The 57,298-nt window shown below is 63.9% G+C and carries 55 protein-coding genes and 1 pseudogene (1 of these 56 cut by a window edge); 25 read left to right on the top strand and 31 right to left on the bottom strand.

What is annotated here, in order from left to right:
* Positions 1-121, bottom strand: the 5' portion of a protein-coding gene (locus tag M2432_RS25445) for an ABC transporter ATP-binding protein (protein ID WP_280829618.1). Its footprint begins 632 nt before the window's first position; 121 of the gene's 753 nt are visible here — the first part of the coding sequence; it begins with the start codon at positions 119-121; its stop codon lies off the left edge, out of view.
* A 10-nt stretch (positions 122-131) separates the two neighbouring features.
* Complete coding sequence (locus tag M2432_RS25440; protein ID WP_280829617.1) at positions 132-968, bottom strand: ABC transporter permease; 837 nt, start codon at positions 966-968, stop codon at positions 132-134.
* A gap of 188 nt (positions 969-1,156) precedes the next feature.
* On the opposite strand from M2432_RS25440, the gene M2432_RS25435 reads away from it, so the two are divergent.
* Complete coding sequence (locus M2432_RS25435) at positions 1,157-2,707, top strand: CocE/NonD family hydrolase (RefSeq protein WP_280829616.1); 1,551 nt, start codon at positions 1,157-1,159, stop codon at positions 2,705-2,707.
* Between the two features lie 119 nt (positions 2,708-2,826).
* Here the strand turns inward: M2432_RS25435 and M2432_RS25430 are convergent, their stop codons facing one another.
* Positions 2,827-5,820, bottom strand: coding sequence for a TIR domain-containing protein (locus tag M2432_RS25430; RefSeq protein ID WP_280829615.1), 2,994 nt, complete (start codon positions 5,818-5,820; stop codon positions 2,827-2,829).
* Positions 5,821-5,879: 59 nt separating this feature from the next.
* On the opposite strand from M2432_RS25430, the gene M2432_RS25425 reads away from it, so the two are divergent.
* Positions 5,880-6,494 (top strand): hypothetical protein, encoded by a 615-nt coding sequence (locus M2432_RS25425; protein ID WP_280829614.1) that lies wholly within the window; start codon positions 5,880-5,882, stop codon positions 6,492-6,494.
* An 80-nt stretch (positions 6,495-6,574) separates the two neighbouring features.
* Here M2432_RS25425 and M2432_RS25420 read toward each other — a convergent pair whose 3' ends face one another.
* Both M2432_RS25420 and M2432_RS25415 read right to left on the bottom strand, forming a co-directional pair.
* Positions 6,575-7,189, bottom strand: a complete 615-nt coding sequence (locus tag M2432_RS25420; protein ID WP_280829613.1) for a hypothetical protein — start codon at positions 7,187-7,189, stop codon at positions 6,575-6,577.
* A gap of 130 nt (positions 7,190-7,319) precedes the next feature.
* A complete protein-coding gene (locus M2432_RS25415) occupies positions 7,320-9,455 on the bottom strand; it encodes an LpqN/LpqT family lipoprotein (protein ID WP_280829612.1) in 2,136 nt (711 codons plus the stop codon).
* A gap of 373 nt (positions 9,456-9,828) precedes the next feature.
* On the opposite strand from M2432_RS25415, the gene M2432_RS25410 reads away from it, so the two are divergent.
* Positions 9,829-10,443 (top strand): hypothetical protein, encoded by a 615-nt coding sequence (locus M2432_RS25410; RefSeq protein ID WP_280829611.1) that lies wholly within the window; start codon positions 9,829-9,831, stop codon positions 10,441-10,443.
* Here the strand turns inward: M2432_RS25410 and M2432_RS25405 are convergent.
* The 4 genes from M2432_RS25405 to M2432_RS25390 all read right to left on the bottom strand — a co-directional run bounded on the left by M2432_RS25405 (position 10,412) and on the right by M2432_RS25390 (position 15,123).
* Entirely contained in the window at positions 10,412-12,376 is a 1,965-nt protein-coding gene (locus tag M2432_RS25405) for a tetratricopeptide repeat-containing protein (protein ID WP_280829610.1), read from the bottom strand. The genes M2432_RS25410 and M2432_RS25405 overlap by 32 nt on opposite strands.
* Before the next feature lie 101 nt (positions 12,377-12,477).
* Positions 12,478-13,602, bottom strand: a complete 1,125-nt coding sequence (locus M2432_RS25400; RefSeq protein WP_280829609.1) for a patatin-like phospholipase family protein — start codon at positions 13,600-13,602, stop codon at positions 12,478-12,480.
* 147 nt (positions 13,603-13,749) lie between these two features.
* The gene (locus M2432_RS25395) at positions 13,750-14,493 is read right to left on the bottom strand and encodes a hypothetical protein (protein WP_280829608.1); all 744 of its coding nucleotides are present in this window, start codon (positions 14,491-14,493) and stop codon (positions 13,750-13,752) included.
* Between the two features lie 174 nt (positions 14,494-14,667).
* Positions 14,668-15,123, bottom strand: a complete 456-nt coding sequence (locus M2432_RS25390) for a hypothetical protein (RefSeq protein ID WP_280829607.1) — start codon at positions 15,121-15,123, stop codon at positions 14,668-14,670.
* A gap of 514 nt (positions 15,124-15,637) precedes the next feature.
* Between M2432_RS25390 and M2432_RS25385 the strand changes: the two genes are divergently transcribed.
* Positions 15,638-16,633, top strand: coding sequence for a glycoside hydrolase family 6 protein (locus M2432_RS25385; RefSeq protein ID WP_280829606.1), 996 nt, complete (start codon positions 15,638-15,640; stop codon positions 16,631-16,633).
* A gap of 295 nt (positions 16,634-16,928) precedes the next feature.
* A complete protein-coding gene (locus M2432_RS25380) occupies positions 16,929-17,408 on the top strand; it encodes a hypothetical protein (RefSeq protein ID WP_280829633.1) in 480 nt (159 codons plus the stop codon).
* 133 nt (positions 17,409-17,541) lie between these two features.
* Here M2432_RS25380 and M2432_RS25375 read toward each other — a convergent pair whose 3' ends face one another.
* The 8 genes from M2432_RS25375 to M2432_RS25340 all read right to left on the bottom strand — a co-directional run bounded on the left by M2432_RS25375 (position 17,542) and on the right by M2432_RS25340 (position 24,917).
* The gene (locus M2432_RS25375; protein WP_280829605.1) at positions 17,542-18,285 is read right to left on the bottom strand and encodes a L,D-transpeptidase; all 744 of its coding nucleotides are present in this window, start codon (positions 18,283-18,285) and stop codon (positions 17,542-17,544) included.
* Positions 18,286-18,552: 267 nt separating this feature from the next.
* On the bottom strand, positions 18,553-19,227 hold the full coding sequence (locus M2432_RS25370; RefSeq protein ID WP_280829604.1) for an SDR family oxidoreductase: 675 nt from the start codon (positions 19,225-19,227) through the stop codon (positions 18,553-18,555).
* A 145-nt stretch (positions 19,228-19,372) separates the two neighbouring features.
* Positions 19,373-19,624, bottom strand: a complete 252-nt coding sequence (locus M2432_RS25365) for an Ada metal-binding domain-containing protein (protein WP_280829603.1) — start codon at positions 19,622-19,624, stop codon at positions 19,373-19,375.
* Between the two features lie 8 nt (positions 19,625-19,632).
* A complete protein-coding gene (locus tag M2432_RS25360; RefSeq protein WP_280829602.1) occupies positions 19,633-20,352 on the bottom strand; it encodes a 2OG-Fe(II) oxygenase in 720 nt (239 codons plus the stop codon).
* On the bottom strand, positions 20,349-20,963 hold the full coding sequence (locus M2432_RS25355) for a methylated-DNA--[protein]-cysteine S-methyltransferase (protein ID WP_280829601.1): 615 nt from the start codon (positions 20,961-20,963) through the stop codon (positions 20,349-20,351). The genes M2432_RS25360 and M2432_RS25355 overlap by 4 nt, the downstream gene beginning before the upstream one ends.
* Complete coding sequence (locus M2432_RS25350; RefSeq protein WP_280829600.1) at positions 20,956-21,468, bottom strand: RNA polymerase sigma factor; 513 nt, start codon at positions 21,466-21,468, stop codon at positions 20,956-20,958. Before M2432_RS25350 ends, M2432_RS25355 begins: the two co-directional genes overlap by 8 nt.
* Positions 21,469-21,588: 120 nt before the next feature.
* Positions 21,589-24,477: an MMPL family transporter gene (locus M2432_RS25345; protein ID WP_280829599.1), complete on the bottom strand. Its 2,889-nt coding sequence runs from the start codon at positions 24,475-24,477 to the stop codon at positions 21,589-21,591.
* Entirely contained in the window at positions 24,474-24,917 is a 444-nt protein-coding gene (locus M2432_RS25340; RefSeq protein ID WP_280829632.1) for an MmpS family transport accessory protein, read from the bottom strand. Before M2432_RS25340 ends, M2432_RS25345 begins: the two co-directional genes overlap by 4 nt.
* Positions 24,918-25,083: 166 nt before the next feature.
* Between M2432_RS25340 and M2432_RS25335 the strand changes: the two genes are divergently transcribed.
* Together M2432_RS25335 and M2432_RS25330 are read left to right on the top strand one after the other, a co-directional pair.
* Complete coding sequence (locus tag M2432_RS25335; protein WP_280829598.1) at positions 25,084-25,689, top strand: TetR/AcrR family transcriptional regulator; 606 nt, start codon at positions 25,084-25,086, stop codon at positions 25,687-25,689.
* A 109-nt stretch (positions 25,690-25,798) separates the two neighbouring features.
* The gene (locus M2432_RS25330; protein WP_280829597.1) at positions 25,799-26,944 is read left to right on the top strand and encodes a 1,4-beta-xylanase; all 1,146 of its coding nucleotides are present in this window, start codon (positions 25,799-25,801) and stop codon (positions 26,942-26,944) included.
* On the opposite strand, the gene M2432_RS25325 is transcribed toward M2432_RS25330, so the two are convergent.
* The 3 genes from M2432_RS25325 to M2432_RS25315 form a co-directional block, all read right to left on the bottom strand.
* Positions 26,904-27,467 carry a dihydrofolate reductase family protein gene (locus M2432_RS25325; RefSeq protein ID WP_280829596.1) on the bottom strand — a complete coding sequence of 188 codons (564 nt, stop codon included), beginning with the start codon at positions 27,465-27,467 and terminating at the stop codon, positions 26,904-26,906. The genes M2432_RS25330 and M2432_RS25325 overlap by 41 nt on opposite strands.
* 154 nt (positions 27,468-27,621) lie before the next feature.
* A complete protein-coding gene (locus M2432_RS25320) occupies positions 27,622-27,957 on the bottom strand; it encodes a hypothetical protein (RefSeq protein ID WP_280829595.1) in 336 nt (111 codons plus the stop codon).
* A 242-nt stretch (positions 27,958-28,199) separates the two neighbouring features.
* The gene (locus tag M2432_RS25315) at positions 28,200-29,576 is read right to left on the bottom strand and encodes a PecA family PE domain-processing aspartic protease (RefSeq protein ID WP_280829594.1); all 1,377 of its coding nucleotides are present in this window, start codon (positions 29,574-29,576) and stop codon (positions 28,200-28,202) included.
* On the opposite strand from M2432_RS25315, the gene M2432_RS25310 reads away from it, so the two are divergent.
* The 3 genes from M2432_RS25310 to M2432_RS25300 are packed head-to-tail and all read left to right on the top strand — an operon-like array spanning position 29,554 to position 30,318.
* A complete protein-coding gene (locus M2432_RS25310) occupies positions 29,554-29,874 on the top strand; it encodes a hypothetical protein (RefSeq protein WP_280829593.1) in 321 nt (106 codons plus the stop codon). The two genes, M2432_RS25315 and M2432_RS25310, sit on opposite strands and share 23 nt — an antisense overlap.
* A 45-nt stretch (positions 29,875-29,919) precedes the next feature.
* Positions 29,920-30,054, top strand: coding sequence for a hypothetical protein (locus tag M2432_RS25305; RefSeq protein ID WP_280829592.1), 135 nt, complete (start codon positions 29,920-29,922; stop codon positions 30,052-30,054).
* Between the two features lie 30 nt (positions 30,055-30,084).
* Complete coding sequence (locus M2432_RS25300) at positions 30,085-30,318, top strand: hypothetical protein (protein ID WP_280829591.1); 234 nt, start codon at positions 30,085-30,087, stop codon at positions 30,316-30,318.
* A 237-nt stretch (positions 30,319-30,555) separates the two neighbouring features.
* Here M2432_RS25300 and M2432_RS25295 read toward each other — a convergent pair whose 3' ends face one another.
* From M2432_RS25295 to M2432_RS25270, 6 genes are all read right to left on the bottom strand, one after another.
* On the bottom strand, positions 30,556-31,026 hold the full coding sequence (locus tag M2432_RS25295) for a hypothetical protein (RefSeq protein WP_280829590.1): 471 nt from the start codon (positions 31,024-31,026) through the stop codon (positions 30,556-30,558).
* Between the two features lie 88 nt (positions 31,027-31,114).
* Entirely contained in the window at positions 31,115-31,453 is a 339-nt protein-coding gene (locus M2432_RS25290) for a YbaB/EbfC family nucleoid-associated protein (protein WP_280829589.1), read from the bottom strand.
* Positions 31,450-32,979 (bottom strand): hypothetical protein, encoded by a 1,530-nt coding sequence (locus M2432_RS25285; protein WP_280829588.1) that lies wholly within the window; start codon positions 32,977-32,979, stop codon positions 31,450-31,452. The genes M2432_RS25290 and M2432_RS25285 overlap by 4 nt, the downstream gene beginning before the upstream one ends.
* An 11-nt stretch (positions 32,980-32,990) precedes the next feature.
* Positions 32,991-34,388, bottom strand: a complete 1,398-nt coding sequence (gene eccE / locus M2432_RS25280) for a type VII secretion protein EccE (protein WP_280829587.1) — start codon at positions 34,386-34,388, stop codon at positions 32,991-32,993.
* Positions 34,385-35,731 carry a type VII secretion-associated serine protease mycosin gene (gene mycP, locus M2432_RS25275; RefSeq protein WP_280829586.1) on the bottom strand — a complete coding sequence of 449 codons (1,347 nt, stop codon included), beginning with the start codon at positions 35,729-35,731 and terminating at the stop codon, positions 34,385-34,387. Before mycP ends, eccE begins: the two co-directional genes overlap by 4 nt.
* Before the next feature lie 208 nt (positions 35,732-35,939).
* The gene (locus tag M2432_RS25270) at positions 35,940-38,099 is read right to left on the bottom strand and encodes an FUSC family protein (protein WP_280829631.1); all 2,160 of its coding nucleotides are present in this window, start codon (positions 38,097-38,099) and stop codon (positions 35,940-35,942) included.
* Positions 38,100-38,441: 342 nt separating this feature from the next.
* Between M2432_RS25270 and M2432_RS25265 the strand changes: the two genes are divergently transcribed.
* The 6 genes from M2432_RS25265 (at position 38,442) to M2432_RS25240 (ending at position 43,983) form a co-directional block, all read left to right on the top strand.
* Entirely contained in the window at positions 38,442-39,077 is a 636-nt protein-coding gene (locus tag M2432_RS25265; RefSeq protein WP_280829585.1) for a TetR/AcrR family transcriptional regulator, read from the top strand.
* Between the two features lie 17 nt (positions 39,078-39,094).
* Positions 39,095-40,027: a class I SAM-dependent methyltransferase gene (locus tag M2432_RS25260; protein WP_280829584.1), complete on the top strand. Its 933-nt coding sequence runs from the start codon at positions 39,095-39,097 to the stop codon at positions 40,025-40,027.
* A gap of 79 nt (positions 40,028-40,106) precedes the next feature.
* The gene (locus tag M2432_RS25255; RefSeq protein ID WP_280829583.1) at positions 40,107-41,507 is read left to right on the top strand and encodes an aldehyde dehydrogenase family protein; all 1,401 of its coding nucleotides are present in this window, start codon (positions 40,107-40,109) and stop codon (positions 41,505-41,507) included.
* 132 nt (positions 41,508-41,639) lie between these two features.
* The gene (locus M2432_RS25250; RefSeq protein WP_280829582.1) at positions 41,640-42,503 is read left to right on the top strand and encodes an SDR family oxidoreductase; all 864 of its coding nucleotides are present in this window, start codon (positions 41,640-41,642) and stop codon (positions 42,501-42,503) included.
* A 3-nt stretch (positions 42,504-42,506) separates the two neighbouring features.
* The gene (locus M2432_RS25245; RefSeq protein ID WP_280829581.1) at positions 42,507-43,472 is read left to right on the top strand and encodes an NADPH:quinone oxidoreductase family protein; all 966 of its coding nucleotides are present in this window, start codon (positions 42,507-42,509) and stop codon (positions 43,470-43,472) included.
* A 28-nt stretch (positions 43,473-43,500) separates the two neighbouring features.
* A complete protein-coding gene (locus M2432_RS25240) occupies positions 43,501-43,983 on the top strand; it encodes a DUF456 domain-containing protein (RefSeq protein ID WP_280829580.1) in 483 nt (160 codons plus the stop codon).
* 69 nt (positions 43,984-44,052) lie between these two features.
* On the opposite strand, the gene M2432_RS25235 is transcribed toward M2432_RS25240, so the two are convergent.
* Entirely contained in the window at positions 44,053-45,282 is a 1,230-nt protein-coding gene (locus M2432_RS25235; RefSeq protein ID WP_280829579.1) for a PGRS repeat-containing protein, read from the bottom strand.
* Between M2432_RS25235 and M2432_RS25230 the strand changes: the two genes are divergently transcribed.
* Complete coding sequence (locus M2432_RS25230) at positions 45,254-45,892, top strand: hypothetical protein (protein WP_280829578.1); 639 nt, start codon at positions 45,254-45,256, stop codon at positions 45,890-45,892. The two genes, M2432_RS25235 and M2432_RS25230, sit on opposite strands and share 29 nt — an antisense overlap.
* 374 nt (positions 45,893-46,266) lie before the next feature.
* Here the strand turns inward: M2432_RS25230 and M2432_RS25225 are convergent, their stop codons facing one another.
* Together M2432_RS25225 and M2432_RS25220 are read right to left on the bottom strand one after the other, a co-directional pair.
* On the bottom strand, positions 46,267-47,079 hold the full coding sequence (locus M2432_RS25225) for a tyrosine-protein phosphatase (protein WP_280829577.1): 813 nt from the start codon (positions 47,077-47,079) through the stop codon (positions 46,267-46,269).
* Entirely contained in the window at positions 47,079-48,302 is a 1,224-nt protein-coding gene (locus M2432_RS25220) for an acyl-CoA dehydrogenase family protein (RefSeq protein WP_280829630.1), read from the bottom strand. Before M2432_RS25220 ends, M2432_RS25225 begins: the two co-directional genes overlap by 1 nt.
* 399 nt (positions 48,303-48,701) lie before the next feature.
* Here M2432_RS25220 and M2432_RS25215 point away from each other — a divergent pair, with 399 nt between their 5' ends.
* From M2432_RS25215 to M2432_RS25205, 3 genes and pseudogenes are all read left to right on the top strand, one after another.
* Complete coding sequence (locus tag M2432_RS25215) at positions 48,702-49,166, top strand: hypothetical protein (protein ID WP_280829576.1); 465 nt, start codon at positions 48,702-48,704, stop codon at positions 49,164-49,166.
* Between the two features lie 37 nt (positions 49,167-49,203).
* Positions 49,204-49,455: pseudogene (locus M2432_RS25210) on the top strand (alcohol dehydrogenase catalytic domain-containing protein); the annotation flags it as partial.
* Positions 49,456-49,539: 84 nt separating this feature from the next.
* A complete protein-coding gene (locus M2432_RS25205) occupies positions 49,540-50,214 on the top strand; it encodes a zinc-dependent alcohol dehydrogenase family protein (protein WP_280829629.1) in 675 nt (224 codons plus the stop codon).
* A gap of 83 nt (positions 50,215-50,297) precedes the next feature.
* Here M2432_RS25205 and M2432_RS25200 read toward each other — a convergent pair whose 3' ends face one another.
* Positions 50,298-50,534, bottom strand: a complete 237-nt coding sequence (locus tag M2432_RS25200) for a hypothetical protein (protein ID WP_280829575.1) — start codon at positions 50,532-50,534, stop codon at positions 50,298-50,300.
* Between the two features lie 218 nt (positions 50,535-50,752).
* On the opposite strand from M2432_RS25200, the gene M2432_RS25195 reads away from it, so the two are divergent.
* Together M2432_RS25195 and M2432_RS25190 are read left to right on the top strand one after the other, a co-directional pair.
* Positions 50,753-51,394 (top strand): response regulator transcription factor, encoded by a 642-nt coding sequence (locus tag M2432_RS25195; protein WP_280829574.1) that lies wholly within the window; start codon positions 50,753-50,755, stop codon positions 51,392-51,394.
* Positions 51,395-51,405: 11 nt separating this feature from the next.
* Positions 51,406-52,584, top strand: a complete 1,179-nt coding sequence (locus tag M2432_RS25190; protein WP_280829628.1) for a sensor histidine kinase — start codon at positions 51,406-51,408, stop codon at positions 52,582-52,584.
* A gap of 10 nt (positions 52,585-52,594) precedes the next feature.
* On the opposite strand, the gene M2432_RS25185 is transcribed toward M2432_RS25190, so the two are convergent.
* Positions 52,595-53,956 (bottom strand): NAD(P)/FAD-dependent oxidoreductase, encoded by a 1,362-nt coding sequence (locus M2432_RS25185; RefSeq protein ID WP_280829573.1) that lies wholly within the window; start codon positions 53,954-53,956, stop codon positions 52,595-52,597.
* 462 nt (positions 53,957-54,418) lie between these two features.
* Here M2432_RS25185 and M2432_RS25180 point away from each other — a divergent pair, with 462 nt between their 5' ends.
* From M2432_RS25180 to M2432_RS25170, 3 genes are all read left to right on the top strand, one after another.
* The gene (locus tag M2432_RS25180; RefSeq protein WP_280829572.1) at positions 54,419-54,946 is read left to right on the top strand and encodes a hypothetical protein; all 528 of its coding nucleotides are present in this window, start codon (positions 54,419-54,421) and stop codon (positions 54,944-54,946) included.
* Between the two features lie 136 nt (positions 54,947-55,082).
* Complete coding sequence (locus tag M2432_RS25175) at positions 55,083-56,450, top strand: toll/interleukin-1 receptor domain-containing protein (RefSeq protein ID WP_280829571.1); 1,368 nt, start codon at positions 55,083-55,085, stop codon at positions 56,448-56,450.
* 17 nt (positions 56,451-56,467) lie between these two features.
* Positions 56,468-57,226: a hypothetical protein gene (locus tag M2432_RS25170; RefSeq protein ID WP_280829570.1), complete on the top strand. Its 759-nt coding sequence runs from the start codon at positions 56,468-56,470 to the stop codon at positions 57,224-57,226.
* The last annotated feature ends 72 nt before the right edge of the window (positions 57,227-57,298 follow it).

Here is a 57,298-nt window from a genome sequence, read left to right as displayed (position 1 = left end):
GAAGGCTCACGTCATGAAGCACCCGCGTGGCTCCGTACCACTTGGATACCGACCGCAACTCCGCCGCAAGCGTGTCAGGCGCTACCGCGGTATCGGCGGCGGGGTCGTAAATCACTGTCATCGTTAGCCTTTCAGACTCGATACCGCAGAGCGCGACGCTCCAGAACCCGGACCAGCGCGTCGGTGACGATGCCCAGCAGTGCGTACACCGTGAGCCCGAAGATGATCACGTCGATCCGCAGGAAGTCGCGCGCATTGTTGATCAGATACCCGACCCCGGAGTCCGCATTGATCTGCTCGGCGACGATCAGGGTCAGCCACGAAATGGCCAGGGATTGACGCAGCCCAACCAGGACCTGGGGAGCGGCGCTGGGAATGATGATGGTCCGTAACCGCTGCCAGAAGGAAAAACCAAGTACCTCGGCGGTTTCGAAGAATTTTGAATCGACCTGACGGATGGCCGACGAGGTATTGAGGTACAGCGGAAACGCCGCACCAAGTGCCACCATGAGCACCTTGGGCAGTTCACCGATCCCGAACCACAGGATGAAGAGCGGAATCAAGCCGAGGTGAGGCAGTGCGCGGATCATCTGCATCGTCGGGTCGACGGTGGCGTCGACCCACCGGGACAGCCCCACCAGCGTGCCCAGCGCGATGCCGATGCCGCCGCCCAGCACCAGGCCTTCCGCAGCACGGATACCCGAAACCCGCAGTGCCGCAGCGAGTTGGCCATTGCCGATCAGTTCTATGCCGGCTTCGGCGATCTTCTGCGGGGCCGGAAGAGTATCGGGATCGATTATGCCCCAGGCACTTCCAGCCTGCCAGATGATCAGCACCGCCAACGGCGACAGCCATCGGATGATCTCCCAGCGCCGTACTCGGACCCGCTCGTGCCACGACAGCGTGGGCGCGGTAGCCGCGCCGGCTGCCAGGGGCGTGGTGGCGGCCAGGGGACTGCGGGTGGTCATCACACTCCCCACGGTTGACGGCGTTCGGCGTGCGGGCGCACATCGCTACGCCGAACCTAGGAGGCCGTCGCGGCGCAGTGAAGATTTACAGTCGCGGTGATTCCACAGGATTCAGTCGGTGTTTCCGGCTCGCGGGGTGTGTCAGAGCGGGCAATCGATCTACAGTTTTAGTGCAGGGGAGGAGCGCCATGATCGTCGAGAAAAATGTGCCGGTCACCATGTCCGACGGCGTTGTTCTGCGGGTCAACGTCTACCGGCCACGGCAACCGGCTCCGGTGGTCATGTCGATGACTCCATACGGCAAGGATCGCACCCCGGATCGGTTCGGGATGGCAGCCATGCGGCTGTCGGGAGTGCGGTTCGGCCATTTGAACTGTTCGCGGCTGACCGGATTCGAGTCACCAGACCCTCAGTTCTGGGTCGAACACGGCTACACCGTCGTCCAGGGCGACACCCGGGGAATGCATGCCTCCGACGGTTTCGGCGGGTTTCTGACGGACCGCGATGCCCAGGACTATGCCGAGGCAATCGCGTGGGCTGCGGACCAGCCCTGGTCCACCGGCGCAGTCGGACTCAACGGGGTGTCCTATCTGTGCATGTCCCAGTGGCGGGTCGCCGCGCTACGGCCGCGCGGCCTGCGAGCGATCGTGGCATGGGAAGGCGCATCCGATCTACTGCGCGAGTTCGCCTACCACGGTGGCATTCCCGAGACGGGATTCGTCCCCATCTGGTGGAAGATGCGAATGCGCCGGGGCAGCAACAGAAATGGGATGGGTGAAGATTTTCTCGCCGACAGCCGCGCCCACCCGTTTGACGACGCCTACTGGGCCGCCAAACGACCCGATCTGTCCCGCATCGAGGTGCCCGCCCTGGTGTGCGCAAGTTGGTCGGACCATGGCCTGCATACCCGCGGCACGCTGCTGGCCTACGAACAGATCAGCGGACCGAAATGGCTGTACGCCCACGGTCGGCGCAAGTGGGAGAGCTACTACCGACCGGAATCGCTTGACCTGCAACGTTGTTTTCTCGATCACTTTCTCAAGGATGCTCCAGGAGACTGGGCTGACCAACCCGCCGTCCGCTACGAGGTTCGCCGCACCCGCGAGCAGTACACCGTGCGCACGTCGACGACCTGGCCGCTTCCGGATGCCCGGCTTCAGGACTTCTATCTTGATGCCGAGTCGATGACGCTGGGTACCAAACAACCCGATGCCGAGTCGACTGTCAGCTATGACCCACATGCCGACCGGGCACGGTTCAGCTGCCGATTCACCGAAGACACCGAGATCACCGGCAGCATGGCCCTCACCTTGTGGGCGAGCATCAGTGATGGCACCGACATGGACCTGTTCGTCGTCGTGCGAAAGCGTGACAGCACAGGGGCTGTGGTGCCGTTCATCGGCTACAACGCATACCCACGTGACGGCGCGGCGAAGGGTTGGCTGCGAGCATCGCATCGCGAGATCGACCCGACTCGCAGCCGGCCGGAGCGGCCATTTCACACCCATCGCGCCGCAGAACCGTTCACGCCGCACCAGCCAACGGAGTTGGTCATCGAAATCTGGCCCAGCAGTACTTTTTTCGAAGCTGGATCGGAGTTGGTCCTCGAGATCGGCGGGCGCGACGCCGACCGATACCCGGCGCTTCGGCACAAGGACACGGTCAACGATGGTCCCCATACCATTCACACCGGTGCCGTGACGCCCTCGAAACTGACCGTGCCCGTCGTGACGCAATAGCAGCAGTCAGAATCAGTCGGTTTGGGCCGAGACTGACATGGGATGCAGAAGGCGATCGGGATGGAGTGGCAGAAATGCACCAGGTAAACAATGATTTTAAGTGCGGGGGCGCTCGGTAGTCAGCCGCCGCTGTCAAGTCTCGGCAGCCCTTCGCAGAGCTCCCGGGATTTGATATCGGGTGATACCCACCGATCCCATTGATCGTCACTCATGTTGTAGCTCAACTTCTTACAGAGATCGTCATGCCAGGCAGCTGGCGCCGGCCAGATCCATGCCGAGACGGTCTGGTCCGCTGAGAGGTTGATATCCATCGAAAGTATGCGCCGGTCAGATCTTACTGTGAGGGTCGCAATGCTTTGAGAGTCTGCGGTGAGCGGATCTCCCACAGGAGAACCAGATTTGGAATCCCAGAATCGCAGTGTCGAGTCCATGCTTCCGGAAATGATGAACTTACCGTCGCTGGTGACTGCGAGGTCTCCGACGCCACCCTGGTGCCCGGGCATCGGGTCACCGATTGGCTCACCGGTATTCATGTTCCAGCGCTGGATGCTGCCCAAACCACCCGTGACAAAGAAGTCTCCGGTCGGGCTCACTGCCAGGCTTGCGAAGATGTTGGTGTTGCGTTGCGGCTTGCCCACCAATTGCCAACTAGTGGTGTCCCACAGCCGGAGAGAGTCCGGGCTTATGGACACCATTCGGTGTCCATCGGGGCTGAATGCCACCCTGCTGATGGTGTCGGCATGACCGGTCAGCGGCTGACGTGCCGGCTCTCCGGTGTTGGCATTCCACACTCTAATTGAGTGGTCCTTTGCACCACCTGCGATGAGGCGCCCGTCGGGGCTGAAGGCGATGTTGCCGAAGTATTGCTCGGCCCCGTCCAACGGGGCACCGACGAAGGACTGGGACTTGATGTCCCACAGCTGCGTTGTGTCCTCACTCGTCGACAAGAGGTGACTGCCATCGGGACTGAAGATGAGTTGCACGATGGTATCGGTGTGCGCTGGGCGTGACTCGGCGATGCGCTGTCCGCTGCCGGCGTCCCACACCCGGACTTTTCGGTCCATGGCGGCGGATGCGATGTAATGGCCATCCGGGCCGAATTGCGAGGTCTCCACTGTTCCGCCGTCGCTTTGCATCGGCGGGATGGCCTGTCGGCCCGTGTCAGTGTCGAAAATCCAGAGACTTCCGTCTTGGTAACCGGCAGCTAGGTGCCGACTGTCAGGGCTCATTGAAACACTGCGGGCAAAAGGTGCTGTGCCATCAGGTGAGCCGGGACCGAAAATCTGGTAACCGCCGGAGCGGTGCTTTCCAACATTCCAGATCCGTACTGTGCCGTCGTGGCTGCTGGACGCGACCCGTCGGCCGTCGCGGCTGAACGCCAGAGAGGTGATCCATCCGGTGTGGCCATGGGCTTCGCCCAAGTGTGTACGGTCCTCGACGCCCCACACATGAATGACTCCATCCATCCCGCCCGCGATGAGCCGCAGGCCATCTGGGCTGAATGCCATCGCGAACAAGGAGTTCTTGCCCGATGCCCAGTTCTGGCTTGGTGTCGGCAGCCGATCTCCTGCGTTGTCTGCCGATGGGTCGAAAAGGTGGACACCACCTTTGGCGTCGGCGGTGGCGACCCGCCGGTTATCCGAACTGACGGCGAGGGAGGTTACCTCTGAGCCAACGTCGACAGCATGTCCGATTGGTTTCTGCGCCAACGTATCCCAGGTTCGGACGGTGTGGTCAAGGCCACCGGAGAAGATACGGCCACCATCAGCGCTGAACGCCACTGCCCGTACCGCACCGGCATGTCCCGACATCGGTTGTCCGACAGGTAATCCGTTGTCTGCATTCCATATTCGTAAGGTGCCGTCTTCACTCCCCGAGACAATTCGATGTCCGTCCGGGCTGAACGACACGCTGTTGACCCTGCCTTCGTGGCCTTCGAGTGGCGGTGTCACAGGCTTGCCAGCGTCGTCCCACAGGCGCAACTCCAGCCCGCCCGTCACGATGCGATGCCCGTCGGGGCTGACCGCGACGCTCTGCACCGGGAGCAACGAGTCAAACTGTGTCTCACGCTGACCGGTATCGGTGTTCCACAGCCGAATCTGGGCGCCGGCAGTGATAATTCGGCTGCCTTCGGGGTTGAACGCCACTCCGTACACGATTCCGAGGGCTCGGGGATCGAGGGTTCCCGATGCCAAGTCCAGGCCCGACGTGAATGGTTTTCCGGTTTTGATGACCTTGTTGATGTCAGATGTGGTGAGCAGGGTCTGGAGCAACAAAGATGGATTCGGCGAGAGCTTGTCTGACACAAGGGCTTCCTGGATGGCGCGAACGTCGTCAAGGTGTTGCGGATCGGAAAGCAGAGAACGTGAGTCCACCGCCAGCCGGGACGCTGTGGCCTGCTGGAAGTTCCGGTTGGCACGGTCTCGCTGCATCACTGTTGTCGTTGCGAATACCAGTGCGGCCACCAAAAGTACTGCGAGGACACCGGCGGCCCCTACTGCCCAGCGCATCGTGCGACGGTGTTCTTTCAAGGCAGCTGAAGCCAATTGGTCCTTGGGAACACCCCGGATCACAGATGCGACATCGAGGACCACCCGCTCGACATCCGGGATGTGCTTGCCTCCTTCGTCTGTCCACGTCACCGATACCCACACCGGCTCCTCGGCGAATCTCCCACGCAGACAAGGAGGTAGTGCCGTTGACGCGGGGTCGAAGTCGTTTGTTGTCTCGTCCCAGGACAATGTCCCTTCGGTGAGTACCAGGAGCATGTTGTCTACGCTGCGGTGCTCTGACCACCATCGAATCTCGCGATCCACCCATTCCGACGCGGCGGCCTCGGGCGAGGCCATCACAATCAGCCATTCCGACCGTGACAACCCGTATTCGATCTTCGACCAGAGCTTGGGCCCGGCCGAAATGCTGGTCTTGTCCAGGAAAACGCGCATTGCCGGCGGTCGATACCAGCGGGTGGCGAGCTTCTCCACGCCATGCTGAATCTGCGGGATCAGATCCCGGTCCCGGCCACCGCTGTAAGAGATGAACGCGCCATACCCGAAATCGCTCGGCAGGCGGCGTGAAGTCAGATGGCGGAGACGGTCCGTGAACGCGGTCATTCAAGCCCCCTAGTACACAGCGGGCGGTATTCGCCGTATCTGCGTGGAATTCCGCGAATGTGACCGTAAAACTGTTGAAAGCAGGTATCTTTGGGGTATCCGAGGCCATTTTGAGAGGACCTCATATGGGTACTTTTTCCGCTTTCTATGCTCCAGTCGCTGCTGCGGTATTGGTCGTCGCTGGCTGCGGCGGTGGACACGACAATGGCGGTGGGAAGACTGTCGACGAGTACGTCAAACAAGAGTGTGCGTTCATGGCGGACTTCGCCGGGAAGTTTCAGAAGCTGTTGCACGAGTACACCGTTAACGCGGTCAACGCGACCAAGTCCGCGGCGAATCAAACTGCGTTGGCGGACACGGTCGATGCGATTGGCAACCTGTACGACGACTTCCGAGTCAAGAGTAAAGAGCTCGGTGACTCGCCTACTGGAGAGGACCGCGGTGACGACGCCGAAGCGGTGGTGAAAACCGCTATTGCGCAGTTCCACAATATTGCTTCCTCTATTCGTGTCGCGACTACCGCCAGCGATTTGGAGGCCGCGGCCGCCAAGATTCCCCAGTTGGCCGAACGGATGGTCAAGCAGGGTGCGGAAATGAAAGCGAAGAATCCGACTCCAAAGCTCGATGAGGCGCGCAAGGCGGTGCCTGGCTGCAGTGAATTGTTCGGAGGATAGGACGAACCCCTCAACAGCTTTCAATCGGATAGCGTTGCCCGCCTTGGTCGTTCGGCGTCGTGCAAGAGTAGTCACATCGTTCAGTACACCGTGTCTGTACCGGTGGACAGGCCGTTGTCGCAGTTCACGGTGAAATGGAAGGTTGAGCCCGTCGCCGGTCCGAGGCTGCTGCCGGCGGGGATCCTCGCCTCTTGCCCGCCGGCTACGGTGAAATTGTTATCGGGCACGAAGTAGTTGACAGCGGCGGCGAGGCCCGCAACAGGCACTACCTTCATCACGCAACCCACTGACGCGTTTCCATTATTGGTGATCGACACGAAGGCTGCTGTCAGGGGATCGTTGAGCCGTAATACCAACTGCGGAGGTGGCGGAGGCGGCGGCGGTGCCACCACGGGTGGCTCCGACACCGGGGCTTCCACCGTGTGGGGTGCCTCCGTGTGGGGTGCCACCGCCTCGGGTGCCACCGTGTGGGGTGCCACCGCCTCGGGTGCCGCTGCTGGCGGCGGTGGTGGTGGCGGCGGGGGTTCAAACCAGGTCGCGACGAGCGAGAAGCTCGCCGCGGCGTGGGCAGTCGTAGCGGTTGTGTCGGCGGGCGCCGAGCCCGGCCCAGGCGGCTCTGACACGGTGAGTCCGACGGCAGCGGTGAGCGCAGAGAGCGCAACCGTGCTGAGAATGCCGGCGAATACCTTCGTCATACGGAAAGTTTGTCCACCAGACACCACCCGGTCGCGAGTAATGCACTACTCGAAAATTCCCAGCAAGCACCCAGGGATAGCGGTCGTGCGGAAGACATACGCACCGATGGGTGGGGAGATCGTCCGAGTATCAGGGCTTGATGGTGATCTTCTGGTCGACCAGGTCGGTCGCCGCCGCCAACACACCGGCGTCGGCTTGCGGAGCCTCGGCCTTTAGCTGCAGCAGGTAGACGTCATCCGCGCCCTGGATCACCACCGTTTTCTGGGCGACGTAGCGGGTGTCGCCGGCCGCGGTGATCGGGCCGCCCACTTGGTACGCGGGATAGCCGCCTTCTGTGCTCGTTTGACCGTCGCCACCGGCATAACCTGGCAAGTTCTTCAATGCGCCGGGTGTGACAGCCAGCAGCTTGTCTGCATCGACTTTGCCCGTCAGCTTCTGTACGGAGGCCATGATCTTGGGTGGGTCGTTGGGATTGCTCGGCGTGTTGAAGACGATCCCGCCGTAGGAGGCGTCGGGGCCATCTGGAATCGCTTTCCAGCCGTCCGGAACCGGGAGGTTGATTGCAGGGGCGCCGGGTGCGCCACGAGTCACCGTCGTCGCCTGGATGCTGTTTTCCTGAAGGTAGTCAAAGATTGACTCGTTGGGACCCGACGCCCGAACAGGTGTCGGTGGAACTGAAGTCGTCGTGGACGTTGACGTCGAGGTCGACATGTTCGATGACGTCGAGCTTTGACTTACAGCCAAGACGATGAGCCCGACCAGGAGGACCACGACGGCTCCCACAATGACGGCAAGCCGGCGCTTGAACCGCGGACGTTCTTGGACGGTCGGCGGGCTTGGACGCGTGGTGGTTGGCGCTGACACCAGGGAGGTGGGTTCCTGGAGCGATGGGGTTGTGCGATGCGGGACTGTTGTGGTGTCGAGAAGTCTCTGATGGGTGGTCGTGAGTAGTGCAGCGGCGTCGCGGTAGCCCGGTTGTTCCTGGTCGATAGTGGTGAGTAGGTCGGCGGCCTGTTGCCAATGTTCTTGGTCCAGGTGGTTGAGTGCCTGCGCGTACCGGTCGGAGAGTTCGGCTCCGCGGAGCTGGGCTCGCGCATCGCAGACGATCCCGCCAGGATCGGCGTTGTCGGGGTCGATTTGAGCAAGTTCCCGCGCGGCGGCCGTGACGGCATCCCATCGGCCAGCCTGGTGCAGGGCCTTCATCTCATCGACAACGGCTTTGCGCCGCTGAGCGAGGCGCGCCCGTTCAAGCCGAGCCCCGATCTCGGGGTGAGTCGGGTCGATGGCGGCTAGATTCTCCAACGCGGTCACAACGTTGTCCCAGTCACCCGCAGCGGCGGCCGCCTCTGCCTTTTCCGACCAGATATCGATATCGCGTTGTCGGCAGGCCTCTTTCAGCCGTGTTTCGATCCGCGGCTCAGCCGGGTAAGAAGCCTGCAACGCTTCGAACCTGTCTACGGCCTCGGCCCACCGGTTGGCGAAGAAGGCGCTCAGAGCGTCAGCCCACTGAGGGTCGGCCAGCGGGTTCCCGCGCCGCTCGGCAGGACCCTGCGGTGACGCCGAAGATTGCTCCTTCGGAATGTCGGCAACGACCAGTGAACTGCCCGATTCTGGGTCGTGGTCGGCAAGGTCAATCTGGGACAGGGTCCGATCGACGTCGGCGTACAGGTCGCCGCGTCTGCGGAACATCTCCAGTACGTAGCGTCCGCCTCGACGCTCCTCGGTGTCCACCGAGCGCAGTGCCGGCTCTAACTGGATCAGGATCTGGTGTTGCTGCTGTTGCGTCAGCGCCTCAGACTGCCCCACCTGCTCCACCAGATCGGACAGGTAGGACAGTGGGGCGGCTGGAGGTTCGGGCAATTGCTCCGGTGGGGGTGGTGCCGGTGGAAGGGTTCCCAATGCACCGGCCAGGGCGAAGGCTGCCTCTCTGCCCGACTGCGAGTAATCGACGATTTGCCGCATCGAGAGGTTGCGGGGAAGCGCGTCGGGCAGCCGCTCTACGGCAATGGGCAGCACTGGCTTATTCACCGCGAGCGCCCATTCCAGCTCTCGTTTGCACGCCACCGACCGCAATGTGTGGCCGGAGACAATTGCCACGAATACATCTGAATCGGCGATACGGCGCAAAATCTCCTGCCACCACGATTGGCCGCCCCGCAGCGACGAATCGAGCCAGGTCTGGTAACCGAGGGCATCCAGATCCCGGACCAACGCCTCGACGTCGGGCTTGTTCTCCCGGGCGTAGGAAATGAACAGCTGTCGCATGTCACCTCCCGAAAATCTGGATACAGATGAATCGTGCGCGCTGCACCAGCCCGGTGGGATGAGTAATTGGCTACTCAATTACGGCTGGTTGATGTCCACGATGCAATTACGTATCGAGCGCACGGACATCGGTGCATCCTTATATCGGTAGGCACCATCTCCACGCGCTTGGACATCAGCCGTGGGTGGACTCGGACCTCTGGGGCGGCCAGACGTGGTGAGACGAAATCCTGCACCGCCGCCGCCCAACCCGCTACCTGACCCCCCACCAGCTCCGTTGTCGTATCTGTCGGATCTTGTAGACCAGGTCGCTCAGCCCGGGCCGTTGACTCATGAGCAACAGCGCCAGGTCCTCACCCAGTTGGAGCCTGCATTGCGTTCAGCTGATGCCGAGGAGCTACGGGGTGGCCGCTATGTGCTCGAGATGTTCGGCAAGCGTGCCGATCTGTACGCCGACGTGGACCGCAGCCTGGCGCAGCTCGGGATCACTGGTTCGCAACCTGATGGTGGCGCGTCGGCTGAGACGCCCCGCATCGACGATGCACGACGGCCCGCTGAGAAAGACGCGCTCTCCGGCAGTTCTCCTCCTACCGCCAAGAATCCCGCGCGGATAGCCCTTCTGATCGGTGTTGCCGCCGTAGTCGTTGCCACTCTTGTGTTGGTCGGTTACCGATTGATCGATCGACCCCGTCCGCCGGCACCGACGTCACCCCAGGCGGCCGCGCAGGGAACGATTGCCGACACTTGTGATGAAGGTGGTTCGTGCGGTGTCAAGCAACGCACCGCTCCGTATACCGACGCACTGCGGCTCTACCCGGGCAGCCTCAAGGACGGAACAACGGTGCCCCTAGTGTGCCAAACCAACGGCGACGTCGTGACAAACGCGCGCCATGGCACGAGCAAGGACTGGTACCGGCTCTCAAACGGTGCCTACATCAATTCGATGTACGTGAACGTCAAGGCGTCGGGAATGATCCCGGCGTGTTAACGGTCCCAGTCGATCGCAACGCCGCAACCATCCGGTCGATCACGTCGTCGGGATCCCCACAGGCGCGCAGGAATTCGAGCTGAAACACCGCGCTGTCCAGTTGATCGGGGCTACCGGTCTGGGCCGCGCGGGTGTATTGCTGTGCGGCGGCATCGACCGACGTGGTGCCAGACTCCAATGCCTCATGCAACGTCAATTCCGCCAAAGTCGCTGCCGCCCAGAAGTTCTGCGAATCTTCCTTGAAGGCCAACCGGGCGAGGAATTCGCTGACGGTCAGTGCCTCATTGAAGTCTCGGCGGAACGTGTCGTCTCTCGGTCTGCCGCTCCAGCGCAGCGCCATCACGAGATTCACCCCGGTATAGAACTCGGGGTCGAGCTCGAAACCCAATCGGTACTTCTGCTCCATCTCGGTGAAAAGGGCTTGTGCCTCAGCCTTATTCAGCTCGGCTCGTTGCTCCTGGATCTGCCTCTTGAGCAGGCCGCCCCAGATGCCGTAGGTCTCCGAATCGCGGTAGCCGGCTTTCTCGGCCTCGGTGAGATACTGCTTGGCCAACTCCCTCAGCCGGTTTGTCTCGGCGGCGTTGGCCGAGCTTTCCGCGACCCTGCGGTAAGCCAACACGGTCTTGTGCAGCCACGTCCGATGGAGGGGGTCCCCGGGTTCGGGCTTGGCCTCTTCCAGTAACTCCTTGGCGTCGGCGTAGGCACCGTCGGCCAGTAGGCCCGTGGCCAGCTCGATCCGGCAGGCCCGGCGGGCGGAGTCGGTGATTTCATGGTTCTTGTCGAGGTTGACGGCCTCTTCGCGCATCTTGGCCGGGTCGGCAGAGCGGGTCGCTGTGGCAACCCGTTCACGGACGGTCCTGCCGGCCCGGATTTTCGGCGGCACCCCTGAGCGCGGCTGGAACGGGCGCTTGATGTGGTCGAGGTTGAACCACTCATGGCACGGACTGTCATTGCCGGCGTCGGTGAGCGCAGTCTCCAGCACCGGTCGCAATGCGCAGATCGCGGCCTGCGCCTGCACGTCGCTGATGGCGTCGGCGCCGCGATCGAACGAGTGGATACGGCTCATGATCACATCGAACGGTTTGGGCGCGGGTTTGAAGGTCGTCACAGTTGGGTTGATGAGAACCGTTGAGTGCGATGCGAATACATGCCGAACGCCGAGCTCATACGCGACGTTGAAGTTGAGGGCCGACAGATCCACCACCACCAGATCCGAGTTGGCCAGGTCCGAGAGCATGGCGACGTGGATGATGCCGCTGTCGCTTTGTAGGTCGGCCCTGACCCAATCGAGGTCGAATTCCTCCAGCAGCGGGCGGTACACGCGGTGGAACGCGACGTCGCAGTCGAGGAAGCGGTTTGCCCGCAAATCCTTCTTCCTCCCGTAGGGCATCACGATGAACGCACGTGGAGTCGACGCGGGCAGCGGGTCGAGGTCGATGGCGAGCATCTGACGCAACTCGGCGCGCTCGACAAGGTCATCAATTGCACTGGGTGACAATGGGTTTGGCTTAGGACGCACCGCAAGTGTCCACACCTTCTCATCACTGGGGCCGGCGAGGGCCACTGCCTTGTCGAGCAGAGCGCCGTTGTGCTTGCCGTAGGACTGAGGATCGGCCGGGTCGAGTCCCAGATAGGAGATGTTGACGGCCATGTCTTCGACGATGCGGTCGTAGTCGCCGATCCACGGCTCGCCGGCAGGCTCCACACAGGTCGCGCGGAATGTCGCCATATCGCATGGAAGCAGCACCTCCAGTTCGATACCTTCAGCGAGGGCGGCTTTGGCGAAGAGGATGTCCGCTCCGGATGCGAGGGAGCCGATCAGGGTCTTCGGCCTTAACGACTGGAGCAACCCGCGCAGCCGGTTACTGAGATCGTCTGAGGTACTCCAGAGCTGTGGCTGGTCGGCTCGACAGCCTCCGTAGACGATGATCACGGCCGCACTCCTTTCGTCAGTGCCGGGTGCTACCACTGATCTTGCTGCCGTGGAGGATCCGTGGCTTGAGTGGTGCACTACTCGATTCGACGGTTGGACGCTTACAGGAAGCCCGCGAAGTCGGCGGCTTTGACGTCACGCTTGGCGACGCGCTGCCCAATCTCCTGCAGCTCTTTGATGTGATCCACCGAGTCCAGCTTCTGAACGTCCTCGGGACGGACTTTGGGTAAGCCGATTTCCATCAGACCGGCCTTGCTGAGGTCGGCGTTGTACCGCATGTAGGTGAACATGCGCTCGCCGGGCAGCCCGGCCGGATCGGTGTCTTTTCCGTCGATGAGGTAGCCCAGTTCCCGGTCGATCTGCTCACCGTGCCGGCACCGTCCGAACACCCTGCACAGCAGGTCCTGTTCGTTCAGCGCCGCCGACATCAACGCCGCTGGAATCGATTTAGCGTTGTACAGCAGGTTCATCTGTCCTGGCCGGAGGGTGTCGTCGGACTTCGCTGCAGTGCCTGTGCCCACTGAGACCAGCAACATCTTGTCTTCCCCCGTGGGCCAACCCAAGCGGTATGCGCCCAGTGTCGCCATCAAGAACAGTTGGAAGGCGGGGTTGTTGTACATGGTCACCCCACCATCGACGTAGACGAACTGATGCCCGCCGACGTCGATCAACTCAGGCGGGAAATATGTGGGTGCCGCCGTACTGGCCCGCACCAGTTGCCACAGCGGGAATTTGAGATTGCAGTCGGGTCGCGCGGGTTCGTTGTACTTGGCATTGGGGTTGTTGCTCAGCGGCCAGGGCGAGTCGGTGGTCGCATTACGCAGCACCACCATCAGGAGCGTCTTGAGCGCGTCGTCGCCGAAAGTCGTGTGCTCGCCGAATGTCTGTTGCATCAGCCGCTGTAGCCGCTCGCTGTCGAACTTGTAGCGATAGCGATCCAAGATGAATGCCTTGTCGAACATCTCCTTGCCGTGCTTCTCGTATATGTCACGGAGCTCCGATACCGGCATGCCCAGTGCAAGCCCGGCGGCGATGATGGCGCCGGTACTGGTTCCCCCGATGTAGTCGAAGTAGTCGGCGAGAACCACGTTTTCGTCATGACGCTCGGTACGGACAGCGCTTTCGATGGCGGCGAGTATCTCAAGAGTCAGCGCACCGCGGATGCCACCGCCGTCGAGCGCCAGGAGTTTTCGCGGGCCGGCACCGCTCATTCGATCAGCCTTCATCGGATCCCCCTTTATTGACGACTGATGTTGATTGACGACTGATGCGACGGATCGTAGCCGCGGTCAGTGGCCGAGAGCGGTGTCTTTCTTGAATCCTCAAAGTCGCTCGAACCCGTTTGCGCGTGCTTGCGCTCAGTACCGAGCGCGTCAAGTGGTGGGCTGGCCGCTCAGGACCGTCGCGAGCATTTCGGCAAGTACTTCAGGCTGATCTACCGGTACGGAACTTATTAGGCCTGAGGCAATCAGCTCCCGTGTGCGTGCATCGCAGGGCGCGCCGTTCACAGCGGCTGCGAGTGCATCGGCAGTTCGTCCGGAGCCTGCTATGGCAACGACTCGTCGGCCTGTTTGCACGCTGTGCTCGACATCCAGGTACGAAATCTGGCCGCCGTTGACCAGCACCGTGATCGACGGTGCTGTGCCCGAGAGCGCGGAAGCGGTTTGGGCGATCCACGGCGCCTCGGCGCCCCACGTGTCGCCCGGCACGATCACGAAATGTGAGTGGTGCGGTTCGAGCGCAGCGCTCTCCGGTGGAACAGGCCTGCCCGGCAGGGCCACGGTGCCCGCGGCCACTACGCCGACGAGGGGGAATGAAGCAGACAGCGCCGCGCGGGTCTCGCCGAACAACTTCATGACTCCCGCGAGGGTCCCGCCGTCGACTGCCGCCGCTCGAAAGCGCTCGAGTTCGGGCACAATGCCGGCTGCGAATACGGGGCGGAGTTCGTCGATGGTGGTCTCGTCCAGCCCGCTCGCGCCACCCACCAAGACCATCGTCGGCCGCGGCGGCTGCAGACCCATAAGACTCACGGCCTGGGGCAGATCCCCGATTCGGGCGATCTCGATCCCGATGGCCGCGGTCCCGTCAGGAAAATCAATCTGTGTCGGTCCGCTCAACGGTCATTCCCGAAGCATTGGAATGCGTGGTGGTCCAAGGAATCCCACGGTAAGAAGATGTAGACGCCGGGTTGTCGATACGCGATCTGTCGAACTGCAGCCCGATGGCCCGTAACGCGCTGACCGACCATTGGCATGGGCTCATTATCGCCGCGCAAGAGATCGAACAGATCGTTACCGGGTATGAATCGACTCTGCCAGGCTGATCAGATTCTGCGGCTGGACGTGGATGATGCCGTGGCGGGGAGTGTCGATGTCCGCGATGAGCATGAAGGCGAACGCGGAGATGAGCGGCAGGATCACGAGTAGTCGGTCCGCACCCCTGCCGTTGTGAAAGCCCCACCCGACCATCACGTTGCAGCAGATCGCGATGGCAGCCAGCAAAAGCCAGGCTCCCGTCGGGATGCGATTGCGGTAGGCGCCCTGCGTGTACCCCTGCGAGTTCAAGACATCGTTCATGCCCGAAACGGCCAGCGCGATGACAGGCGTCGGATTGGCGGTTGCGGGAGCGCGGACGGCTGACCACAGGTCGGTCTGTAAATGTGCCGTTCGCGCATTGATCTCCTGCAATTTTGATTCGTTATTGGTTGTGTACGACAAGATTCGCTGATCGAGGTAATTCGCGAGCAAGGTCCGGACTCTATTTGCATCGGAAGCCGGCAGAAGGTCTGCCCGGACGTAGGCCGTACCTATCGCGTTCGCCTCGGCCTCTTCGTAGTCCTTGCGCTGGTCGTATCAAGTGACGGCCATCGAGAAGCTGAATCCGATCACGAGCCCGAAAAGGGTCAAGGTGGCCGTCAGAATAATGGAGAAGTGCGGACGCACATCCTCCTCGAGCCCGCGCCGCCGACCCAGCAGCGTTTTCCGGCCCATGCGGCAGCGCCCAAAATGATCGCGGACAACGCGAAGAGCAGCACCGGGTAATGGGTGATGTTCATTCGGTCGTGCCCCCTTCAAAACCGTACGAATGCCACTTCGCGTCCATGCGAAAATATTCGCGCAATTGCGCTGCACGGAGCCTTCGACCCGCCGGGGTTGCAGTGCCCGTCACGACGGGACGCCGGCCGGCGCTGGCTAACCCAGGCACTGACGGGCATTTTCGGCGACTGGCGCTGAGTGCGCGATATCACTACGTTGCCATATCGTGATCGTCTCCGCTGGTAGCGCCGTCGCCCGTTGGCTTGCTCCTGTTCTGACCGTCTCGGCCATCGCGGCCGTTATGGCCACCACCTCGGCACCAGGTCCCGCCATCCGACTGGCTGATGACAGCAATCCGCTGGCCGGACAGCCCTTCTATGCAGACCCGGCATCAGCGGCCATGCGTGCCGCGAACAGCACCAACAGCCCCGAGCTGGCCACCATCGCCAGCACCCCGCAGGCGTACTGGCTGGATCAGGCGTTCCCGGCCGGTTCTGTCGGCGGCACGGTCTCGCGGTATGTGGGTGCGGCCCAGGCCGCTGGTGCCATGCCGATCCTGGCGCTCTACGCCATTCCCCATCGGGACTGCGGCAGCTACGCCGCGGGTGGCTTCGGTTCGGCCGACGGCTACCGCCAATGGATCGACTCGATCGCAGCCGGTCTGGGCGGGTCGCCGGCGACCATCGTCGTCGAACCCGATGCGGTCGCCCACACCAATTGCCTTTCCGATGATCAGCTCCAGGAGCGTTTCGGGCTGCTGAAGTACGCCGTCACCGCGCTCACCCGGGACCCGGCCGCGGTCGTATACCTGGACGGGGGCCACTCGCGTTGGCTCAGCGCCGACGAGCTTGCCAACCGCCTCACGCAGTCCGGGGTGCAACAGGCGCGCGGGTTCTCCTTGAACGCCAACAACTTCTTCGCCACCGATGAGGAAATCGGCTACGGCGAAGCAGTTTCCGGCATCCTCGGCGGATCGCACTACGTGATCGACACATCGCGCAACGGTGCCGGGCCCGCCAGTGGCGCGCTCGCGTGGTGCAATCCCAGTGGCCGGGCTCTTGGAGTCGCGCCCACCACAGCCACCGCAGGAGCTCACGCCGACGCTTACCTCTGGATCAAGCGGCCGGGTGAATCGGACGGATCGTGCGGCAGTGGCGAACCCGGAGCGGGCCAGTTCGTGAACCAGTACGCCATCGATCTGGTCCACGCAGCGTCTCACTGACGCCGCGCCGGGTGGGTCCGATGGCCCCGCCAATTCTCCGGACCAGCACGCAATGGGCTCTGTCGGGTCAAGATTCGGTTTCGTAGTTGACTCTGAGATCAATTGTGGCCCAACATCATAAGGCATCGGTGGCTGTCGTGTGGATAACTGCTTTGCAACGCCGCGGTCACGATACAACTCACTTTCGCGTCAGGTTCGCAACCAAATCGAACATCGGTTTGGCTGTGTAATACGGTGCCGATGACGAAATTTTCGGAGTCGTAATTACCGAGCCCAAGAAAGTGAGCCCGACGTGATGATGAGCTTCGAGCGATTCAGCATCAAGGTGGTAGCTGCCGCCGGATTGTGTGCGGTCGCCGTGGCGTTGAGCCCAGCCTCTGTAGCGACTCCGCTGAAGACCGGTGGCTACCCTTGCGTCCAAGATTCTGCGGCAGCTGCGGCTGTGGCGGCCGCAGGCGGGGTCGGAGCTGCGCCGTGCGCCGCGGTTGCCCCGGCCGCCGCGGTTGTTGCGCCCGCCGCGGCACCCGTTGCGGCTGCCCCGGTGCCCGTCGTCCCCGTTGTTCCGTTGGGTGCTCCAGTCGGCGCCCCGGTGCCGGTCGTTCCGGTCGTGCCGGCGGCAGCCCCGGTTGCTGTGGCTGCGGCTCCTGTCGTGGCCGAGGGTGCTCCGGTTGCGATGGCCGCGACGGGCAAGGGGGTTCCGACCGGTCCCTCGCCTACAGGCATCGGACCGAACTCCGGCGTCTCGACTCTGCCCGGACCTGCTGTCGCCCAATAACTTTCAACATCACAAAAGCCGCCCTGGTCACGATGACGGGGCGGTTTCGTTTTGTCAGCGCCGAATGGCCGCTTACCGCAAGGTTTTTCGAGATTTCCGTGCGCTAAGGGGCCGCTCGGCGGTGAGGTCGGTGCTACTCCTGAACAATGACGGGATCGCCGACATTGACATTGTTGAAGTACCACTCGGCCGCTGCCGGGCTCAGGCTGATGCAGCCGTGGCTGGTGTTCTGGAAGCCCATGGCGTTGACCGCCCACGGAGCCGAGTGCACGTACAGGCCACGGCTGCTGATCCGAACCGCATAGTCCACGGCTAACCGGTAACCGTCGGGCGCGTCGAGAGGTATGCCGACACTGCTGGAATCCATCACGACAGACCGGTCTTTCGACAACACGGTGTAGTGGCCGACAGGTGTCGAGTACTCCGGGCTACCCAACGAGGCCAGCAGGACCCCTGGTTCACCCGCGTGCGGCAGGTGATGGGGCGACGGCAGATCCTCCGGAGACGCGCCGTCGACTGTCACCGTGAAGGTGTGTTGGGAAATGCTCGCCACACCGACGACGGCCGGCCCGGTTTCGAAGGCCGTCGGCTTGCCCTCGACGGTCAGCTTCACCGTGCTGTGGGCGGGCCAGAAGCCGTCGGGCACCCATTGCACGACCTTGTTGTCCAGCCAGTCGAATTTGCCAGTCAGGGCCGGCGTCGATGAGAGCGCAATGGCGTGCTCGGCGGCCGGCCGGTCGGAAATGGGTGCGTTGAATGTCACCACCACCGGGTGGGCAACACCGACCACCTGGCCCGGCGACGGCAGGACGGACTTGATATTTGAACTCAGCGGCAGACTGACCGCGGTGGTATGGACGCCGGCAGCACCTCCCATCGCACTCGCAGTGATGACGACGACCGGTAGTACAAATTGAATGGCCGACCGCACCTTAGTAATCCCTTCAGCGTTACCCCCTCATCATGACCAGGTCATGTTACGAACGCGCTGACCAGCGAACATGAAGGCGCGCTTGACAATTCGGTCAAGCATTCGTCACGGTTCGGCGACGGAAAGGTTTTCCACGTTTGGAGGGCCGCGGCGGGGTGGACGGTGCCGCTCACCAAGGCTCGGTGGTCTGTTTGGGGCGCGGTGCTCAGCGTGTCAGGCAGACCGGCGGGCCAGGTGACGGCTGACGTAGACGATGCCGGAGTGGTGCGATGAGGCCGCGCCGGAAATCGCGGCCGCGAACTCGTCTTCGGTGGGCCGAGGCTGGGTGAGGATTTCAGCCGACACCACGGTGAAATCGATGCCGTGCTGATGGAACTCGGAGCGCATGGCGTGCAGGGTGGTCTCGCCGGCGCGCTTGCCTGCAGCCAGCGAGGTGTAGCCCTTGGGCACCGCCTTGTTGGGATAGAAGTGCGCCTGATGGCTGGTGACGAACACGATCTGACCGCCGGCGGGCATGAACGGCAGGGCCAGTTGGGCCAGGCGCCGCTGGGCAATGCGGTTGATGCGCATGGCGGCTCCGGCGCCATCGGCGTAGTTGAATCGACCGGAGGCGTTGAGCACCAGGACATCCAGGCGGCCGAAGCGCAAGGCGATGTCGTCGATCATCGCGGCGACGGCAGCGCCGTCAGAGACGTCGGCCTGCGCCGTCGAGGCCCGACCGCCAGCGGCGCGGATTGTCTCGGCAACCGCTTCGGCCTGGGCGCTGCTCTGGCGATAGTTGACGATGACGTGGGTGTTCGGGTCGGCGAGGTGGATGGCCGCCTCGGCGCCGATGCCTCGTGACGCGCCGGTCACCAGGACGATCCGGGTGCGTGGATGTGCCGGCATTTCGGTCCCCTTTGTCATCGATGTTGTTTCAGGGTGCAGTTCCTTACGGTGACCGAGCCTACACCTAAATTAAGAAAAATAAGATGCTCGTAAGATCACAATAAGGCAGACGACTGGGCTCGGTGTGGTGGCGAAAATCCGGTGGTCATCGGCAGGCTTTCCACTGTCGGTATGCCTCGGGTAGGCAGACCGCACAAGGGCGGTAGCCGGCGGAGGCGGCGGTCTGTTCGTCGGCGAAGAACACCCGTTGGGTGATGTAGCCACCTGAGGCGATCGCCCGCAGCGCCGAAGGACAGTCCAGGCGCCCGTAAATCTTGCTGCGCCGTTGCCCCCCAACGGTTCCCGGGATATTGCTGCGGTACGGGTGGCCGTCGGCATCGATCAGTGTGTACTGCATGGCCGGCCTCACGCGGCGTCATGGAAGACCAGGCCAAGGGTGAACCTGGTCCCGGAACGCACCGTCGACACGCCGTGCCGGATGGGCGCCGCCGACCAGCCCCGCGCCGACTTGGTGGGTCGGTCGCGGGTGGTGAACACCAAGCCGTGTCCGTGCGGAATGACGGTTGCGGTGCCGCGAGATTGCGCACGGGCACGTTGCTCGTAGAGCAGGAATTCACCGCCGGTGTAATCGGTTCTCGGATCGGTCAGGTTGATCACGACCTGCAGCGGGAAGATCAGTTCGCCGTAGAGGTCGCGGTGCAGCGCATTCCAGTCTCCAGCAACGTATTTCAGCAGAATTGCCGTGGTTTTGGTCTGGCCGGCCGCGTGACACATCTGCAGCCACTCGTCGAAGTCATCCGGCCACGGCGCTTCACGGCCCAGCCGCCCCCACCAGCTGCGGGCGATCGGCAGTAGGTGTGGATACAGTGCGCTCTTCAGCGCCGTCACGGCGGTGGGGTAGGGCTGGCGAAAGTAGCGGTACTCGCCCTCGCCGAATCGGTAACGGCTCATGTCGATCGTCGATCGAAACCGGGGCGCATCGGGGTACAGCGCAACGATCTCGGCGGCCTGCGCCGGTGTCAGGAGGGGTCCGGTCAACGCGCATCCAATGGCGTCGAGTTCGTCTCCGACACGACCCCAGTCGACGGCGTCCACCCGCTGCCGCCAGACATCGACCCCAGTCATGCCGCGGCTTCCAAGGCGAGCAGCAGGCGTTTAGCTTCCGGGCCGCCGAGGTAGCCACCCATGGCGCCGTCGCTGCGAACGACACGGTGGCACGGAACCACAACCGGCAGTGGGTTTTTCGCACACGCTGTCCCCACTGCGCGCACCGCTTTGGGGCTGCCCGACAGCGCCGCCACGGTTGCATAGCTCGCGGTTTGTCCGTACCCGATTTCGGGCAGGTGGTGCAGCACCGTACTGCGGAACCCAGCGGCCAGCCGCCAGTCCAGCGGCAGGTCAAACGTGCGGCGGGTGCGGTCGAAGTATTCGTCGAGTTCGCGGGCGGCCGCGTCGAGTCGGGCCGGTGCATGCAGCACCCGCGGGCTCACCTTGTCCGCAAGCTGCTGCAGGACTGCGTCGTGATCTTCGCGGGCGTATGCGACCCGGACCAGACCCTGCTCCGTCGCAGCCAGCAGTAGCCGCCCGACCGGGCTGTCGACGGTGCTGTAGGCGATGTCGAGGACCCCGTCGCGCTGGGCTGCGGCTGCGAGCCGGCCCCGCAACTCGGCAAGCTTGTCGCGGCCGGGTTGGGTGATTCGCGCCAGGTCGCCGGCGATGCTCTCGTCGTTATTCATTGGTGTCTCCTTTCCTGGGCACGTTGATCTCGGCGAGGCCGTCGAGATAGGTGCGCCGTAGCGTGGCGATGCCGTCGGCGGCGGCGCGGCGTGCGGCCGTGGCGGTGCCGCCGAGGATGTCGGCGATCTCGTTGTAGGGCAGTCCGGCCAGGTAGTGGTAGGCCACGGCGTGCTTCTGCTTGTGCGGAAGCTGATCGACCGCGGCGGTCAGATCGTCGAAGTCGCCCGCATCGCGGGGACTCGGCGTTTCGGGAACGATGTCGGTGGGGATCGGCTGGCGCGTCCGGGTCCGGGTGATGTCGATGGCTTTATGGTGGGCGATGGTGACCAGCCAGGCCTCCAGATTGGCGCCCTCCGAAAGATCGGGATAGGCCTTCAGCGCCGCCAAGAACGTCTCCGACCAGGCGTCGTCGGCGTCGTGCGCACCGACGACGGCACAACAGACCCGAAAGACGGTGGGGCCGTGGTCGCGGACCACAGTCTCAAATGGCGGTTTGGCTTTCACGCCCTGTAGACGCTCCGTGGCCGGCTTTTGTGAGGTGTCGATCGTGAGTGATTACCGATCGTAGGTGCAGCTGCCGGTGAAATCAGTCCGTCGCGTGGTCCGGATACGCAGGGGCCGTGATCAGCGGGTGTCGCCGGAGATTCCCAACAGCTCGCGGACCGCGGTTCGTGGACCGTACGGACGCAGCATCTGGCTGGCTGGCCGCGGCCGCACGTTCAATGGCCACCAGAACCAGCGGCCGAGCAACCTGGCCACCGCCGGCGTCATGAACGAACGGACGACCAGTGTGTCGAACAGCAGTCCCATACCGATGGTGGTGCCGATCTGTCCGAGGACAACAAGGTCACTGAAGATGAACGACGACATGGTGAACGCGAACACCAACCCGGCCGAGGTGACCACGCTGCCGGTACCGGCCATGGCGCGGATGATGCCGGTGTTCAAGCCGGCGTGGATCTCCTCTTGGAACCGGGAGATCAGCAGCAGGTTGTAGTCGGCTCCCACCGCGAGCAACAGGATGATCGCCAGTGGCAACACGATCCAGAACAGTGGAATCCCAAAGATGTACTGCCACACCAGAACTGACATACCGAATGACGCTCCGAGAGACAGCACGACCGTTCCCACGATCACCAGCGCCGCGACCAGGCTGCGGGTCAGGAACATCATGATCAGCAGGATCAGGGTCAGCGAGGACAGCGCGGCGATCAGCAGGTCATAGGTCTCGCCGTCGGCGATGTCCTTGTACGCCGAGGCGACACCGCCCACGTAGATGTTGGCGTCGGCCAACGGGGTGGCTTTGATCGCGTCGAACGCCGCGTCCTTGATCGCGTCGACATGCGAGATGCCCTGTGCGCTTTGCGGATCGCCTTGGTGGGTGATGATCATTCGAGCGGCCTTGCCGTCCGGGGACATGAACAGCTTCATGCCGCGCACGAAGGCCGGGTTGGTGAACGCTTCTGGCGGTAGATAGAACGAGTCGTCGTTCTTGGCGTCGTCGAACGCCTGCCCCAGCGCGGTGGAGTTCTGCAGTGCTTCCTGTGTCTGCTTGTTCTGGCCGCTGGTGACGGAGTAATTGGACAAGCTGAGGTCGCGATTTCGCTGCTGGATGGCGATCTGGGGCGGTATCAGATCGAGCAGCTTGGTCTGGAGGGCATCGAGTTTGTCCAGGCTGCCGGTGATCGCCTGAAACTGCTCACTGAGCTGATCAATGCCGTCCAGCGAATCGAAGACCGACCTCAGGGCCGCGCAGGCCGGGATGTCGAAACAGTGTGGCTCCCAATAGAAGTAGTTGCGCATCGGCCGGAAGAAGTCATCGAAGTTGGCCAGCTGATCGCGCAGGTTGTTTGTCACCGCGACGGTGTCGTGAAACGCCTGGGTCTGTTCATGGGTGGCTTGACTGCTCTGCCGCTGCAACTCCAGTTGCTGTTTGAGCACCGCGATCGACTTGCTGGCTTCTGCGGCCTGCTGTTGCAGGTATGAGGCCTGGTTCTGCTGGATCGACAGATTCATCAACTGGCTGGCACTGGACGAGCTGATCTGAAACGGGATGGACGTGTGGGTGATCGGCGTTCCGAGCGGGCGGGTGATCGACTGGACCAGGGCGATGCCACGAGCGTGGAGAATGGATTTTGCGACGCGCTCGAGAATCAGCATGTCGGCTGGGTTGCGCATGTCGTGATCGGCTTCGAGCATGAGTAGTTCGGGGTTCAGCCGGGCAGCTGAGAAATGTCGTTCTGCCGCTGTGTAACCCAGGTTCGACGGGCTCGTCGCGGGCATGTAGGAGCGGCCGTCGAAGCTGGTCTTGTAGCCCGTCAACGCCAGCAGGCCGATCAGCGATACCGCGCAGGCCGCAATCAGGATCGGACCGGGCCAGCGCACGATGGCGGTGCCGATGCGCCGCCAGCCCCGGGTCCGCATCTTGTGCCGGGGATCCATCAGGCCGAAGAATCCGGAGATCACCAGCACCGCGGGACACAGCGTCAGCGCCGCGGCGAGTGTCACCAGCACCCCGAGAGCCGCTGGTATGCCCAGGGTTTGGAAATAGGGCAGCCGAGTGAAAGCGAGGCAGGCCACGGCTCCGGCGACGGTCAGGCCCGAGCCGATGATCACGTGTGTGGTGCTGGACAAAGAGACGTAGAACGATGACTCGCGATCCAGTCCTCTGGAACGCTCCTCGTGATAGCGGCCGACGAAGAAGATCGCGTAGTCGGTACCGGCCGCGATGGCCAACAGGGTCAGCAGGTTCGTCGAGTAGGTCGACAGTCCGATGACGCCTGTATGTGCAAGCAGCGCAATGGTTCCGCGGGCTGCCGACAGTTCGATCATCACCGTCACCAGCACCAGTAGCGTCGTGACCACCGACCGGTAGACCAGCAGCAGCATCACCCCGATCACCAGGAAGGTGATGCCGGTGACCTTTGCAGTGCCCTTGCTGCCGACTTCGAACTGGTCGGTGATGGTCGGGGCCTCGCCGGTGACGTAGGTCCTGATCCCTGGTGGCGCAGGAGTATCCGCGACAATCTTGCGTACGGCATCCACCGATTGGTTGGACAGCGCCTCGCCCTGGTTGCCGGCCAGGTACACCTGAACCTGGGCGGCCTTGCCGTCCTTGCTCTGCGAGCCGCCGGCGGTCAGCGGGTCGCCCCAGAAGTCGTCGACATGCTCGACGTGCTTGGTGTCGGCCCTGAGCCGTTGGACCAAGGTGTTGTAGTACTGGTGCGCCGCATCGCCCAGCGGCTGATCGCCTTCCAACACGACCATTGCCGAACTGTCCGAGTCGAATTCCTGGAATACCTTGCCTATGTGCATCATGGCCCGCAGTGACGGTGCATCGGGGGAGTTCATCCCCACCGAACGTTCGGCGCCGACGACTTCCAGTTGCGGTGAAACGGTATTCGTCACCGCGGCGACGGCGATCCAGAACAGGAGAATGGGTACGGCGAGGCGGCGAATCACCCGGGCCGACCGCGAACGTCGCACCGGCTCGGGTGCCTCGTGGTCGCTCACGCGGACTTATCCAGGCACGAGGTGTAGGCGTTCACGTTGTTGACGATCCTTTCGTCCTTGACGATGCCGTCGACCGTGACTCGGCACCCGACCATGTTGCCGGTCCCCTGTGCGCGAAGGTCGGCGAACATCGTTGGGTCGTTGGTGGTCAACACAATCGACCACGGCAGCGGCGCGTTGTCGACGCGCTGCGGCTGGGCCTGAGGGTCCATGTAGTTGATGGTGGCGGTGCTGCCGGGTGAGCCGAAAACCTCGAACAGCACGTGCTTCGGGTTGAAGGTGGTGTTCTCCAGGGCTTCATTGCCTGGACGGGTGGTCTCGAAGTGGGACCCGAAGACGCCGTGCAGCCGGGAAACACTGAACGCCACGACTGCCACCACCGCGATCGCAGCGATCATCGCCCAGTGGCGCTTGAGGAATGTCCAGAACCGGCGACGGATCACTACCCCCGTCCTTTCGGTAATCGGCACAAACTGCGGACCAAACCTGAACAGTACGGTACGGTACCGGACTATCGGGCGCAACGCTCCGTCGCGGCGTTCGTCGCAGCCGAGGAGGTGTCGGTTTTGGCAGAACCACCACAGCACGATTGGTTAGGGTCGCCCGGTGGCTACTGAGTCACCGCGCGCCGTGACGGCCGCTGTGCCGGAATCGCAGTGGACCGCACGGGAAGCGGAGTTCTTGGCGATCACGTTGCGGCTGCTCCAGCAGCACGGGTACGACAGGCTGTCTCTCGAAGAGGTGGCCATCGAGGCGCGGGCGAGCAAAGCCACCATCTACCGGCGCTGGCCGTCCAAGGCCGAGTTGGTGCTGGCCGCTTTCATCGAGAGCACCCGCGGAGAAACGGTTGTGCCGCAGACGGGATCGCTTCGTGACGACCTGCTGGCCATTGGTCTTCAGGTGTGCGAGCACGCCGAACGGCACACTCCCACGATGCGGGCGGTGCTCAATGAGGTCGCCCGCAGTCCCGGCTTGGTCGCGGCGTTCCGCAGAGAATTCATCGACGCGCGGCACCGGGTGGTCGTGGCGGTGCTCGACAATGCTGTCGAACGGGGGGAGATCGACCGCGCCGCCATCAATGACGAACTGTGGGATGTGCTCCCGGGCTACCTCGTCTTCCGAACGTTGCTGCCAGGCGTACCGCCCACTCCCGAGACCGTTCAGGTGCTGGTCGACGACGTGATGATGCCGAGTCTGCTGCGTACGCGGTGACGCTCGGGTCGAACAGGATTCGACAGCAACATCACTGCCCGACAACCGCTGTGTTGCAACTCGATAAGTATCGCCCAGTTGCACGCCCGGGCTGGATATTATTGATGGAGTGGACCGTCGAACCGCTCTGAAGCTGCCGCTACTGCTAGCCGCCGGTTCCGCTGTAGCCACGCTGCCGGGCATGCCCCGGGCCTTTGCTGCGGTGCCTCGATGGTCGGTCGACCGCGCCAACGCCTGGTACCAGGCACAGGGCTGGTTGGTCGGCGGCAATTACATCACTTCGACGGCAATCAACCAGCTCGAGATGTTCCAGGCGGGCACCTTCGACCCCCGGCGCATCGACGCCGAACTTGGCGCAGCCCGCTGGCTTGGGTTCAACACGGTGCGCGTCTTCCTGCACGACTTGTTGTGGGTACAGGACAAGCAGGGTTTCGCAGGGCGGGTCAGCCAGTTCCTCAACATCGCCGCCAGCCACGGAATCAAACCGCTGTTCGTCTTCTTCGACTCCTGCTGGGACCCCCACCCGCAGCTTGGCACGCAGCGGGCGCCGCGGCCCGGTGTACACAACTCGGGCTGGGTGCAGAGCCCCGGTGCCGACCACCTGGGTGACCCGCGCTATCGGTCCGTCATGCACGACTACGTCACCGGCATACTGAGCCTGTTCCGCACCGACAACCGGATTCTGGGCTGGGACTTGTGGAACGAGCCCGACAACCCGGCCAGCGTCTACCGCAGTGTCGAACGTACTGACAAGGTGGCGCTAGTGGCCGACCTGTTGCCGCAGGTCTTTGCCTGGGCACGGGCCGTTGATCCTGTTCAGCCGCTGACTTCTGCCGTGTGGCAAGGAAGTTGGGCCAACCCGGGCCAGCGCAGTCAGATCGCTTCGATCCAGCTGGACAACTCAGACTTCGTGACGTTCCACAGCTACGCCAAGCCGGCGGATTTCGCCTCCCGGATCGGTGAGCTTGCGCCGATCGGCCGGCCGATCGTCTGCACCGAATATCTGGCCCGCACGCAGGGCAGCACCATCGAGGGCATATTGCCGGTCGCCAAGCAGCACAACGTCGGTGCGTTCTGCTGGGGGCTGGTGGCCGGCAAGACGCAGACCTATTTTCCGTGGGATTCGTGGGACCACCCGTACAAGGCAGAGCCGAAAGTGTGGTTCAGCGATCTGCTGTACCCCAATGGGCGGGCCTTCCGAGACAACGAGGTGCTTACTGTTCGGCAGCTGGCTGGGGTGGCCGGGCAGACCTGATCGACGCGTTGCTCCAGCGGGCGCATAGGAACTCGCCGTTGACCGCTGTATCCGCCAGCTTCCATTCCGAACGGACGGGCAGCACTGGCGAACCTGCGCCCAGCGTGCACGGCGCATAACTCACGATGATCTGGTCGATCAGCCCGGCCGTGACGAACTGCGCTGCCACGTCACCACCACCCATCACCCAGACATCCTTGCCCGCGGCCGCCTCGACGAGCGCCGAATGCAGGTCAGCGACATCGCCGGAGAAAACCTGGACCGGATGCTCCGGCTGCACGATCTGTGGCCGCTGGGTGAGAACCCACGTCGGCTGGTCGTACATCCACTCGCCGGGTTGATTCTTCACCAGCCATTCGTAGGTGGATGATCCCATCGCCAGTGCGCCAATGGTTTTGATGAAACCGTCGTAGCCGAACGGGCCGTTGGCATCAATATTTCGGGTGAGCAGCCAGTCGAGGCTGTCCTCGGTGTCGACGATGAATCCGTCCAGGCTCGATGCGGTGTAGTAGACGGTCGGCATGGACCAATCTCATCAGGTGTCCCGCATGCCCGTTGACGCGGGCGTTGTCAGTGACCAACGACGCCGTCAGGCGTGCGGCAATGAATCCCACGGGATGCGTTGAGAAATAACAACTTCTGACCTCATGGGACCGTCAAACCGCGGTTGGTGGCAGCTATCGGCGTGGCGTCGTCGGGGCTGGTGCCATTTGGCCGGGCCCCATCATGCCGCCCTGTCCCGCCATACAGCCGGACCCCATCATGCCGCCGGAGCCTGTCTGGCCCGGCCCCATCTGACCGGTGTTGCTGTCGCCGTGATGCCAGAAATAGTGGTGGCCGGATGCTCCGGCGATAAAGAATCCTGAGAAGAAAACCACCGCGAGAATGAATACGACTCCTGCGAAGATGCCCACCCAGGCGAGCACCTGATTGAGTCCGTTAGGGCGGTCAGACCGGCTGTTGCGGTCCTGCGCAGATTTTGGCTCTGCCTGCGATTCGGGTGCGTCAGTCATGTCTCAATCGTGCAGATGAGGCGACCTCTCGAACGAGGGCATTTAGTCACAACTCCCTAGCGCCGAGGTCCTCCACGCCTGGTCCGCCAGCGCAGAGAACGTAGGCTCGAGCGTGGTGATCACGCAGATGGTGGCGTGCCGCTCGACCGCTTGCGCGAATCTATCTTCCGCCACGAACCGCACGTCGTTACCGATCCAGGCGGCGAGCCTCTGCCCTCCCGAGTGATCAGGCCCGCTGTGGATCAGTAATCGAAGTCGGTCGCACCACTGGCGGTGGAGTAGTCGATGTAGATCGGGTTCGAGAGGAACGGTGTCGCGCCGGAGTTCATCTGCGTGGCGTCGACGCCGGAATCCGTTGTGACGGTGGGTGAATTCGACGAGGTGGTGGTGTAGGTGTACAGGAGCGTGGTGCCACTGTAGACCGAGATCGTGGTTCCACTCGGGACGCTCGAGATCACCGTGGACGGAATGGTCCCGTTGACGCCACCGGAGTCGATCAGCAGATTCAGGGCCGTCGGGGTGGCACCGTTGATGCTGACCTGACCATCGGTCACAAGCGGCGAGCCCGAAACCGAGGCGCGCACCGGCAGCGGATTGGCGCCGAACTGCAACTGGCCGGTGGACTCGTTGATGTACACGCCTTCACTCAACGGACCGGGCAGCGCCGAGGTGACGATGCTCGGCCCGGGGCCCACCGCATTGGTTCCGATGCCCAGCACACCCACCACGCTGTCGCCTGACAGGTAGTTTTCGAACGCTGTCTCGTCGGCGCCACTGTTGACGATATCGACTGCGGTGGCACCGGTTTCGATGCCGTTGCCGAAGTTCACCGTGGTGTCGTACTCGGTGTAGTTGTAGGTCAGCCCTCCCGCGTAGGCGCCCGTATTGGTGCCGATTGCGGTGCCCAGACTGCTCGCCGTCCCGACGTTGTCGGCGCCGATCACCAGACCCGATGACCCGGTGTCGACCAAGACCGGGACGTACTTGCCGCCGTTTACCGAGATGTAGACGATCGGCTCGGTGCCGGAAGCCATGATCAGCGGGACCGACCCGTACACCCGGCCGTTGATGGCGGCTTGGGCGATATCGCTCGAGGCGGTTGTGAGGCCCATGCTCGAGGTTGTGGACTCGGCGGCGTTCAGCGCCGAAACGGCCATGCCGGGGAGCGACTCGTTGAAATTGAGCACGAGCTGCGCCACCCCGCCGAGGAGCAGGTTGTTGTAGTTCTGCTCGTAGAACTGCAGGGCTGAGGCGTTTCCGCTCTGCCACGCGTTCAGTTCCGTAGCTGCCACCGAGAGCTCGATCTCCGGGACGATTGCCTCGATGCTGCTGAACAGGTTGCCCTGGGTGCCGGTGCTGATAGCCGATTGGGCGGCCGATATTTCACTCAGTGCGCTCTGCACGTACTGATCGGTGGTCGTGGTCTGGCCGGACTGCCACGGTGGGCTGGTGAAGGTTGCAGCGGCGGTGCTGGCCGTCGAGGTGATGGCGCTGGATGCCGAGTTCAGAGTCTTGGTCAGGGTTTCGCTGACGCTCTGGGCGGCCGCTGTCAGGGTCTGTTCGGTGTCCTGGGCGGCGGTGTTCAAGGCCTGACCGATGGTGGTCAGCACGGTCAGCACGGCGGAAGCGCCGGCGGACAGTGGGGTTGTTGTGGTATGGGCCGCCGAAGCAGGTGTGGTGGCAGCGGCTGAGGCTGTGGGGGCGGCACTAGCGACGGCAGCAGCCGGTTGGGCGACGGACACGGCAGCAGCGGGCGAAGCCGCCGGCGTGGCCGCCGGCGTTTCGGACGCAGTCTGCGGCACCGCAGCGGCTGAAGTGGCGGCGGCCGACTTAACCGGGGCCGAATGCTGTTCCAGATTGGGCGACTTCGCGAGGTCACTGGTCGTCGGACGGTTGGCCGACGAGTTCTTCGAGTGAGCCGAGTGAGTAGCCGTCGAATCAGACTGTGCGGTGGAGTCAGAAGTGGCGTCAGCCGAGGCCGACGAAGCCGACGTCTTCGGGGTGCTGCTGCTCGATGTCGTGGCGGTAACGGCAGCGCTGCTTGATGCCGTGGGGCTCGAAGCGGAGGTGCCGGCATCCTTGCGGCTGGTGTCTTGATGTCCGGACTGCCCGGCGTCGCTTGCCGGCTTGGAGTTGGTGGCCGCGGCGGCGTTGTGCGTCGCAGAACTGCTCGCGGAGTGCGTCGATGACGACGTGGATGAGTGTGCCGAGGAGGACGACGAAGACGACGATCCCGAGTCCGTCGAAGGCTTGGCATTGGCCACGGCAGTGCCGCCGAACAGCGCAGCGCCCACACCGACCGTGGCGGCCCCGGCGCCGAGCCAGCTTGATACCGCCAGATTCCGGCGCCGACGGTGCTGACCGGCCATGCGGGGGCCTCCAAAGGTTTGCTGAAACTCGCGTTTGCGGACGATTAGTCAACCATCGACGCCGCATTTACCCATGCAAGACCCACTCAGCGGAACCACAATCGCTACATTGGCAGGAAACTCCAAGGTTATGTCGGCCCGATGTTCACGTGCCGGTACCGACCGTGACGCGGTAGGCCCCCATGGGGCTCGGGTGTGCGATCGGCTGGGGCGGCATCGCGGCGGGAACTCACCAGGAAGGCGCGGGCGTGAGTTGCATCTCGGGTGGCGGAGCATCGAGATATCCCGGGCACGTGGTCTCGATCTTGAAGATATGCCACTGAGTCTCACCAGGATTCGGAGGCATCCGTCTACTGAAGGAGTACGTGTCGTCGACCTTGGTCGCGGTGACCTCTTGCGGATCGGCGACGAACCCTGCGAACTCGTCGTAATGCAGCCCCGCCTTCTGGACGGTGAGACGGCCGAACTGCGTGAGCTGGATCCGCACCGTGCGCGTCGGCTTTTCCTTCACCAGGATCACCAAGCCACTGTTGGGTTGCCTGGCGCAGATCACGTATGGGGTTGACATGCTGCGGGTTTCATCGTCGAACACGATCGAGGTGACAATCGGCGAATCCCGCTGACAGCCGATTAGTCCACCCGAACTCAGCACGGCGACAAGGGTCGCCGTGCAGCGGGCAGTCACGCCGGTGCAACGCACAACCGCAGTATGGGGCTAAAGGTTTGGCTGAGCACGATTTCGAGCGTTCAACCCCAACCGCCGCTATCTCGAGCAGCGGCACATTAAGTTAGGTCTCCTGGCCTGGCGCGTTGGCGGTGAGTTCGGCGACCGTCGCTTCGATCCGTTCGCGGTCGGCACTGATCGATTCACTGGCCTTCGCAGTGGCCCGGCTGAGTGCCTCGTTGATCCGGGCCTCGACGGTTGCCGCCCCGAGTCGCAGCAGTCCGTCCTCGATGAACAGATCGGTCAACCAGTGGTGTCCGTTGAGCGTCACCTCGACGGTTCTGGCCTCGTCCGTGGCGGTGAACGACTCGGTGTTCATCTTGGCCAGTTGGTCGTCCATAACCGACTGCAGACGCTGTGCGTGCTGGAGGACCGCAGCGACCTGGGGGTGGATGTCCGTCACTTGGTGTCCTTCTTATCCTCGATCTTGGTGCGCCGGCGGTGACCGATAGGCCCTGCCGTGTACGCGCGATCCTCGACATACAACGCCTCGTCGGGGGACAGGTTGGGGTTGCGCTTCTTTTCTTTGCCGCCTTCGCCCTTACCGCCGTGGCCCATGCCACCCATGCCGCCGCCCATGCCACCATTGGCGCCCCCGCCGAGCGGGGGTTTACCGGCCGCGGCATTACTGCCGCCCGGGCCGGCCCCGGCGGCCAGCGCGGGTGCGGTCGCAGCCGGCTGCATACGTTGACCACCCAGGCCGCCGCTGCCTGCACCGCCGCCACCGGCCGACCCGCCACCGGCGCCGCCGCCGAGACCGGCCGGGCTGACGCTTGGTTCGTCGGGCATTTTCGGCATGTCGCCCAGACCGCTGGGCATACCGCCGCCGGACGGCGAACCGCCGCCCGAGCCGCCGCCCTCGGGCTTCCCGCCACCAGAGCCACCGCCGGACGGTGAACCACCGCCCTGCGGTTGACCGCCGGCGTCCGGCTTGCTCAGCGGCATGCCGCTCTCCGACTCGCCCTGCGGCTGTTGGCCTCCGGGCGGTTGGCCGCCACCTGGCTGACCACCGCCGCCACCGGGGCCGGCCGGCGGGCTGCTGGGCTTGGAATCCGGTGAGACCGGACCCATCGGCGGGTCCTTGAAATCAATGGTGTTGAACAGCAGTCGGCCGGCATAGCTGTTCCGTACCTCGTCAGACTTGGTCTGCTTAGCCGCGTACTCATTCATGTACGCGGCGGGGTCGCTGGCAAGGCTGTTGACGTGTTGAATATCGGCCTCGGTGGGGTGCTGCGCGTGCTCGCCGATGTGGGCGTCGACGAAGGCCATGACCTGCGGAATGTACTGGCTGTTGATGGCTTCCGTGATGTCGTACATCCACGACTCGTGATGGCGCAGCGCCATTTCGGCGGCCTCAGAACCCGGGCCCTCCCAGTGCATGTTGGCCATGGAGAACTTCCGGGCATGGTTGTCCATGTCTTTAACCAGGGCGATCAGCGAATCTTTGTACGCCAGTAGCCCTTTGCACTGGTCGCCGCCGTTGAATTGCTCCACCGCATCGGTCCACTTCACCCCGTCGTCGCCGGGGTAGGAGCCACTGGCTCCGGCCAGGGCTCCTGCCTCTGCGGCGAGCGATGCGCCAGTGAGCGTCGGTGGAGGCGACAGCGGAGGGGCGTCAGCACCCGACGGTGCCCCCGATTCGATCTGCTGCTTCAGTGACTCATCCAAGTTGCCGTAGGCCGCCGCCGCTGTCCGCAGTCGCGTGCCGAGATGCGCTGCCTCGTAGGCGCCACGTTTGAGCACTGCGCTCAGTCGTTCGTGAGTGGCCTGCAGACGCTCAGCGCCCTTGCCTGACAGGGTCAGTAGGCAGGGTGCGTTCGGGCCGGCCTGGGACCACGCCGGGTATCCGTCAGTGAGTTCGTTGGCCCTGCGTTCAAGGTCCCCCGTGCTGACGTGCAGGATTTGGGCTGCGCCCTTGCTGTCCGCCATGTTCTATCCCCCTACTTCTCCAGAGCCACTTGGAATCGGCTCTCTTCACGCGGGTTGATCAGCCGGATTGGCAGCTGCCGATGCCGCGGAGTGTCAATGAAGTTGTGTCGCAACAGGATTCGAGATATTCCGGGGTGCGGACCAAGGTAGGTGGTCGAATTTGGCCAGGAGATCTTGGGCACGTTGCCGATCCGGGCATTGATGAACCCGGCGAAGTCGCGGAACTGCGGCGCCAGCGTCACCACGGCTCCGGCAGCGGCGGAGCGCACCACGAACTGGGTGAACATATGGGCGTCACCAAGATTGATGGTGGCGTCGACGTTGTCGAATGGCATGTATACCGGGTAGCGATCGGCGGTCTCACCGACCAGCACGCCGGCCGAACCGATGGGAAGTTCGTAATGCCGATCGGTGATGGGACTCAACCCATTCAGCGCCGCCCGTTGGCCGCCGAACAGGCAGGAGAACCCGCGTGGTGTGGTGGGGGTAGCGAGCGTCGTCAGCAGCACGGTTGCGGTGGGTGCTTCGCCGGGACGAACGCGCACCCGCGTGATGGTGTGATCGGCGCGCGCCGACCACCAGGCATTAGGCCCACCGGGAGCTGAGTAGGCGGCGGTAAAAGTACTGCGCCCCTTGACCATTGACCAGGTTTCGCGCTCGAAGCTGATCTCGGTGGCCCGGTCGAACTCGTCGAAACTGCGGGCGCAACGGGCGTCGATGCCGTTGCTGGCCAACTGGTCCGCGATCCGGGTCGTGCTGGCCACCAGATACGCGGCCAGGCCCGACACCCCGGTATCCCGGCGCAGCGCCGACCTCCTGGTCTCTTCGGGCTTGGCGCGCAACATAATCCACGTCCTGCGATTGGCCGGTGCCGGATAGGGGCCGATCACCTGTTCGTACAGGGCGACGACGCTCGACGGCGCGGTCTTGCCCACGCGGTAGCCGGACGAGACGATGTCGGCTTCGAGATCCGGGGCGTGAGCCGTCAGCAGATCTTCGACCAACCGGGTGTTTATGTTGTCGTCGGTGAAGGCCTCACCAGCGACGATCACCGTCGGGGTGAATGACCTGGGCACCAGTCCGATCAGGGACACCAGGTGATCACCCAGCCAGCGGACCGCGACGTGATCGCCGGGCATCACAGTGGCGCCGACTGCGGATTCCGAGGGCGCGGGCGGGGCCACCTTGTGCCTGCGCCGCCAGGAGAACAGGGCGGCGATCCAGCCGGTCAGGCGCCGGCCGCGGATGGTCAGGATGGCGAACAGCGCGATCAGAGACCCCAGCACGATGCCCAGCCACAGCAGGTGCCCACGAATGCAGGTCAGCACCGCCGCGGGCACCATGACTGCAGCCCAGAGCAGGTGTCCGGTGGTGAAGCGGAACCCGAAGAGCCCGAACAGTTCCTTCATCGGCGCCTCAGCGCCCGGCGGGTCACGGCGCCGAGGCCGAGCAACACGATCAGTGCTGCTCCGCCAGCCACCACCATCGTGATGGGGCCGCGGTCCGGCGGCGGGTTGTACACCGGCGGCGGGATGCTCTTGACCTGGTAGGGGGCCTGCTTGGCGCCGGCCGGAACGTCCCAGGTCAGTGCGGCGACTGGATCGATGACGCCAGCCCCGACGTAGTTGTCCACGCCGCCGCCCGGGTGCCGCGCGGTGGCGGTTATACGGGTGACGACCTGTGCTGCGGTCAGGTCCGGGAAGCGTTGGCGCAGCAGTGCCGCCAGTCCCGACACGTAAGCCGCGGCGAACGAGGTGCCGTTGATGGGCACCTGGCCGTCCTGCCCGTTGAGTGCGTTCACCGGGTTGCCCTCATAGCCCAGCGCGACCGCGTTCTCGGCGGGCGCAGCCACGCCGACCCACGGCCCGGACATGGAGAAGTTACTGGGCTGACCGGTCTGCCCGATGCCGCCGACGGTGAGGACCAACGGCGAGTACCAAGCCGGCGAGACGATGGTCTGCACCTGCTTCCAGCCCCGCGGGTCAGATGGGACTCCAGCGTCCGGCGGCGGGTTCTGCGAGCAATCCTGTCCGGTGTTACCGGCCGCGGCCACAACAACGGCGTTCTTGATGTTCACGGCGTACGCGATGGCCGAGCCGACCACCGATTCGTTGATGGCGCGCGTCACCTTGTAGCAGGCGGCCTCGCTGATGTTGATCACCTGTGCACCGAGGTTCGCGGCATGCACGATGGCCCGGGCCAGGCTGCGCAGCGAACCTGCGGTCTGGGTGGTGTTGGGGTCGTTTGGGTCGGTACGCGCGTTTGTCGGCTGGAACGCCTCCGAGGTCTGGCGCAGCGACAGGATGCGGGCATCGGGCGCCATGCCCACGAATGCGTCACCCGGTGCCGGCCGGCCGGCGATGATCGACGCGGTCAGAGTGCCGTGCGCGTCGCAGTCGGACATGCCGTTGCCGCCCTTGTCGACGAAATCGCCGCCCGGTTCGGCCGGAACCCGGGCCGAGCCGTTGACGCCGGTATCGATCACCGCGACGGTGATCCCGGCGCCGGTGGCGAATTTCTGCGCCTCTGCGATATGCAGGTAGTCGTTCGCCCAAGGCTTGTCGGCGAAATTCGAGTTGGGGGCTACTGCCGGAGTCTGGCAGGTCTTGCGCTGCTCCATTGGCTGGTCGGGGCCGGTTTCATCCGGGGGGACTGCAACGGGGTCGATGGCGGGTGGCTCTACGGCGAGCACCGGCGGCGCGCTGGCCACCGCCATGAGAACTGCCGCGGTTACTGCTACTAGACGACGCATGAGCCGGGCCCCCCGAAATAGGGGTCACCGCTCGTCGCGAACTGGATCCCCCGCTGCAAATAAACATCCGTTGTGGCTGCATACGCTGCCGCAACGGCCCCTATAGCCAACTGCACACGGCAATCTTAATGGTGCCCTCAGCCGCCTCAACGCGGATTCTTGCCGGTAGGCGCCGAGGCCGGCCGGCGTGCGTGGCCGGCGGCGCAAGTCATGTGACGGCGCTGGGCGCACCGTGCCCACTGGGGGCCGCGGCTGGAACGCTCAGCAACTCCAATGCTCCGAGGCTGGCAGCGACGGTCACCAGCGGTAGTGCGGCCTCTACGGCCAGCTTCTGGCCGGCGGCCTCGGCGCGGAGGGCCAGGGCGAAACCATCACTGATCGGGTCTGGGTTGCTCTCGCCCGCACAGATCGCCGCGGTGCGTGCCTCCAGCATGGTCCGGACTGTCGGGTATGCCGACAACGGCGGCGGCACCACGTCGGCGATCAGGTCGGCGGCGGCGCGCAGCCGGACCACCTCGTTGGCTGCTCGGACGGTCGGGGCCCGTTGCTCGCTGGCCCCGCCGCTTTCGGAAAGATAGTGGCGCACAGCGTCATCCACGGTCCGAGTCACAGTGAGGGCATTGTGGCTCAGTGCATTGACCCGGTCGGTCGCGGACTCGGAGGCTCCGCGTGTCACCCGTCGTACCGCGGCGGTGAGGTAATCCGAACCGACCGCCCAGGCAGCATCCAATGCCCTGGACACAGCTGCACCCGACCCGCGAGGCCAGAGCAGGACCGAAACCACGACACCGACCGCCGCGCCAACCAAGACGTCCTCCAACCGCAGCAGTCCCACTCGCCAGCCGATCGGGCTGATCAGGTTGTAGTTGATCAACACCAGCATGGTGAACATGGCCTGGCCGGCCACGAACGAGAAGACGTTGGGCACATACGCCGAACCGAACGCCACCACGGGCAGCATCAACCACATCACAACGGGGTCCACGCCCATTACCTGAATGAACGCGACGCCCAGTACGAAGCCGATCACCGTGCCGCCGACCGCACGCATAACTCGGGTTCCGGTGGTCAACGCGCTGCTGCGCAACACCGACAATGACGCCAGTACCACCCAGAACCCGTGCTGCACCGGGAACAGATGCGTCACGGCGACCGCCACCGCCAGACCTAACCCGGTGCGCAGGCTGGTACGCACCACCACCGCGCCGGTCGTGACAAATCCCGACGGGATGGCGGCGACGGCCTCAGATTCGGACAGCACCCGGTCGGATATGCCGGATTCGGGCAAGTGCCGGCCCAGCACCCGTGCCCACACCGGGCGCGCGTCGGCGTCGGCGGCCAGTCCGATCACCCGCCCTGTCGCGCCGATACACGCGGTAAATGTCCTCAGCCGCAGCAGTTTTCGGCCAGTTGCCACTGCCAGCAGATCGTCCGGCTGGTCCAGGATTTCGGTGATGTCTTCGCGATAGCGGCCGTGGGCTGCGGTGCGGTGGTCGGCCAGTGCGGCCGTGAGGTCGGCGCGGTAGCGGGCTCGATCCTCCGTTCCGGACCTGCCACGGGAGGTGCTCAGCACCCGCGCGCAGTCGTTGAGCACCCGGATGGTGGGCCCGCGGGTGGCAGCCAGCAGCGTCGCCGTGCCGTCGGTGACCTGATCGCAGAGCCACTGCAGATCGTCGACCACTCGCACCAGCGCCCGGCTGCCCGCGGTCAGTCCAACGGGACGGAAGTCGGCGCCGATGAAGTTGTCATGCAAGGCCGCCATCGCCTCGTCGAGTTGATGTGCGGTGGCCGACCCCTCCAGTCGCGCGGCCAGCGTGCGGCACACCTGGGCTGCGTGCTTGCGCAGGTCGTCGTGATGAGTGGGTGGGAACACAAGCAGCGCGGCGGGCACCGCGACAGCCCAGGCGATCGCCCAGCCGAGCAACCGCTCGCCGACGGGACCAGGCGGTGTGCAGATCGGCAGCACAAAGGTCATCAGGGTCGCGCGCTGGCCGGCTGCGACGATCTCACTGAGCACCCCGGCGAACATCACTGCGACGCCGACGACGAACGTCGTCAAGACGGCCAGCCACGGGTGTCGAGCTACCAAAGTTCCCAAAGTGATCAGAACCACACCGTTGAATCCCAGACCGCTGTAGGCCAGCGCGCGTGCCGCGCGGTTGCCTGGAAAATCGGCGACAATGAGCAGGGCGACGGCACCGAAGATCGCGAACATGGTGACCTGCGTGCCGCCGAGATGCCGCCCGACGCCGACTCCGATCGCAGCCACTACCGGAAGCGTCAGTGCAGCCCGTGCCGCACGGCGGGCAGCGTCGTATTCAGGGTCGCGTTCCCGCAGTCGAGCGGCGGCGCGGTCCCACAACTGCATCAGGGCGTCAGCGACGCGGGGCACCGGGCAACATGTGGTGCCGGACTCCGTCCGGCGTGTCCGGAGCGGACTCGCGGGCGCAGCTCGTGTGAGGACACGTGTGTCATGCCAATTCACCCTAGTTGCCCCTACTTGCACTGACGCGCATCAGCAAGACCGCGGTTTCGGGGGGTGTTTGGGGCGGGCTCCTCGGAACCCGGTGCGGGGGTGGAGTGTTCGCGCGTTGGCGCAGAGATCCGCAATTCGCATCGATTAGTAGGCAAATTTGCTGGGCGGAGGTGAGGGCGTCTCTGTGTTGACGTGGCCGCCAGAGCCCCCCGAGATCTGTGGCACAATTTGACGATGCCGTACATTGCAACGCGCGGTCCGGGTCGACCGCCCGCAGCTAAGGCCGCTGAAACCCGTGAGCGCATCGTGCATGCAGCACGTGAGGTTTTCAGCGAACTCGGATACGACGCCGCCACTTTTCAGGCGATCGCCGTTCGCGCGGATTTGACCCGACCGGCAATTAACCACTATTTCGTCAACAAGCGTGTGCTGTACCGCGAGGTGCTCGATCAGACCAGCGAGGCGGTGGTTGCCGCGGGCCGTCGCCGGGCCGAGGATGAGCCGACCTTCCTCAAGCGGCTGTCGGCCTTCTTCGTCTCGACCATCCAGGCCGATACCAAGGACCGCTGGGCGGCGGCATTCCTGGTCACCTCGATCTTGGAGTCGCAGCGGCACCCCGAGTTGCGCGAGGAAGAGCACAATCCTCTGACGGCCTCCCGCGAGTTCATGACCTGGGCGGTGGCCGATGCCATCGAGCGTGGTGAGCTGACCGTCGATACCGATGTCGAGACCCTGGTCGAGATGCTCGTCGCGGTGCTGTGGGGGATGGGTTTCTACGCGGGTTATGTTGGTAGTGAGCGCGAAGCGGCTGCGGTCGTCGAGCGCCTGGAGCTGTTGTTGGCCAACAAGCTCTGGCAGATCACCGACTGACCCAAACGGAGTGGCCCGTGAGCACGATGCGTTCGCATGACGACACCTGGGACATCGCAACCAGCGTCGGATCGACCGCAGTGATGGTCGCGGCCGCGCGCGCCGGCGAGACCGAGCGCGACGATGCACTGATCCGTGACCCGTACGCCAAGATTCTGATCGCCGGCGCTGGTACGGGCGTGTGGGAAACCATCCTGGACGGCGATTTCAGCGACAGGGTGGCCAGCGCTGACCCCGAGGTGGCAGCGGTACTCGAACACATGGGCAACTACCAGGCGGTGCGTACCCATTTCTTCGATGCGTTCTTCGCCGACGCCAGTGCGGCCGGTATCCGCCAGGTGGTGATCCTGGCCTCGGGGTTGGACTCCCGCGCTTACCGGCTGGACTGGCCTGCCGGCACTGCGGTCTTTGAGATCGACCAGCCCAAGGTGCTGGAGTACAAGTCCCAGACTTTGCAAGAGCATGGCGTGACTCCACAGGCCGAACTGAAGCAATTACCGGTCGACCTGCGGCATGACTGGCCGAAGGCGCTGCGGGAAGCAGGCTTTGATCCCTCCGCGCCGACAGCATGGCTGGCCGAGGGCCTGTTGATGTACCTGCCGGCCGACGCCCAGGACACGTTGTTCGAGAACGTCACCGCGCTCAGTGCGCCAGGCAGCCGGATTGCGGTGGAGACCGTCGGGCAGCACGCGGACGACCGGCGCCAGCGCATGCGCGAGCGCTTCGAGCAGTTCGCCAACCAAATTGGCGTTGAGCAGCGGGTCGATGTGCAGGAGCTGATGTACAACGATCCCGACCGCGCCGACGTCGGGCAGTGGTTGGACGCGCACGGCTGGACGTCCCAGTCGGTGACTTCGCAGGACGAGATGCGTCGGCTGGGCCGGTGGGTCCAACTTGAGACCACCGACGACAAGGCGTTCTCGAATTTCGTGACAGCGCTGAAGAACTGAAGTGAGCCCCCAAGCCCTTCAAACCAACCGGGTGGTTGGTTAGGATTTGGTGTCGCCTGGCTCACGTAAGGACACCGTCATGACTACCGACTCAGTCGTTCCCGTCGCACCACAGGTGGATATTCCCGCGGTCGTCGCCGGCCTGCGGAAAACCTATGCCACTGGCCGCACCCGGGATCTGGCCTGGCGCAAGAAGCAACTGCTGGCGCTGGCCCGCGCGATGGAGGAGAACGAAGCCGCCATCGCCAAGGCGCTGGAGACCGACCTGGGCCGTAAACCCTTCGAGGCCTGGCTGGCCGACAGTGTGGGCACTATCGCCGAGGCCAAGGACGCGGCCAAGAACGTCGAGAAGTGGGCCAAGCGCCGATACCGGCTACTGGAGCGTTCGCAACTGCCCGGCCGCGGTTGGGTGGAGTACGAGCCCTACGGCACCGTGCTGATCATCGGCGCGTGGAACTTCCCGTTCTATCTGACCCTTGGCCCGCTGGTCGGGGCGCTCGCCGCGGGAAACACAGTGGTACTCAAGCCATCCGAGCTCGCGCCGGCATCGTCGCGCCTGATGGCCGAGCTGGTGACGCGCTACCTGGACACCGACGCGATCGTGGTCGTCGAGGGCGATGGCATGGTCAGCCAGGAACTCATTGCACAGGGCTTCGACCGGATCATGTTCACCGGCGGCACCGAGATCGGCAAGAAGATCATGGCGGCGGCTGCCCCCCATCTGACCCCGGTCACTCTGGAACTGGGCGGTAAGAGTCCCGTGATCGTCGCCGCCGATGCCGACGTCGACATCGCGGCCAAGCGCATCGCCTGGACCAAGCTGGTCAACTCGGGGCAAATCTGTGTCGCGCCGGATTACGCGATTGTCGAGGCGTCCGTCAAAGATCGCTTCGTCAGCAAGGTCCGTGAGGCCATCGAAACGTTCCGAGCGGAGGACCCCGCCGGTATGCCGATCGTCAATGAGCGCCAGTTCAACCGGCTCAGTGGATATCTGGGCAGCACCGGCGGGCAGGTGGTGATCGGCGGTGGGTCGGATGCCGCCACGCTGACCATCGAGCCGACCGTTGTGGTGGACCCGCCCCTGGACGCGCCGTTGATGACCGAGGAGATCTTCGGCCCGATCCTGCCGATCATCACCGTCGGCTCCATCGATGAAGCCATCCGATTCGTCAACGCCCGGCCCAAGCCGCTGGCCGCGTACCTGTTCACCAAGGCAAAGGCTGTGCGCGAGAAGGTGATCCGGGAGGTGCCCGCGGGAGGCATGCTGGTCAATCACCTGGTGTTCCAGGTGTCGACGTCCAAGCTGCCGTTCGGTGGCGTCGGCCCGTCGGGTATGGGCGCCTACCACGGCAAGTACGGCTTCCTGGAGTTCAGTCACTGCAAGTCGGTGATGACCAAGCCGACCCGGCCAGACCTGACCAACTTGATCTACCCGCCGTACAGCAATAAGGCGTGGAAGCTGGCCCGTAAGTTCTTCTAGCTCGGCCGGGTGCCGGGCGCCGTGGCTGAGCCTGAGGTGACCCGGATGACGGGCTGTCAACGGCCCGCCGTATACACAAGGGGAGCCCACCGCGGTGGGCAGTAACGGTTTGTTTGTCTAGAGAGGAATCCCATGCCCGGAGTGCAGGATCGCGTCGTCGTCGTCACCGGTGCCGGTGGTGGCCTGGGGCGTGAATACGCGTTGACCCTTGCCCGCGAAGGCGCCTGCGTCGTGGTCAATGACCTCGGTGGTGCCCGCGACGGCACCGGTGCCGGCCACAACATGGCCGACCATGTGGTCGAGGAGATCAAGGCCGCCGGCGGCCGTGCCGTCGCCAACTACGACTCGGTGGCCGACCCCGAGGGCGCCGAGAACATCGTCAAGACCGCGATCGAGGCCTTCGGCAAGATCGACGGCGTCGTGAGCAACGCGGGCATCCTGCGCGACGGCACCTTCCACAAGATGACCCAGGAGCAGTGGGACTCCGTGCTCAAGGTGCACTTGTACGGCGGTTTCAACGTGATCCGCGCCGCCTGGCCGCACTTCCGCGAGAACGCCTACGGCCGTGTCGTGGTCGCCACCTCGACCAGCGGTCTGTTCGGCAACTTCGGTCAGGCCAACTACAGCGCCGCAAAGCTGGGCCTGGTCGGTCTGATCAACACGCTGGCCCAGGAAGGCGCCAAGTACAACATCAAGTTGAACGCCGTCGCCCCGATCGCGGCCACCCGCATGACCGAGGACATCCTGCCCAAGGAGGTCCTGGAGAAGCTGACCCCGGAGTACGTCGCTCCGGTCGTCGCGCAGCTGTGCAGCGAAGAGCTGCCCGAGACCGGGTCCATCTTCATCGTCGGTGGCGGCAAGGTGCAGCGCACCGCGCTGTTCCAGAACGAGGGCATCACGTTCGACCACGTGCCGAGCGTCGACGAGGTTGCCGCCAAGTGGGGCGAGATCACCGACTTGTCCGCCGCCCAGCAGGCCACCTTCTCGCTCGGCTGATAAATGAAAGCGCTTGTAGCGCAGTCGCTGACCGGTCCATCCGGGCTGGCCTACGTCGAGGTCGATGACCCCGCCTCTTCGGATGCGGTGGTCATCGACGTCGGCGCCGCCGGCGTCTGCTTCCCCGATCTGCTGTTGATCCGCGGCGAGTACCAACTCAAGTTGCCGCCGGGATTCACCCCGGGCATGGAAGTCGCCGGCACCGTCCGGTCCGCTCCTACTGACTCCGGTATTTTTGCCGGACAGCGAGTTTCGGCTTTCACCATGGTGGGTGGCTACGCCCAGCAAGCGGTGGCGATGCCGACTTCGGTGATTCCCACGCCGGACGGTTTGGATGACGCCGCCGCGGTCTGCCTGTTGGGCAACTACTACACCATGTACTTCGCTCTGGCTCGTCGCGGCGGACTGCTGGCCGGGGAGACCGTACTGGTGCTCGGTTCCGCGGGCGGTGTCGGCGTAGCGGCGATTCAGATTGCAAAGGCCATGGGCGCCAAAGTGATTGCCATGGTGCACCGCGTTGAAGCGATGGATTTCGTGACGAGCCTGGGCGCCGATGTGGTGCTGCCGTTGGCCGAGGGTTGGCGACAGGCGGTCCTGGATGCCACCGGCGGCCGTGGGGTGGACCTGGTGGTCGATCCGATCGGTGGTGACGCTTTTGACGACGCGGTCCGCGTCCTGGCCACCGAAGGTCGACTGCTGGTGCTGGGTTTCGCTGCCGGACAGGGCATTCCGAACGTCAAGGTGAACCGGCTGCTGCTGCGCAACATCAGCGTCGTCGGCGTCGGCTACGGAGAGTTTGTCAACAAGGTGCCGGGTACGGCCGCCGAGATCGGTGCCGGCCTGGCCACCCTGGTCGCAGCGGGGCTGCGGCCACCGGAGCCGGTACGCTTTCCGTTGTCCGACGGTGCGGCGGCACTACAGGCGTTGGCGGACGGCAAGATTCACGGCAAGGCAGTGCTGGAACCGTGACTGTGCCGGCGACGAACGTGGCTTCCGGATGAGTACGCCAGGGCTGCTGCTGGTCGCGTTGTTCATCGCGATCGGGCTGGTGTGCGTCGTGGTGCCGATCTTGCCGGGCGGGCTGGTGGTGTTCGCCGCCATAGCGGTGTGGGCCCTGCTGGTGCAGACAACCGCCGCCTGGGTGGTATTGGCCGTTGCTGCAACGCTTTTCGTCGCAGCCGAGGTGATCAAGTTCATCTGGCCCATGCAGCGAATGAAGCGAGCCGATGTGTCAACCCGGAGCCTGGTGGTCGGCGCAATCCTGGGCGTCATCGGCTTCTTCGTGATCCCGGTACTGGGGATGGCCATCGGATTTGTGCTCGGGGTATTCGTATCCGAATACGCTGCAGTGCATAACGGGGGCCAGGCCTGGGGGTCGACCAAGCACGCGATCAAGGGCGTGGCGCTGGCGATGGGTGTCGAACTCACCGCCGCGTTGCTCGCGGCGGTGACTTGGGCGGTCGCGGTGTTGGCTGCCTAGCCGAGGGCCTGCACCGGACAGCTCAAGGCTGACCCGGGGGCGGGTTCGCCTGTGGCACAGTCTATTTGCTCAGCCGAAGCAGACCGATATCAGGCAACTACCGATAAGTGAAACGTCGGGTATTAGCACACCGGCGCCGGGGAGGCCTCCCACTGCAAGTCCGAGGAAGCCGGCCCCGCCGACCCCGCCGGCTCCGCCCGACGCATGAAATAGATCTACCGCATAGCCGGTGCCGCCCGCGCCGCCGACGCCACCTACCGCACCGGCATCCAACAGCCCCGAGGCGGAGCCGCCGGCCCCGCCGCCCCCGCCGATGGCCATTCCCGCGGGGATGGAGCCGGCGCTGAGGAAGTTGTAAGCATCGCCACCGGCGCCGCCGGCCCCGCCGAGCAAGCTCCCGGTCCCGCCGGCTCCGCCTATTCCGCCGACAGCGGTGGCGTCAGTGCTGGTGATGCCGGTGAATTGATCTATCGCAGTCAAGAAGTAAGTCGTCTGGTCGAAGCCCCAAATGATTGAAACGCCGCCAGTACCGCCGGCCCCACCGGCACCGGCGGTGCCGTTACCGCCCGCCCCGCCGGCACCGCCGACGATGGTGCCGGCGGTGTAGGCCCCGTTGAAGTATCCGAGTCCGAGGCTGACCACCCAACCGCCGGTCCCGCCGGCACCCCCGATGGCGCCGTTGCCGCCGGTACCGCCGGTACCGCCGTTGCCGCTGAGCAGCCCACCGGCACCGCCGGTGCCGCCGGTACCGCCGGTCCCAGAAGCGCTGGCGCCGCCGGTGCCTCCGGTGCCGCCGGTGCCCCATAAAAGCGCGTCGCCACCGTTCCCACCGGTTGCACCATTCGACGTCCCGGTGCTGGCCGCGCCGGTGCCGCCGGTGCCGCCATTGCCGATCAGCCCCGCGTCACCCCCGTTGCCGCCGGCCAGGCCGGAGTCATCGGGCTGTGAGTAACCGTTGCCGCCGTTGCCGATGATCCACCCACCGGGTTGGCCATCTGGGCTGGCTGCTGTCCCGTCGGCGCCGTTGCCGACGAGCGCACGCCCCTCCCAAGAGTTGGTGACCAGGGCGGTGATTACGTCTTGGAGGGAGAACGGTACTGGGGTAACGAAGATGTTGAGCAGGGTGGGGCCGGTGCCGTTGATTACTGCGGCGAGGATGTTGCACGCAATCTGGGCTGTCGTGCTGAGGGCAGCGTTGATGACAACCGTTCCTGCCGTTATTGCCGCCGTGCTCGTGGTGGCCGCCGCTGTCGTCGCCGCCAGGCCCGTGGTGGCCGCCGCCGATGTCGTCGCCGCCAAGCTCGTGGGAGCCGCCGCCGTTGTCGTCTTGGCGGCCGTCGTCGTGGCGGCTGCAGGCGCCACAGAAACCGGAGTCGTGGTAGCCAATGTCGTGGCTGTATTCGGTGCGGCGGCCGCGATTGCCTGGGCCAGCTGCTGTAAGAAGGACGACGTCGTCGTCGAAGCTGCCGAATTCGAGCCGCCACTCGTGGTGGCCGCTGTCTTGGATGAGCTCGGCGAGGTGGCCGTAGCCGTAGAGGTGCCGGCCGCTGGGGTGGCGGTCGCTGGGGTGGTGGTCGCCGTCTGGGGAACGGCAGAAGTCGAAGACGCCGGCGAAGCCGCAGTGGCTGAGCTGGTGTCGGATGCGCTGGTGGTGGGCGACGGTGTGGATGTGCTCGAGGGGGCGGTCGCGGCCACCGAAGTACGGTGCACTGCCCGCGACGATGTCGTTGCAGAAGCTGAAGAAGCCGAGTTGGCGCGGGCCGAGACTGAGTGCCCGTCAGGCTTGGAGCCAGAGGAACCAATCGAGTTGGTCGAACCGGCTGACTTGGCAGCGTTCGATTGCTTCGAGTCGGTGGCCTTCCGCGTGGAGCTGGTGCTGGTCTGTTTCGACGACGAAGTATTGCTGTGATTGGTCGAGGTGGACTCGTGGTTTTTGGAGTCGGCGTGAGCGATCCCGCTATTGCCGGCGAATGAAGCGCAGACGCCCAAGGTGAGCGCGCTGGTCCCGAGGTAGGTGGGGATCTTGCTCTGTGGTTGGGGAGCACGGTGGCGGCCCCCATAGCGCGGCACCGCGGCCTGAGACCTGCTGGTCGCACGGTGTTGTGCACTCATAGTTAATTCCTAGCTAGCACCGAATCCAGCTTGCCAAAACTGGAAACCGGCTGGGAGTCTATGGGACCGCTGGTACCGAATCTCGCTTTTTGTGAAGCATAGTGGGATTCCAGCACATTTTTTACCCAAGGGTTAGTTGATTGGTTCTTAACCGATACAGCTATTTTGTCGTCAGCCGAGCAGCACGCCGCGAAGCCGCGTCAGCTGATCTGCGCTGACCCCGATGGTATGGAGATAATTCACCATCGATCCGTACTCGGCATCCACCACACCCAGCGCCGCGTGCAGGTATTCCTCGCGGACTCCAAGCACCTCTTCGGTGAGCCGTGCCTCGGCGAATGTGATCACCTCGGCGGTTTCGCCCGCGCGGGTACGAATGGTCTCCAAGATGCTGTCGCGCAGTTGCGGCACCGCATCATTGCTGCGCAGGAAGTCGGCCAGAATGGCGTCTCGCGGAACCCCCACGGCGCCCAGCATCACCGCGACCGTGAAGCCGGTGCGATCCTTGCCGGCGAAGCAGTGCGCGATCACCGGCCGGGAATCGGCCAGCATCGAAATCACTTGTCGCAGAGCCAGATGCGCTCCGGGCAGGGTGGGGAAGCGGCGATACTCCTCAACCATGAACCGGCCTGCCGCAGCGGCGACTTCTTCGTCGGCCGGCTTGTCGGTCATCATCTTCTCGAAGGTCTGCTCGTGCGGTGCCTCGGCACCTTCAGCGGCAGCGCCGGCAGCCAGTTCGTGGAATGGCAAAAGGTGCACTGCGACTCCGTCGGGCACCTGGCCGGGGCCGCGCCGCTCGACTTCCTTCAGCGACCGCAGGTCCGCGACATCGGTGATACCGAAGTGGGACAGGGCATTTCGGCCACCACCGTCCAGACCGCTGAGCTCACTGGACCTGAAGAACCGCCCAGGAAGGATGCCGGTCTCCTCGGCGACGTCGCGAAAATTCCATGCGCCGGACAGCTCCAGACCCGTCGACCGCATCAATGACCTGCCTTGAGTGCGGCAGCCGCCAGTGCTGAGCGTTCGCGGCCCAGCTCGGCGCGGGCGATGGAGCGCATGTGCACCTCGTCGGGTCCGTCGAACAACCGCATGGCCCGGTGCCAGCCGTACAGCCGGGCCAGGGGGACGTCGTCGCTGACCCCGGCAGCACCGTGCACCTGGATGGCCCGGTCGATCACATTGCAGGCCACCTGAGGCGCAACCGCCTTGATCTGCGCGACTTCGGTTGCCGCAGCCTTGTTGCCCTTCTGGTCGATGGTCCACGCCGCCTTGTGACACAGCAGCCTGGCTTGGTCTATCTCATTGCGGGACTTGGCAATCGACTCACGCACCACACCCTGCTCGGCGAGTGGCTTGCCGAAGGCGACGCGCTTTTGTACCCGATCGACCATCAACGCCAGCGCCCGCTCGGCCGCGCCGAGCGCCCGCATGCAATGGTGGATACGGCCCGGCCCGAGCCGCGCCTGCGCGATCGCAAAGCCGGACCCCTCCTCGTGCAGCAGATTCTCCGCAGGCACCCGGACGTTGTCGAACACGATCTCGCAGTGCCCGTGCTGGTCCTGCCAGCCGAACACCGGCAGCGAGCGAAGGACGGTGACCCCTGGTGTTTCTACGGGAACCAGGATCATGGACTGCTGCTGGTGTGACGCCGCATCCGGATTGGTTCGGCCCATCACGATCAGGATTTTGCAGCGGGGGTCAGCCGCCCCGCTGATCCACCATTTGCGGCCGTTGATGACGTAGTCGCCACCGTCGCGCAGCATCGTGGTCTCGATGTTGCGGGCATCGCTGGAGGCGACCGCCGGCTCCGTCATTGCGAACGCGCTGCGGAACTCACCATTGAGCAGCGGTTCCAGCCACTGCTTGCGTTGCTGCTCGGTGGCAAATAGGTGAAGAGTCTCCATATTGCCGGTGTCGGGAGCGGCGCAGTTAATCGCCTCCGGAGCGATCTCCATGCTCCAGCCTGAAATCTCGGCCAGCGGGGCGTACTCGAGATTGGTCAAACCGGATTCGTCTGGCAAAAAAAGGTTCCACAAGCCGCGCTTACGGGCCTCGACCTTGAGCTCCTCCACCACCGGCGGAACGGTGTGGTCGTCCGGTCCCGCGGCATGCCGATAACGGTCGTATTCAGCTTCGGCGGGAAACACGAGTTCGGTCATGAACTCGGTGAGTCTGTCCTGATAGTCCTGTGCCTTGGCCGACAACGCGAAGTCCATGACGGCCACGATATGCCACATGGTTAGACAGGTGGAAGCGTGGCTATGTACAGGGGCTGTTCATCGAGTAGACGGGCCTTCAGCAGGCGTCAGGTGGGCGTCACTGATGTCTAGCGCGACCATCAATTCGTCACCTCAATCCGCGCCATCGGTCGAGTCCGCCGTGCGCCTCCAGCACCGAGTCGAGCAGGTTCGACGTCATGAGGGGCCTTCCGCTGGGGTTGCCTCCCGAACAACGCCCACTGAGCGACAGTGGGTTCCGCCCAGGGTGGTCCTGTCACTACCAGGGTCACGGGGGCCGGGCTATCGCCGACAACTCCGGAATACCGCGGGCGCTGCCCGCGCTGCGTCGAGGACCAAACCCCCAGACACGGAAAGGGCCGACCAGTGTCCACCATTCGATTCCACGCAAACACCACGTTGACTCCCGATCAATTCGTCGCCGGGCTCACCGACTTCGGTCCGGGCCGTGAACAAGTCTTTTCCAACAGCGCAGATTCCTACCTTCAGGTGCACTCGCAGGGGCCCGGCCGAGCCGACGTCACTGAGGGTTCCGGTCTGATCTGGGAACGTCTCGACTATGACTGGACCGATCCGAACCTGGTGGAGCTGATTACAACCGATTCCAATGTGTTCGGCGGTGCGTCCGGTTATGTGTACAACCTGACCCGTCAGCCTGACGGAACGACTGACGTGGACGTTGTGATCGTGCGCGAGGGCAAGAACTTCAAAGGCAAGGTGCTTTCATGGGTACTGGGCACTGTCGGTAAGGGATCATTGCGAAAAGCCTTCCAGGGCAGCGTTCGCGGAATGGAAGCACGCAATGGGCTAGCGGTGCCGCCGCGCGGGTAATCGCCGTGTCCGACACAGCGTTAGGAAGGTGAGAGCCATGCGGTCTGTTGTGGCCAGCAGTCTGGGCGAACCATCGGATGTTCTGCAGCTGCAGGACATCCCGATTCCGGAGCCAGGTCCCGGCCAGGTCCGGATCCGTGTCAAGGCTGCACCTGTGCATGCCAGCGATCTGCACACGGTCCGCGGTAGGTACGGCTTCGTGCCGGAGTTCCCTACGGTGCCGGGAATCGAATCCGTCGGAGTGGTGGACAAAATCGGTAGTGGCACAGACGGTTTGACCGTCGGGCAACGTGTCATCACGGTCGGGGTCAGGGGCACCTGGCAGGAGCATGTTGTTGCCGATGCCACACGGGTCCTCCCTGTACCCGAGGGCATGAGCGATTCGACGGCAGCCCAGGTTCTCAGTAATCCGTTGACCGCCGTGATCTTGACCGGGGACGAACTCGATGTTCGGCCGGGTGAATGGCTGTTGCAAACCGCGGCCGGTTCAACGGTGGGGCAGTCGGTAATCCAGCTCGGAGCGCACGTCGGCTTCAAGACCATCAACGTGGTCCGTCGTCGCTCTGCTGTCGACGACATTCTCGCTTTGGGGGGAACTGCGGTGATCTGTACCGAGGACGAGGATCTGCGCGAGAGGGTGGCCGAGATCGTCGGCAGCGAGGGCGTGTCCAAAGCGATGGACAGTGTCAGCGGCCAGGTGGGTGCCGACGTTTCACGAGCGTTGGCACCGGGCGGCGAGCTAGTTGTCTATGGTGCGTTGTCGACGCACCGCCAAACCGAACCCGACAGACTGACGATTCCCGTCTTCGCGCGTTCACTAATCTACGAAACCAAAAGCGTTCGGGGGTTCTGGCTGTTTCGCTGGTTCAACCAGGCGCCGAGAGATCGGATGGCAGCTGCAATCGACCGGACGATTCAGCTCGTTGACAGCGGTGTGTTGCAAGTGCCGGAGGGACAACCGCTTCCCGTCGAAAAATTCAGTGAGGCAGTCTATTTGGCTGAAGCGCCGCAACACGGGGGCAAGCCGCTGCTGGTGTTCGAATCTTAGGGTGACACAACGCATGACCCCGCTCGAAACCGCGAAGTCCCTCCCCGCGACGACAAAGCGGGGAGGGACTGGTCTGGGTTGGGTCAGTGTGCGCGGTGCGGTTCCAGAGCGGTTACGTGGTAGACGCCGTGGTGCCAACGAGCGCCCGGGATGGCCTGCGGGGCAGGCTGGGCCTTGGTGTCCGGGGTGGCGACCACGTGGGGCGGCCGTACGTCTTCGCCGATCGTGGTGGCCCCCGCGGTGCCGGCCAGTCCGAGGGCGGCGCTGCCGACGATGCCGGCCGAGATGATCGAGAAGCCGAAGATGCGGGTGGCGTTCATATGAATTCTCCTGTGTCAGTGGACTTTTGGTGTCCTGCGTCGGAGTGTTCCGGCGATGACTCAAGATTGCCGCGGCGCGGGTCTTTTGTATGTCCGGCGATCGGCCCATGTGCCGGGGGAATCGCGGGTCCACCGATCGGGGGACCCCATGGTGGCTCGTCGGTTGAACTCCTGCGCGATCGCCTGCGCTCCTGGCTGCACCGTGCGACGCTGGCGATATGTCCAGCGACAAGGTCCGCGTCGTGGTCGGCGATGACCACCCAATGTTCCGCGACGGGGTGGTGCGTGCGCTTGCCTCCAGCGGTCTCATCGAGGTATTGGCCGAGGCCGATGACGGGGTGTCGGCCCTGACAGCGATCAGAGAACACTCGCCCCAAGTAGCGCTGCTGGACTACCGCATGCCCGGTCTGGACGGTGCCGAGGTGGCCGCCGCGGTCAAGCGGGACGGGCTGACGACCAGGGTGCTGCTGCTGTCAGCCCACGACGAGTCGGCGATCGTATTCCGGGCCCTGCAACAGGGCGCCGCAGGATTTCTTCCCAAGGAGTCCAGCCGCAGCGAGTTGGTCAACGCGGTGCTGGAGTGCGCTAAGGGCCGTGACGTGGTGGCGCCCAGCCTGGCCGCCGGGCTAGCCGGAGAGATCCGCAAACTGGCCGAACCTGAAGGTCCGGTGCTCAGTCCCCGCGAACGTGAGGTACTGCAGCTGATCGCTGCCGGTGCCACCATCCCGACGATCGCCAAGCAGCTGTTCTTGGCCCCGTCGACCGTGAAGACCCATGTGCAGCGGCTCTATGAGAAGCTCGGCGTCGCCGACCGGGCCGCTGCCGTCGCCGAAGCAATGCGCCGAAAACTTTTGGACTAGAGGTGCATTCGATTCTGCGTCGGGCAGCTGACCACCTGACTGCTGAGCCGGCGCGGATCTCGGCGGCGCTGCGGCTGCCGCTGATCTGCCTGATTGCGGTGCTGGTCTGGATATGGGAGGTGGACCACTGGTTACCGCAGCTGTATGCGGTGATTCTGGGGCTGTATGCGATTGCCGCGGTGGTGTGGCTGGTGGCGGTGCTGCGCGGGCCGGTGCCACGCTGGGCTGACTGGGCGTCCACCGGTATTGACCTACTGGTGATCCTCTCGCTGTGCCTGGTGTCCGGCGGTGCAACCGCAGCCCTGCTGCCGGTCTTCTTCCTGCTGCCCATCTCAGTGGCGTTCCAGGACCGCCCGCTGATGACTGGAGTCATCGGAATCCTCACCGCCGCAGGCTATCTGGCGGTGTGGATCTTCTATTCGGAGCGCGATGACCGCGTCGGCCTGCCGAACATGGTCTATACCCGTTTCGGCTTTCTGCTGTGGTTGGCGGTTGCGACCACAGTGCTGTGTTTTGTGCTGGCACGCAGGCAGTCTCGGGTGCAAAGCCTGCAGGAGATGCGTCGACAGCTGGTGTCCGAGGCCATGCAGTCCGACGAGCGGCACAATCGCGAGGTGGCCGAAGGTCTGCACGACGGGCCGCTGCAGACGCTGCTGGCGGCCCGGCTGCAACTCGACGAGATCCGCGGCCGCATCCCGGACCCACAGTTGGACGCGGTCTATGCGGCGTTGCAAGAAACTGCTACAGCACTGCGGTCCACGGTCACCGAATTGGACCCGCCGGTGCTGGCTCAGCTGGGCCTGACGCCTGCGGTACAAGAGTTGTTGCGGCAGTTCGAATCTCGGACCGGTCTTAGCGTCCATGCCGATCTGGACGAGGTGGGTAAGCCGGACTCGGAACAGTTGCTGTACCGCGCGGCGCGCGAACTGCTGACCAACATCGGCAAGCATGCACAGGTTTCGGCGGTAACTGTGCAGCTGGGCCGGGTCGACGATCGGGTGGTGCTCACGGTCACCGACGACGGCAACGGGTTCGAACCCGAGGTCAACCAGTACGTCGCCGACGGCCACATCGGTCTGGGTTCGCTGACGATCCGATTCGAGGCGATGGGCGGCTCGATAGACATCGACTCGCGTCCCGGACGAGGAACCCGGGTGACTGCGGTGTCGCCGCCCGAACGAGTCGCGTAACCGCCAACTTCTACTGTTCGGCCGATCTCGGCTCGGTGTCGGTGTCGGGCAGTTGGTCGTTGGTGGTCCAGGTGTAGCGCTGTTCGGGTGTGCCGGCGCTGCCGAGCATGAACGCACGGTGAAACCGCGCATCACGCGCAATGGTGGCCAACCAGGTAGCCACCGTGCTGACGCGGTTGCGCAGTCCGGTGAGAAACGCGATGTGAATGAAACCCCAACCCAGCCAGCCGAAAAAGCCGGCCAGCCGAACGGGACCAACCTGCAGCAGGGCCTTGCCATGGCTGATGTAGGCCGCTGAACCAAGGTCGCGGTACCGGTACGGCCGGCGGGGCTTGCCCGCCAGTTCGCGCCGGACGCAGGACGCCACATGCAGTCCGCCCTGCATGGCGTTCTCGGCGACACCGGGCAGGTTGTCCCGGCCTGCCAAGTCGCCGATGACGAAGACTTCGGGATGGCCGGGGACCGACAGGTCGTCACCGACCTGGATGCGGCCGGCCCGGTCGGTAGTGGCTCCGAGCACCTGGGCGACTCGTCGGGCGAACGGCACCGCTTCCACGCCGGCGGTCCACAAGACCGTGCGCGCCGCATAGTCTTCAGTTTTCCCGTCCGCCTTCGCCGTGACTGTCAACCCGCCGCGCCGCACGTCGGTGACGTGCACGCCCAGACGCAGCTCGACACCCAGCTTCTGCAGCACTCGGGTGGCTTTGTCGGAAAGATCGGGCGCGAAGCTCTTCAGCACCCGGTCACCGCCGTCGAACAGCACCACCCTGGCTTCTTCAGGCTCGATGCTGTGGAATTCGTGCGCCAGGGTCCGGGTCGCCATCTCCCTGATTTGCCCAGCCAGTTCGACTCCCGTGGGGCCACCGCCGGACACCGCGAACGTCAGCCACTCGTCACGCTCCGGACCGGGCGGCAGGGTCTCGGCGATCTCGAACGCGGTGAACAGTCGTTGGCGGATGGTCAGGGCGTCGTCGATGGTCTTCATCCCCGGCGCCCACTGCACAAAATGCTCGTTGCCCATGTAGGACTGCTGCATTCCGGCGGCAATGACGAGCACGTCGTAGTCGACGGTGAACGTGGTTTCGTCGGGACGCAGCGCGGTCACCACATGAGCCTCGGGATCGAGGTCGAGCGCTTCGCCGAGCAAGATGGTGACGTTGCGGTGGCGGGCAAATTCTTCGCGGAGTGGACGGCTGATGTGTCCGATGCTCAACGTGCCGGTGGCACATTGATAGAGCAGGGGCTGGAACAGGTGACCGGCAGTGCGGTCCAGGACAGTCACGTCGACATCAGCACTGCCCAGTCTGCGCGCGCAGAACAGTCCGCCAAAGCCGCCGCCGACGATCAACACCTTGGTGCGCTCGTTGCCCATTGCCACCAGGGTAGACCGATGGCGACGGCGTAAGGCCGCTTACGCGCGGTTACGGGCTGAGGATGGCTCCCATTGCGGGCGAGACCCGTTGAGGGAAACGGTTATAGGAATTTCTGGCTGGAGATGATCTTCTGGAAGTTCTAGACAGCTCAGCCACGAATCCACTTCCTGCCGACAGGCCCGCGACGGGGACTGCACCCGGTGTGTAGTCCAACTGTTGCAGCGGAAGGTGGCTGACACACGAGTAGTCGACTACCCGTTCTGCAAGGGCCGGCGACGCGAGCAGTCGCGGGGATAGAGTGCGTAATTCGAACGTGAGATTCGTTGAAAAATTCGGACTTTCACGAATGGCGCGAAATCCCGCGCAGCCTTTTGGGTCCCGCTCAGCTGAAATCGGGATACGGTGCTTTCGGTCCGATACGTCTATACCATCATGCGTCTTACGCACGAAAGAGGCCCAAAATGCCCGACGCTGGTCCAGATTCGGAGCTGTCCCGCAGACTGTTTAACAGCAACTCGTCGGGAATGGCTGCCACGAGTTCCGAGACCAACACTTATGACAGTGCGCTGTTGGAGCAGTACAAGCTTTATGTTGAGATGGCCGACCGCATCAGCGCCCGCCGCGGCCAGGCAAACTCCTATTTCTTGACGCTGAACACTGCGCTGGTCGGGCTTTTCCCTGCCGTCACCAAAATGCAGGTTGGCGACAAGGCTGGCTGGCTGGCGATTCCACTCGTGGCGTTACTCGGCGAATGCTTTGCGTGGTTCTACCTGGTTCGTGGTTACCGTCTGCTGAACACCGCCAAATACGACGTAGTGGGCGCGCTGGAGGAGCGGTTGCCTGCCTCGCCCTGGGGAGCCGAGTGGTGGGCGTTGACTGAAAGAGCAGGGCGAGCACGTTACTGGCCACTCTCGCACATCGAGAACTGGATACCGGTGCTGTTCGCGCTCATGTATGTGGCGGGGTACCTGGTGATTGTTCTGAATTAATGGCGGCGTTGGGCGGTCACCGGCGAAATTCAAGTAGCTGTCTACCCTAATGCTTTGCCGCGGGTGCGGCGCACTATGACGTTATGGCGCGACTACCAGGCCTTTGGCCACCCCGAGCTGGTTGGGGTGGGTGAGCATGGACGAGGATTTCTGGGACGACCTGCTCTCTCACATCAGGCAGCAGGTGCTAGTACCTGTTATTGGACCTGATCTGGCGATTGTCAACGTCGGTGGCGCCGAGCGGACGTTGACGACGGTCATTGGTCAACGCGTCGCGGAACACTTTCACCTGGACGTACCGCCCGGTGACATAGCCACGGGTGAAGCGGTGGAAGCGTATCTGCGGGAGCGTGGCGCGGATGAGGCCGAGCGCTTGTATCGAGTCATCAACGACATCATCATCGAACTCGATCCACTCCCCGGCGACGGGCTTCGCGATCTGGCCGCGATTGATGACCTTCGCTTCTTGGTCAGTACGACGCCTGACCAATTGCTTGCAAGGGCGATCAACGAGGTCCGATTCAATGGCCGGCCAGGCGTGCGTCAACTCGCGTTCTCTCTCAACCAGTCCACCAACCAACAAGCGCTGAATGCGCGAGAACCTACGACCGATACCGTCGTGCTCAATCTGTTCGGCCAAGCTTCCTCGACGCCCCAGTATGCGATTCACGATGAGGATCGGCTTGAGTGGATGCACTCGCTGGTCAGCGACACCGCCAGCCTGCCCGACTGGATCGCCCATCGGTTGAAGCATCAGCCAATCCTGTTCATAGGTTGTGAGATTCCCGATTGGCTCGGACGGTTTCTGTTGCGGATGTCCAGCGAAACAAGGCTATCCCTGGAACGCAGCCAATTCTTCTTCGCCGGCTGCACAAGCTCGCGTGAACCGTCCCTTTCGAATTTCTTTGGCACCTACTGCCGTCGGGGGTTGGTCGAGCAAACGGACATGGACCCAGTGGAGTTCGTTGCACAGTTGCGCTCCCGATGGGAAGCGCGGCGAACTCCGAAGTGCCGTCCCATGGCCCATGCCACGGCTCAGCTGGAGTCGGGGGATCCCAAGGTTTTCATCAGCTACATGCGCGAGGACATCGATGCCGCACGGCGATTGCGCAACGCGATCTGCGACCTGGGCGGGGAAGTGTGGTTCGACGAGGATGGGATACGCCCGGGTGACAAGTGGGAGCAGGAAGTGTGGACCCAGATTCGAGGGGCACGGCTGTTCATCGCAGTCATATCCGCGAACATGAAGGACGTGGACGAGGGCTTCGTCTACAACGAGTGGAACCAAGCTCTGAAGCGGTCACGCTCCATCGTCGGACGAAGCTTCATTGTGCCGGTGGTGATCGACGAGGACTACAACGGAGACCCAAATAGCTATCCGAATCTTCTGCCCGGATTCCACGATCTTGACTTTGGGTGGGCCCCAGGCGGTGACCCTGATGACGGATTGAAAGCGATGCTCACCTCGGCAATTCGCGACGCGTATCGAACCGGCGCGGCCTGAGCGATGGAGCGGTAGCCGTGAAACTCGACAGAGGTAACCCGTGGCCAGGACTGGAATCGTTCGCAGAAGATGCGCATGCGTTCTTCTTCGGGCGTGATAGCGAAATCGCAGAGCTGCAAATCCGTGTGATCGACAATCCGGTCACGGTCTTGTACGGGCGTTCCGGCTTCGGTAAGACGTCATTGCTGCAAGCCGGCCTGTTCCCGTCGCTGCGTGCGCATCACTTTCTCCCTATTCATATCCGTTTCGATCTCAAACCCGGTGCGGAACCGCTCGCCCGCCAGCTGCAGCATGCTGTCAGTGAGTCGATCAAGGCTGACGCCTCAGACGCCCTGTTGCCGTCGGATTCGGAGTCGGTCTGGGAATACTTGCATCGCAAGGATTTTGAACTATGGAGCCGCAGAAACCATCCCCTGATACCGGTGATCGTGCTCGATCAGTTCGAGGAACTGTTCACCCTCGGTAAGCAGGTCCCCGATCTGGTGAACGCTTTTCGAATTGAGTTCGGTGACTTGGCTGAGAACCGAATTCCAGCCGACTTGGCTACGCGGATCGACGCCGACGAGGTGGTGGCACAACAATTCAACCTGCGATCGCGCGACTACAAGCTGTTGATCAGTCTGCGCGAAGATTTCCTTCCCGACCTTGAGGGATGGCGCCGGCTGATTCCGACGCTGGGTCGATCTCGGCAGAGACTTCGGCGCCTGGACGCCGACGAAGCGTACGCCGCTGTGTATGAGCCTGCTGCACATAGGGTCTGCTGCACGAATAGGTGACACCTGATCTGCCTAGTTTTCAGAGCTGGGCTGAAAGGATGTCATCGTGTCCAAGCCGTATCCCAAGGAGTT

The sequence above is a fragment of the Mycobacterium sp. OTB74 genome, assembly GCF_029892685.1.
Classification (GTDB): domain Bacteria; phylum Actinomycetota; class Actinomycetes; order Mycobacteriales; family Mycobacteriaceae; genus Mycobacterium.
Note: the sequence above shows the minus strand (reverse complement) of the source record. Positions and strands in the feature narration are given on the sequence as shown.

Excerpts from the sequence above, each read along its gene's own strand:
- M2432_RS25440 (WP_280829617.1), bottom strand. The coding sequence starts at position 968 with ATGACCACCCGCAGTCCCCTGGCCGCCACCACGCCCCTGGCAGCCGGC.
- M2432_RS25435 (WP_280829616.1), top strand. The coding sequence starts at position 1,157 with ATGATCGTCGAGAAAAATGTGCCGGTCACCATGTCCGACGGCGTTGTT.
- M2432_RS25430 (WP_280829615.1), bottom strand. The coding sequence starts at position 5,820 with ATGACCGCGTTCACGGACCGTCTCCGCCATCTGACTTCACGCCGCCTG.
- M2432_RS25420 (WP_280829613.1), bottom strand. The coding sequence starts at position 7,189 with ATGACGAAGGTATTCGCCGGCATTCTCAGCACGGTTGCGCTCTCTGCG.
- M2432_RS25415 (WP_280829612.1), bottom strand. The coding sequence starts at position 9,455 with ATGCGACAGCTGTTCATTTCCTACGCCCGGGAGAACAAGCCCGACGTC.
- M2432_RS25400 (WP_280829609.1), bottom strand. The coding sequence starts at position 13,602 with ATGAAGGCTGATCGAATGAGCGGTGCCGGCCCGCGAAAACTCCTGGCG.
- M2432_RS25380 (WP_280829633.1), top strand. The coding sequence starts at position 16,929 with ATGATGAGCTTCGAGCGATTCAGCATCAAGGTGGTAGCTGCCGCCGGA.
- M2432_RS25375 (WP_280829605.1), bottom strand. The coding sequence starts at position 18,285 with ATGGGAGGTGCTGCCGGCGTCCATACCACCGCGGTCAGTCTGCCGCTG.
- M2432_RS25370 (WP_280829604.1), bottom strand. The coding sequence starts at position 19,227 with ATGCCGGCACATCCACGCACCCGGATCGTCCTGGTGACCGGCGCGTCA.
- M2432_RS25365 (WP_280829603.1), bottom strand. The coding sequence starts at position 19,624 with ATGCAGTACACACTGATCGATGCCGACGGCCACCCGTACCGCAGCAAT.
- M2432_RS25360 (WP_280829602.1), bottom strand. The coding sequence starts at position 20,352 with ATGACTGGGGTCGATGTCTGGCGGCAGCGGGTGGACGCCGTCGACTGG.
- M2432_RS25355 (WP_280829601.1), bottom strand. The coding sequence starts at position 20,963 with ATGAATAACGACGAGAGCATCGCCGGCGACCTGGCGCGAATCACCCAA.
- M2432_RS25325 (WP_280829596.1), bottom strand. The coding sequence starts at position 27,467 with ATGCCGACCGTCTACTACACCGCATCGAGCCTGGACGGATTCATCGTC.
- M2432_RS25320 (WP_280829595.1), bottom strand. The coding sequence starts at position 27,957 with ATGACTGACGCACCCGAATCGCAGGCAGAGCCAAAATCTGCGCAGGAC.
- M2432_RS25310 (WP_280829593.1), top strand. The coding sequence starts at position 29,554 with ATGGTGGTCAGCACGGTCAGCACGGCGGAAGCGCCGGCGGACAGTGGG.
- M2432_RS25285 (WP_280829588.1), bottom strand. The coding sequence starts at position 32,979 with ATGGCGGACAGCAAGGGCGCAGCCCAAATCCTGCACGTCAGCACGGGG.
- eccE (WP_280829587.1), bottom strand. The coding sequence starts at position 34,388 with ATGAAGGAACTGTTCGGGCTCTTCGGGTTCCGCTTCACCACCGGACAC.
- mycP (WP_280829586.1), bottom strand. The coding sequence starts at position 35,731 with ATGCGTCGTCTAGTAGCAGTAACCGCGGCAGTTCTCATGGCGGTGGCC.
- M2432_RS25270 (WP_280829631.1), bottom strand. The coding sequence starts at position 38,099 with ATGCAGTTGTGGGACCGCGCCGCCGCTCGACTGCGGGAACGCGACCCT.
- M2432_RS25265 (WP_280829585.1), top strand. The coding sequence starts at position 38,442 with ATGCCGTACATTGCAACGCGCGGTCCGGGTCGACCGCCCGCAGCTAAG.
- M2432_RS25255 (WP_280829583.1), top strand. The coding sequence starts at position 40,107 with ATGACTACCGACTCAGTCGTTCCCGTCGCACCACAGGTGGATATTCCC.
- M2432_RS25250 (WP_280829582.1), top strand. The coding sequence starts at position 41,640 with ATGCCCGGAGTGCAGGATCGCGTCGTCGTCGTCACCGGTGCCGGTGGT.
- M2432_RS25245 (WP_280829581.1), top strand. The coding sequence starts at position 42,507 with ATGAAAGCGCTTGTAGCGCAGTCGCTGACCGGTCCATCCGGGCTGGCC.
- M2432_RS25240 (WP_280829580.1), top strand. The coding sequence starts at position 43,501 with ATGAGTACGCCAGGGCTGCTGCTGGTCGCGTTGTTCATCGCGATCGGG.
- M2432_RS25225 (WP_280829577.1), bottom strand. The coding sequence starts at position 47,079 with ATGCGGTCGACGGGTCTGGAGCTGTCCGGCGCATGGAATTTTCGCGAC.
- M2432_RS25205 (WP_280829629.1), top strand. The coding sequence starts at position 49,540 with ATGAGCGATTCGACGGCAGCCCAGGTTCTCAGTAATCCGTTGACCGCC.
- M2432_RS25200 (WP_280829575.1), bottom strand. The coding sequence starts at position 50,534 with ATGAACGCCACCCGCATCTTCGGCTTCTCGATCATCTCGGCCGGCATC.
- M2432_RS25195 (WP_280829574.1), top strand. The coding sequence starts at position 50,753 with ATGTCCAGCGACAAGGTCCGCGTCGTGGTCGGCGATGACCACCCAATG.
- M2432_RS25185 (WP_280829573.1), bottom strand. The coding sequence starts at position 53,956 with ATGGGCAACGAGCGCACCAAGGTGTTGATCGTCGGCGGCGGCTTTGGC.
- M2432_RS25180 (WP_280829572.1), top strand. The coding sequence starts at position 54,419 with ATGCCCGACGCTGGTCCAGATTCGGAGCTGTCCCGCAGACTGTTTAAC.
- M2432_RS25175 (WP_280829571.1), top strand. The coding sequence starts at position 55,083 with ATGGACGAGGATTTCTGGGACGACCTGCTCTCTCACATCAGGCAGCAG.